This is a genomic window from Pseudomonas sp. NPDC087804 (assembly GCF_044742965.1).
In the GTDB taxonomy this organism is placed as follows: Bacteria; Pseudomonadota; Gammaproteobacteria; order Pseudomonadales; family Pseudomonadaceae; genus Aquipseudomonas; species Aquipseudomonas rustica.
The window spans coordinates 1,574-50,232 of record NZ_JBIUVN010000036.1 but is presented as its reverse complement, the minus strand read 5'-3'; the positions used below and the strand labels follow the sequence as shown (position 1 = coordinate 50,232).

Annotated in this window: 45 protein-coding genes, 1 other RNA gene and 1 pseudogene; 31 read left to right on the top strand and 16 right to left on the bottom strand. The window is 59.2% G+C overall.

Annotated elements, in window-relative coordinates:
• The 7 genes and pseudogenes from rplM to ACIOMO_RS25895 form a co-directional block, all read left to right on the top strand.
• Window positions 1-83: pseudogene (rplM, locus tag ACIOMO_RS25925) on the top strand (50S ribosomal protein L13); the annotation flags it as partial.
• Between the two features lie 14 nt (window positions 84-97).
• Window positions 98-490 (top strand): 30S ribosomal protein S9, encoded by a 393-nt coding sequence (rpsI, locus tag ACIOMO_RS25920; protein ID WP_008080273.1) that lies wholly within the window; start codon window positions 98-100, stop codon window positions 488-490.
• Window positions 491-759: 269 nt separating this feature from the next.
• Window positions 760-1,353 carry a ubiquinol-cytochrome c reductase iron-sulfur subunit gene (gene petA / locus ACIOMO_RS25915; RefSeq protein ID WP_401244314.1) on the top strand — a complete coding sequence of 198 codons (594 nt, stop codon included), beginning with the start codon at window positions 760-762 and terminating at the stop codon, window positions 1,351-1,353.
• Window positions 1,353-2,564: a cytochrome bc complex cytochrome b subunit gene (locus ACIOMO_RS25910; RefSeq protein ID WP_016985147.1), complete on the top strand. Its 1,212-nt coding sequence runs from the start codon at window positions 1,353-1,355 to the stop codon at window positions 2,562-2,564. Before petA ends, ACIOMO_RS25910 begins: the two co-directional genes overlap by 1 nt.
• A complete protein-coding gene (locus ACIOMO_RS25905; protein ID WP_159815079.1) occupies window positions 2,564-3,343 on the top strand; it encodes a cytochrome c1 in 780 nt (259 codons plus the stop codon). The genes ACIOMO_RS25910 and ACIOMO_RS25905 overlap by 1 nt, the downstream gene beginning before the upstream one ends.
• A 147-nt stretch (window positions 3,344-3,490) precedes the next feature.
• Window positions 3,491-4,108, top strand: coding sequence for a glutathione S-transferase N-terminal domain-containing protein (locus ACIOMO_RS25900; RefSeq protein WP_047303097.1), 618 nt, complete (start codon window positions 3,491-3,493; stop codon window positions 4,106-4,108).
• 16 nt (window positions 4,109-4,124) lie between these two features.
• Window positions 4,125-4,538, top strand: a complete 414-nt coding sequence (locus ACIOMO_RS25895) for a ClpXP protease specificity-enhancing factor (RefSeq protein WP_053123658.1) — start codon at window positions 4,125-4,127, stop codon at window positions 4,536-4,538.
• A 294-nt stretch (window positions 4,539-4,832) separates the two neighbouring features.
• On the opposite strand, the gene ACIOMO_RS25890 is transcribed toward ACIOMO_RS25895, so the two are convergent.
• The 4 genes from ACIOMO_RS25890 to ACIOMO_RS25875 all read right to left on the bottom strand — a co-directional run bounded on the left by ACIOMO_RS25890 (window position 4,833) and on the right by ACIOMO_RS25875 (window position 8,279).
• A complete protein-coding gene (locus ACIOMO_RS25890; RefSeq protein ID WP_007917023.1) occupies window positions 4,833-5,411 on the bottom strand; it encodes a BON domain-containing protein in 579 nt (192 codons plus the stop codon).
• On the bottom strand, window positions 5,408-6,001 hold the full coding sequence (locus ACIOMO_RS25885; RefSeq protein ID WP_008082788.1) for a phosphoheptose isomerase: 594 nt from the start codon (window positions 5,999-6,001) through the stop codon (window positions 5,408-5,410). The genes ACIOMO_RS25890 and ACIOMO_RS25885 overlap by 4 nt, the downstream gene beginning before the upstream one ends.
• Before the next feature lie 104 nt (window positions 6,002-6,105).
• Entirely contained in the window at window positions 6,106-6,468 is a 363-nt protein-coding gene (locus tag ACIOMO_RS25880; protein ID WP_053123656.1) for a YraN family protein, read from the bottom strand.
• Window positions 6,468-8,279, bottom strand: coding sequence for a penicillin-binding protein activator (locus tag ACIOMO_RS25875; RefSeq protein ID WP_401244311.1), 1,812 nt, complete (start codon window positions 8,277-8,279; stop codon window positions 6,468-6,470). The genes ACIOMO_RS25880 and ACIOMO_RS25875 overlap by 1 nt, the downstream gene beginning before the upstream one ends.
• A gap of 177 nt (window positions 8,280-8,456) precedes the next feature.
• On the opposite strand from ACIOMO_RS25875, the gene rsmI reads away from it, so the two are divergent.
• The 18 genes from rsmI to lpxC all read left to right on the top strand — a co-directional run bounded on the left by rsmI (window position 8,457) and on the right by lpxC (window position 28,011).
• Window positions 8,457-9,362 (top strand): 16S rRNA (cytidine(1402)-2'-O)-methyltransferase, encoded by a 906-nt coding sequence (gene rsmI / locus ACIOMO_RS25870; RefSeq protein WP_159815078.1) that lies wholly within the window; start codon window positions 8,457-8,459, stop codon window positions 9,360-9,362.
• Between the two features lie 73 nt (window positions 9,363-9,435).
• An RNA gene (gene rnpB, locus ACIOMO_RS25865) (RNase P RNA component class A) lies at window positions 9,436-9,789 on the top strand.
• 402 nt (window positions 9,790-10,191) lie between these two features.
• Entirely contained in the window at window positions 10,192-10,647 is a 456-nt protein-coding gene (mraZ, locus tag ACIOMO_RS25860) for a division/cell wall cluster transcriptional repressor MraZ (RefSeq protein WP_008147486.1), read from the top strand.
• A complete protein-coding gene (rsmH, locus tag ACIOMO_RS25855; RefSeq protein ID WP_401244308.1) occupies window positions 10,644-11,591 on the top strand; it encodes a 16S rRNA (cytosine(1402)-N(4))-methyltransferase RsmH in 948 nt (315 codons plus the stop codon). The genes mraZ and rsmH overlap by 4 nt, the downstream gene beginning before the upstream one ends.
• Window positions 11,588-11,881 (top strand): cell division protein FtsL, encoded by a 294-nt coding sequence (gene ftsL, locus ACIOMO_RS25850; protein WP_053123650.1) that lies wholly within the window; start codon window positions 11,588-11,590, stop codon window positions 11,879-11,881. The genes rsmH and ftsL overlap by 4 nt, the downstream gene beginning before the upstream one ends.
• On the top strand, window positions 11,881-13,620 hold the full coding sequence (locus ACIOMO_RS25845; protein ID WP_400652408.1) for a peptidoglycan D,D-transpeptidase FtsI family protein: 1,740 nt from the start codon (window positions 11,881-11,883) through the stop codon (window positions 13,618-13,620). The genes ftsL and ACIOMO_RS25845 overlap by 1 nt, the downstream gene beginning before the upstream one ends.
• Window positions 13,620-15,083, top strand: coding sequence for a UDP-N-acetylmuramoyl-L-alanyl-D-glutamate--2,6-diaminopimelate ligase (locus ACIOMO_RS25840; protein ID WP_401244306.1), 1,464 nt, complete (start codon window positions 13,620-13,622; stop codon window positions 15,081-15,083). The genes ACIOMO_RS25845 and ACIOMO_RS25840 overlap by 1 nt, the downstream gene beginning before the upstream one ends.
• Window positions 15,076-16,443 (top strand): UDP-N-acetylmuramoyl-tripeptide--D-alanyl-D-alanine ligase, encoded by a 1,368-nt coding sequence (murF, locus tag ACIOMO_RS25835; protein ID WP_400652403.1) that lies wholly within the window; start codon window positions 15,076-15,078, stop codon window positions 16,441-16,443. Before ACIOMO_RS25840 ends, murF begins: the two co-directional genes overlap by 8 nt.
• Complete coding sequence (mraY, locus tag ACIOMO_RS25830) at window positions 16,443-17,525, top strand: phospho-N-acetylmuramoyl-pentapeptide-transferase (protein WP_008082775.1); 1,083 nt, start codon at window positions 16,443-16,445, stop codon at window positions 17,523-17,525. Before murF ends, mraY begins: the two co-directional genes overlap by 1 nt.
• A gap of 5 nt (window positions 17,526-17,530) precedes the next feature.
• Window positions 17,531-18,877, top strand: coding sequence for a UDP-N-acetylmuramoyl-L-alanine--D-glutamate ligase (gene murD / locus ACIOMO_RS25825; RefSeq protein WP_159815074.1), 1,347 nt, complete (start codon window positions 17,531-17,533; stop codon window positions 18,875-18,877).
• Window positions 18,874-20,091 (top strand): putative lipid II flippase FtsW, encoded by a 1,218-nt coding sequence (gene ftsW, locus ACIOMO_RS25820; protein WP_053123640.1) that lies wholly within the window; start codon window positions 18,874-18,876, stop codon window positions 20,089-20,091. The genes murD and ftsW overlap by 4 nt, the downstream gene beginning before the upstream one ends.
• Window positions 20,081-21,151 carry an undecaprenyldiphospho-muramoylpentapeptide beta-N-acetylglucosaminyltransferase gene (gene murG, locus ACIOMO_RS25815; RefSeq protein ID WP_401244302.1) on the top strand — a complete coding sequence of 357 codons (1,071 nt, stop codon included), beginning with the start codon at window positions 20,081-20,083 and terminating at the stop codon, window positions 21,149-21,151. Before ftsW ends, murG begins: the two co-directional genes overlap by 11 nt.
• On the top strand, window positions 21,144-22,604 hold the full coding sequence (gene murC / locus ACIOMO_RS25810) for a UDP-N-acetylmuramate--L-alanine ligase (RefSeq protein ID WP_053123636.1): 1,461 nt from the start codon (window positions 21,144-21,146) through the stop codon (window positions 22,602-22,604). Before murG ends, murC begins: the two co-directional genes overlap by 8 nt.
• Window positions 22,601-23,575: a D-alanine--D-alanine ligase gene (locus ACIOMO_RS25805; protein WP_159815072.1), complete on the top strand. Its 975-nt coding sequence runs from the start codon at window positions 22,601-22,603 to the stop codon at window positions 23,573-23,575. Before murC ends, ACIOMO_RS25805 begins: the two co-directional genes overlap by 4 nt.
• Window positions 23,576-23,579: 4 nt before the next feature.
• Window positions 23,580-24,446 (top strand): cell division protein FtsQ/DivIB, encoded by an 867-nt coding sequence (locus tag ACIOMO_RS25800; RefSeq protein ID WP_053123632.1) that lies wholly within the window; start codon window positions 23,580-23,582, stop codon window positions 24,444-24,446.
• 15 nt (window positions 24,447-24,461) lie between these two features.
• Window positions 24,462-25,721: a cell division protein FtsA gene (gene ftsA, locus ACIOMO_RS25795; protein WP_053123630.1), complete on the top strand. Its 1,260-nt coding sequence runs from the start codon at window positions 24,462-24,464 to the stop codon at window positions 25,719-25,721.
• A 69-nt stretch (window positions 25,722-25,790) separates the two neighbouring features.
• The gene (gene ftsZ, locus ACIOMO_RS25790) at window positions 25,791-26,987 is read left to right on the top strand and encodes a cell division protein FtsZ (protein WP_053123624.1); all 1,197 of its coding nucleotides are present in this window, start codon (window positions 25,791-25,793) and stop codon (window positions 26,985-26,987) included.
• 112 nt (window positions 26,988-27,099) lie between these two features.
• Window positions 27,100-28,011, top strand: a complete 912-nt coding sequence (gene lpxC / locus ACIOMO_RS25785) for a UDP-3-O-acyl-N-acetylglucosamine deacetylase (RefSeq protein WP_008082763.1) — start codon at window positions 27,100-27,102, stop codon at window positions 28,009-28,011.
• A gap of 151 nt (window positions 28,012-28,162) precedes the next feature.
• On the opposite strand, the gene ACIOMO_RS25780 is transcribed toward lpxC, so the two are convergent.
• The 7 genes from ACIOMO_RS25780 to ACIOMO_RS25750 form a co-directional block, all read right to left on the bottom strand.
• Window positions 28,163-29,671: a diguanylate cyclase gene (locus ACIOMO_RS25780; RefSeq protein WP_401244298.1), complete on the bottom strand. Its 1,509-nt coding sequence runs from the start codon at window positions 29,669-29,671 to the stop codon at window positions 28,163-28,165.
• A gap of 136 nt (window positions 29,672-29,807) precedes the next feature.
• Window positions 29,808-31,124, bottom strand: coding sequence for an OprD family porin (locus ACIOMO_RS25775; RefSeq protein WP_053123789.1), 1,317 nt, complete (start codon window positions 31,122-31,124; stop codon window positions 29,808-29,810).
• Window positions 31,125-31,318: 194 nt separating this feature from the next.
• On the bottom strand, window positions 31,319-31,540 hold the full coding sequence (locus ACIOMO_RS25770; RefSeq protein WP_053123621.1) for a hypothetical protein: 222 nt from the start codon (window positions 31,538-31,540) through the stop codon (window positions 31,319-31,321).
• 300 nt (window positions 31,541-31,840) lie between these two features.
• Window positions 31,841-33,205, bottom strand: a complete 1,365-nt coding sequence (locus ACIOMO_RS25765; protein ID WP_053123619.1) for a heavy metal sensor histidine kinase — start codon at window positions 33,203-33,205, stop codon at window positions 31,841-31,843.
• Window positions 33,195-33,872, bottom strand: coding sequence for a heavy metal response regulator transcription factor (locus ACIOMO_RS25760; protein ID WP_053123617.1), 678 nt, complete (start codon window positions 33,870-33,872; stop codon window positions 33,195-33,197). Before ACIOMO_RS25760 ends, ACIOMO_RS25765 begins: the two co-directional genes overlap by 11 nt.
• 9 nt (window positions 33,873-33,881) lie before the next feature.
• Window positions 33,882-36,983, bottom strand: a complete 3,102-nt coding sequence (locus ACIOMO_RS25755; RefSeq protein WP_401244295.1) for a multidrug efflux RND transporter permease subunit — start codon at window positions 36,981-36,983, stop codon at window positions 33,882-33,884.
• Window positions 36,980-38,140 carry an efflux RND transporter periplasmic adaptor subunit gene (locus tag ACIOMO_RS25750; protein WP_212545547.1) on the bottom strand — a complete coding sequence of 387 codons (1,161 nt, stop codon included), beginning with the start codon at window positions 38,138-38,140 and terminating at the stop codon, window positions 36,980-36,982. Before ACIOMO_RS25750 ends, ACIOMO_RS25755 begins: the two co-directional genes overlap by 4 nt.
• 964 nt (window positions 38,141-39,104) lie before the next feature.
• On the opposite strand from ACIOMO_RS25750, the gene ACIOMO_RS25745 reads away from it, so the two are divergent.
• The 4 genes from ACIOMO_RS25745 to ACIOMO_RS25730 all read left to right on the top strand — a co-directional run bounded on the left by ACIOMO_RS25745 (window position 39,105) and on the right by ACIOMO_RS25730 (window position 41,065).
• On the top strand, window positions 39,105-39,467 hold the full coding sequence (locus tag ACIOMO_RS25745) for a DUF6124 family protein (protein WP_053123610.1): 363 nt from the start codon (window positions 39,105-39,107) through the stop codon (window positions 39,465-39,467).
• A 206-nt stretch (window positions 39,468-39,673) separates the two neighbouring features.
• Window positions 39,674-40,303: a nucleotidyltransferase domain-containing protein gene (locus ACIOMO_RS25740; RefSeq protein ID WP_053123608.1), complete on the top strand. Its 630-nt coding sequence runs from the start codon at window positions 39,674-39,676 to the stop codon at window positions 40,301-40,303.
• Entirely contained in the window at window positions 40,266-40,685 is a 420-nt protein-coding gene (locus tag ACIOMO_RS25735; protein ID WP_053123606.1) for a hypothetical protein, read from the top strand. The genes ACIOMO_RS25740 and ACIOMO_RS25735 overlap by 38 nt, the downstream gene beginning before the upstream one ends.
• 140 nt (window positions 40,686-40,825) lie before the next feature.
• Window positions 40,826-41,065: a hypothetical protein gene (locus ACIOMO_RS25730; RefSeq protein ID WP_053123604.1), complete on the top strand. Its 240-nt coding sequence runs from the start codon at window positions 40,826-40,828 to the stop codon at window positions 41,063-41,065.
• Between the two features lie 148 nt (window positions 41,066-41,213).
• On the opposite strand, the gene ACIOMO_RS25725 is transcribed toward ACIOMO_RS25730, so the two are convergent.
• The 5 genes from ACIOMO_RS25725 to norR form a co-directional block, all read right to left on the bottom strand.
• Complete coding sequence (locus ACIOMO_RS25725; protein WP_053123602.1) at window positions 41,214-41,963, bottom strand: YkgJ family cysteine cluster protein; 750 nt, start codon at window positions 41,961-41,963, stop codon at window positions 41,214-41,216.
• Between the two features lie 83 nt (window positions 41,964-42,046).
• On the bottom strand, window positions 42,047-42,373 hold the full coding sequence (locus ACIOMO_RS25720; RefSeq protein WP_401244291.1) for a hypothetical protein: 327 nt from the start codon (window positions 42,371-42,373) through the stop codon (window positions 42,047-42,049).
• A 148-nt stretch (window positions 42,374-42,521) separates the two neighbouring features.
• Complete coding sequence (locus ACIOMO_RS25715; RefSeq protein ID WP_401244289.1) at window positions 42,522-42,980, bottom strand: GNAT family N-acetyltransferase; 459 nt, start codon at window positions 42,978-42,980, stop codon at window positions 42,522-42,524.
• 27 nt (window positions 42,981-43,007) lie between these two features.
• Complete coding sequence (locus ACIOMO_RS25710) at window positions 43,008-43,910, bottom strand: chemotaxis protein CheV (protein WP_053123596.1); 903 nt, start codon at window positions 43,908-43,910, stop codon at window positions 43,008-43,010.
• 320 nt (window positions 43,911-44,230) lie between these two features.
• Window positions 44,231-45,790, bottom strand: a complete 1,560-nt coding sequence (gene norR / locus ACIOMO_RS25705; RefSeq protein ID WP_053123594.1) for a nitric oxide reductase transcriptional regulator NorR — start codon at window positions 45,788-45,790, stop codon at window positions 44,231-44,233.
• 164 nt (window positions 45,791-45,954) lie between these two features.
• Here norR and hmpA point away from each other — a divergent pair, with 164 nt between their 5' ends.
• The gene (hmpA, locus tag ACIOMO_RS25700; RefSeq protein WP_401244286.1) at window positions 45,955-47,136 is read left to right on the top strand and encodes an NO-inducible flavohemoprotein; all 1,182 of its coding nucleotides are present in this window, start codon (window positions 45,955-45,957) and stop codon (window positions 47,134-47,136) included.
• A gap of 198 nt (window positions 47,137-47,334) precedes the next feature.
• A complete protein-coding gene (locus ACIOMO_RS25695; protein WP_053123590.1) occupies window positions 47,335-47,844 on the top strand; it encodes a disulfide bond formation protein B in 510 nt (169 codons plus the stop codon).
• Window positions 47,845-48,659: the final 815 nt, after the last annotated feature.

Here is a 48,659-nt window from a genome sequence, read left to right as displayed (position 1 = left end):
GCCACATCTACCGTAAGCAGAAAGTCTATGCGGGCGCTGCACACCCACATACTGCTCAGCAGCCCCAAGAACTGAAGTTTTAACGGAATAGTACATTATGTCGGCGACTCAAAATTACGGCACTGGCCGTCGCAAGACCGCAACCGCACGCGTTTTCCTGCGTCCGGGTACTGGTAACATCTCCATCAACAACCGTTCGCTGGAAAACTTCTTCGGCCGCGAAACTGCCCGCATGGTAGTTCGTCAGCCGCTGGAGCTGACTGAGACTGTCGAGAAGTTCGACATCTACGTCACCGTGATCGGCGGTGGTGTAAGTGGTCAAGCTGGCGCAATCCGCCACGGTATCACTCGCGCTCTGATGGACTACGACGAAACCCTGCGTGGCGCTCTGCGCAAAGCTGGCTTCGTTACTCGCGACGCCCGTGAAGTTGAACGTAAGAAAGTTGGTCTGCGTAAAGCGCGTAAGCGTCCGCAGTACTCGAAGCGTTAATTCCGCTTCCACGTTCAAAAAGAACGCCCGCCTCCTCACGGAAGCGGGCGTTTTTTTATGCCTGTGATTTATCAAAGAATTGCGCTGCGACAACTTGCCACTTCCGTAGACCCCCTATACTGCAAGGCTTGAGGGTAAGAGCTCCGGGTAATTCCCTTGTCAGAATTGGGGCTTTTCATTACCATTCGGCAAAATTTTTATAAGTAACATTGATTTATTTAGTAGATGCCTGATTTGACAGGCCACAAAAGCTGATGGGAGAGGACTGAATGAGCAATGACGGCGTGAATGCAGGCCGGCGTCGCTTCTTGGTAGCAGCCACATCCGTGGTGGGTGCTGCAGGAGCGGTGGGGGCTGCGGTCCCGTTCGTGGGGTCATGGTTTCCCAGTGCCAAGGCGAAAGCCGCCGGTGCACCGGTGAAAGTGAATGTCAGCAAAGTCGAGCCAGGACAGCAGATGATTGCTGAATGGCGTGGCCAGCCGGTGTTCATTGTCCGCCGTACCAAGGAAATCCTGGATAATCTGAAAAAGATCGAGGGCCAGCTCTCCGATCCTGAATCCAAAAACTCCACGCAACCCACCTATGTCGACCCTGAAGTGCGATCGATCAAGCCGGAAATTCTGCTGCTGATCGGGATCTGCACACACCTGGGTTGCTCACCGACCTTCCGTCCCGAAGTGGCACCTGCGGATCTGGGTAAAGACTGGGTAGGCGGTTATTTCTGCCCTTGCCACGGTTCCCACTACGATCGGGCTGGCCGCGTCGACAAGTCGCAACCTGCGCCTTTGAACCTGCCAGTTCCCCCGCATTCCTATGAGACCGATGACCTGATTGTCATTGGCGTCGATACGGAGAAAGCGTGATGAGCAAGTTCATGGATTGGGTTGATGCGCGCTTTCCCGCGACAAAAATGTGGGAAGACCATCTCAGCAAGTATTACGCGCCAAAAAACTTTAACTTCTTCTATTTCTTCGGCTCTCTGGCACTGCTGGTTCTGGTAAATCAGATCGTCACCGGTGTCTGGCTGACGATGAGCTACACGCCGTCGGCAGAAGAAGCGTTCGCTTCCGTTGAATACATCATGCGCGACGTCGAGTACGGCTCGATTTTGCGTCTGTTGCACTCGACCGGCGCTTCGGCGTTTTTCATCGTGGTCTATCTGCACATGTTCCGTGGCTTGCTTTACGGTTCGTACCAGAAACCGCGTGAACTGGTCTGGGTGTTCGGCATGCTGATCTACCTGGCGCTGATGGCCGAAGCCTTCATGGGTTATCTGCTGCCATGGGGTCAGATGTCCTACTGGGGTGCCCAGGTGATCATCTCGCTGTTCGGTGCGATACCGGTGATCGGTAACGACCTGACCCAGTGGATTCGTGGTGACTACCTGATCTCCGGCATTACCCTGAACCGCTTCTTCGCCTTGCACGTTGTTGCGCTGCCGATCGTGATTCTCGGTCTGGTGGTGTTGCACATTCTGGCGCTGCACGAAGTCGGCTCGAACAACCCTGACGGCGTTGACATCAAGAAGCACAAAGACGAAAACGGCATCCCGCTGGACGGCATCGCCTTCCACCCGTACTACACCGTGAAAGACATTGTCGGTGTCGTGGTGTTCCTGTTTATCTTCTGCTTCATTGTGTTCTTCTTCCCGGAAATGGGCGGCTACTTCCTCGAAAAACCAAACTTCGAGCAAGCTAACCCGTTCAAGACACCAGAGCACATTGCGCCGGTTTGGTACTTCACACCGTTCTACGCAATCTTGCGGGCAATCCCGGACAAACTCATGGGCGTTATCGCCATGGGCGCGGCGATTGCGGTTCTGTTCGTGCTGCCGTGGCTGGATCGAAGCCCGGTCAAATCGATGCGCTATAAAGGCTGGATGAGCAAAATCTGGCTGGTGGTGTTCTGCATTTCGTTCGTGATCCTCGGCATTCTCGGTGTGCTTGCGCCGACGCCGGAGCGAACCTTGCTGTCGCAGGTCTGCACCTTCCTGTACTTCGCTTACTTCATTCTGATGCCGTTCTACACCAGGCTCGAGAAGACCAAACCGGTTCCGGAAAGGGTGACTGGCTGATGAAAAAGTTATTTTTTGCTCTGATTTTTGCTGCGTTGCCTGTCTTGTCGTTCGCTGCTGAACACGGTGCGGAGCTGGAAAAAGTCGACATTGATGTCTCCGATAAAGCTGCTTTGCAGGACGGTGCGCGCACTTTCGCCAACTACTGCATGGGTTGCCACAGCGCCAAGTTCCAGCGTTACGAGCGCGTTGCCGATGACCTCGGCGTGCCGCACGAACTGATGCTGGAGAAGCTGGTGTTCACCGGTGCCAAGATCGGTGATCACATGACCATCGGCATGCAGCCGGCGGACGCCAAGACCTGGTTCGGCGCAGCACCACCGGATCTGACGTTGGTGGCTCGCGTGCGTGGCACCGACTGGCTCTACGGTTACCTGAAGTCGTTCTACGAAGATCCGGCACGCCCATGGGGTGTGAACAACAAGGTCTTCCCGAACGTCGGCATGCCTAACGTACTGGTCGGCCTGCAAGGTCGCCAAGTGGTGGGCTGCAAACAGGTGCAGATCGTCGAAGACGGCAAGAAGCAATATGATCCGTTGACCGGTACGCCGCTGACTCATGAAGCGTGCGATCAATTGACCATCGTGCCGAAATCCGGTGCTCTGAACGAAGAGCAGTTCGATGAGAAGGTCAAGAATCTGGTAACCTTCCTGGCTTACTCGGCTAACCCGGTTAAGCTGCAACATCAGCGCATCGGTACCTACGTCTTGCTGTACCTGGCGTTCTTCTTTGTGTTCGCCTACCTGCTCAAGCGTGAATACTGGAAAGACGTGCACTGATACGCTTCAAAGCATTGCTGTTAATCGCGCGCGCCCAAGGGCGCCTCCGATAACGCAACGTCTGGTTCGCCGGATATTGCGGGAGGCGCCCTCTGGGCGCGCGCGTTTTTCCGGTTCCAATCATTTCAACAAGCGAGGAGGATCGCCATGGGCGTGACCAATCGGTTGGCCTGTTACTCCGACCCCGCCGACCACTATTCCCACCGAGTGCGCATCGTGCTTGCAGAGAAGGGTGTCAGCGCCGAAATCATTTATGTGGAAGCTGGTCGTCAGCCGCCTAAACTGATTGAGGTGAACCCTTACGGAAGTCTGCCTACGCTGGTCGATCGTGACCTGGCGCTGTGGGAGTCGACTGTGGTGATGGAATATCTGGATGAGCGTTACCCGCACCCGCCGTTGTTGCCGGTTTATCCAGTGGCGCGTGCCAACAGTCGACTGCTGATTCATCGTATTCAGCGTGACTGGTGTGGTCTGGTGGATCTGATTCTTGATCCAAAGTCCAAAGAGGCCGCGCGTGTCGTGGCACGCAAGGAATTGCGTGAAAGCCTGACGGGCGTGTCGCCGCTGTTTGCCGACAAGCCGTTTTTCCTCAGTGAGGAACAAAGTCTGGTGGATTGCTGCCTATTGCCAATACTCTGGCGTTTGCCGATTTTGGGTATTGAACTGCCGCGGCCAGCCAAGCCGCTGCTTGATTACATGGAGCGCTCGTTTGCGCGTGAGGCTTTCCAGGCGAGTCTGTCTGGTGTCGAACGCGATATGCGCTAAGGCTTAAGGAGCCGCTATGAACTCCAGTCGACCTTATTTGGTTCGCGCGCTCTATGAGTGGATTGTGGATAACGATTGCACCCCGCACATGCTGGTCAACTCCGAGTACCCGGCGGTGCAAGTGCCGCAGGGTTTCGCCAGTGACGGGCAGATTGTCCTGAACATCTCGCCAAGTGCCGTACGGCATTTGCACATGGACAACGACGTGGTGACCTTTGAAGGTCGCTTCGGTGGCGTCCCGCACAGCTTGTACGTGCCGATTGGCGCCATCCTGGGGATCTACGCCCGGGAGAACGGTCAAGGCATGGTGTTTGATCTCGAGTCGCCGATGGATGACGAGGAAGAGATCGAGTCGGATGACGACTTGCCACCACCGGACAGCGAACCGCCGCGCCCAACAGGCCGGCCAAGTTTGAAAGTGGTGAAATAAAAAAAGGCGATCCGGATGGATCGCCTTTTTCATGCGCATCTCAAAACTTCACATGCATCTCAAATCTGCATACACATCTCAAAACTGCATACACATCTCGAATCTGCATACACATCTCAAAACTGCATACACATCTCGAATCTGCATACACATCTCAAAACTGCATGCGCATCTCAAAACTTCATATACATCTCAAAACTGTAGGAGCTGCCGAAGGCTGCGATCTTTTGATCTTGCTTTAAAAGATCAGGATCAAAAGATCGCAGCCTTCGGCAGCTCCTACACAGAGGTGTATCAGTCGATGTATTCGAACAGCTTCACAATCTTCTGTACGCCGGAAACGCCCTGCACCAGGTTAGTTGCCTGAGTGGCTTCCTGTTTGGTCAGCAGGCCCAGCAGGTAGACGATACCGTTCTCGGTCACGACCTTGATGCGCGAGCCGGGAATGCTGGCATCGGTGAGCATCTGCGTCTTGATCTTGGAGGTCAGCCAGGTGTCGTTCTGGCGAGCCAGGAAACCGGACGGCGGAATAACCTGCAGTTCGTTATGCACGGTTTTTACCCGTTGAACGGCGGCTGCGGCCTGTTCGGCCTTGGCTTTCAGGTCGGCACGAGGGGTTTGGCCGGCGAGCAGAACAACACCGTTGAAACTGGTCACGACGATGTGCGAATCGTTGTCCAGCGCCGGGTCGGCCTTCGCCACGTTCACACCCACTTTGGTTTCAATCAACGAGTCGTCGATCTTGCTGCCGAAGGTGCGCGTGCCACGGTCGTCATCGATCGGTGCTTCACGGCTGGCGTTCACCACCGATGTGCAGCCGCTGATGCCAAGGCACAGGGTCAAGGCCAGAAGGCCAAGGCGATTAGGGGTCATTCTTCACTCCCGAACAGTTGGCTGTCGATCAGATCGCAGAGGCAATGGATCGCCAGCAAGTGGACTTCTTGAATACGTGCAGTGACATTGGCCGGAACGCGAATCTCGACGTCCTCGGGCAGCAACAGAGAGGCCATGCCGCCGCCATCGCGTCCGGTCAAAGCTACGACAATCATTTCGCGATCATGTGCGGCCTGGATCGCTTGAATAATGTTCGCCGAGTTACCGCTGGTCGAAATCGCCAGCAGGACATCGCCTGGCTGACCGAGCGCACGGATCTGTTTGGAGAACACTTCGTTGTAGCTGTAGTCGTTGGCGATCGAGGTGATCGTCGACGTGTCAGTGGTCAGGGCAATGGCCGGCAGGCTTGGGCGCTCGCGCTCGAAGCGGTTGAGCAGCTCCGAAGAGAAGTGCTGGGCGTCACCGGCCGAGCCGCCGTTGCCGCACGAAAGCATTTTGCCTTCGTTGAGCAGGGCGTTGACCATGATCTGGCTGGCTTGCTCGATGTGCGGTGCAAGTACGTCCATCGCCTGTTGCTTGGTGTCGATACTGGCCTGGAAAAGCTGGCGAATTCGGGATTGCATGTCCATCTGTGTGACCTTAAGTAGCGCGGCTATTCGGCACATGAAAGTGCAGCCCGCAAAGCAAAGAGCAAAATTTGTCGGTGGGATTGTCCGGATTGCAGCGCCGACGATCAACTGTCGAAAGCATTCTGCAACCAGTTCAGCTGACTCGGATGGCTGTCGATGGCCACCACGTCGAAGCGGCAGGGGGAATTGGCCCAACGCGACTCGCGCTGAAGAAAATACTGTGCGGCAAAAATCAGTTTCTGCTGCTTGCGCCCATCGATGCTAGCGAGCGCGCCACCCCATTGAGTGTTTTTTCTGTAGCGAACTTCAACGAATACTACTGTATCGCCATCAAGCATGACCAGATCAAGCTCGCCGCGTTTACAAAACCAGTTCTGCGCCAACAGGCGCAGACCTTGTTGTTGCAGATGCTCGAGCGCCTGGCGCTCGGCATCTTTACCGCTTTGCGAGCGTGACCTGTCGGGCATTAGCGCGGGGTGTCCGGCAGGCGCTGCACCTGACCGCTGACGAACTGTGCCCAAGGTAACTGACGCACCACACGCTGGGTCTGGGTCATGCCGAGGCTGCCCGACTCACCATCGATGCGGCTGTCCGGCAATGCCTTGAGCTGATCCAGACGCGGGGCCAGGCGATAGGCGTCAACACCCATCGCGTACAGGCGGCCGAGGCTGCCGGCGGCTTGCGGCCACTGTGCAACCACTTGCTGACGCAGTGGGTCGCTGTTGTCCAGCAACCATGGGGTTTCGCAGAAGCGAATGCCGTTCATGTCGTTGTACTGGTTGACGTCGCCGCTGGCGCTGTAAACGTGCGAGGTGGCGTAAACCGGAACGTCACCAGCGTACTGGAAGTTCAGGGTCGGCTTGATCTGCTGCGCCTGTTGCGGAGTGGCGGCGAGGAAGATGAACTCGATGTCCTGACGACGCGAAGGCTGTGCGGCGACGTTGGTGCCGGCAGCGTTTTGCAAGCTCTTGGCGCGCGCTTCGCTCTGACGCAGCTGGAACATGTCGGCGATCTGCTGGGCCAGTTGCACCGGCTGATCAACGCGCTCGGTGGCAACGATGGTGCCGCCGTTAGCCTGCCAGTCCTGGCTGAACGCGCGCATGACGCGGTCGCCCCATTCGCCTTTCGGCACCATGATCGCGGCGCGGTGCAGGCCATCAGCACGGGCGCGGCGCGACACTTCGCGGGCTTCGTCTTCAGCAGCCAGACCAAACTGGAACAGTTGCGCCGGGCCTTGATCGCCTTCGCTGTAGTTCAGCGCGAGGGTGGTGATCGGCAATTGCGGGCGAGTGCTCAGCTGTTTGACCAGTGGTTTTTCCAGCGGCCCGACGACCAGTTGCACGCCGTCAGCCTGAGCCTTGCGGTAGAACTCGTCCATCGAGGTCAGCTTTGAGCTGTCGTAGAACTCGATCGCGGGTGGCTTCTGTCCGGCCTGTTGCGCCTGATAGTGCGCCGCCATGAAACCTTCACGCAGTGCTTTGCCGACGGCAGCCAGTTGGCCATCTTGTGGTAGCAGCAGGGCGATTTTGCTCAGGGGCTGGCTGGCCAGTTCCTTGAGTTTGGTCAGCGGCTGCGGCAGGTTGATCGCAGCAGGGTGCTTTGGATTCTGCGCGCGCCAGGTGTCGATCGCGGCTTGCTGCTGTTCCAGCGTACCGGCGGATTTCACCGCCAGTGCCAGGCCCATCCAGCCGCCGAGGTCGTCGGTGGTGTTGGCTTGCAGTTGATCGGTTGGCAGCGAGGCAATCAGTGTCCAGATCGCTTCGTGGTTTTTGCTGGCGGCTTCGCCCTTCAGCAGCGGCGCGATAAAGACGCGCTCGCGAGCGGCAGCCAGGGTCTGACCATCGGCTTCAAGGGCGCGGGCGTGAACGGTGCCGGTGCGCACTTGCTGCTCTTCAGGCATTTCGCCCAGATGCTGCAGGCTTGGATGGCTCAGAGCGGTCAGCGCGGCTTTCGGCTGATTGCGCGTCATCGCCAGTTCCGCGTTCAGCGTGCTGGCGAAAATCTGCTGGCCGGGCTTCAGTTGCTCCATCGGCACTTGTTGCAGGATTTGCGCGGAGCGTCCGGCATCGCCCTGGTGGTAAGCCAGATCTGCCGCGCTCAGGCGCAACAGGGCAGCTTTTTCCGGGGTACTCGCCTGGCTGGCCTGCGCGAGCAGTTGCTCGATGCTGGCGTCCGGAGTCCGTGGAAGTTCGCCAAGGCTGGAGGAAGGGGAGCTGGCGCAGGCCGCCAATAAGGCAGCGAGGCAGAGGGCAGTGAACAGCCGCAGGCAAGCGATCATGTAAGTGTTCCTGATACTCGATCAAATTAGCGTGGAATTGTACCCAAGCACTGGCCGGGGCGCGATGTTAGTGGCGTGAAACGGTCAATTTAGCTGGAGTAAATGTTGCGGCGCTGCGTTACAGCGTGCAAAACCGTGGTCGGGCAGAGCGCAACGCAAGCCTCGTGACGCGCTACAATGGCCGCTTTTACCGATCATGAGGTGTGCGCTTTGACTGCTCCAGGTTCCCCGAATTCCGCTGCTGGCTCGCTTTATGTGGTGGCGACGCCCATCGGCAACCTGGACGACATCAGCGCCCGGGCACTGAAAATCCTGCGTGAAGTGGCGTTAATCGCTGCCGAAGACACTCGTCACTCGGCGCGCCTGATGCAGCACTTCGGTATTTCCACGCCGCTGGCCGCCTGTCACGAACATAACGAACGTGATGAAGGTAGTCGCTTTATTACCCGTCTGCTGGCGGGCGACAACGTTGCGCTGATTTCCGATGCGGGCACGCCGCTGATTTCCGATCCGGGTTATCACCTGGTGCGTCAGGCCCGTGCGGCCGGAATCGCGGTGGTACCGGTGCCGGGGGCGTGCGCGTTAATCGCGGCGCTGTCGGCGGCGGGGCTGCCATCCGATCGCTTTATCTTTGAAGGTTTCTTGCCGGCCAAGTCGGTCGGGCGCAAGGCGCGTCTGCAAGCGGTCAAAGAAGAGCCGCGCACGCTGATCTTCTACGAAGCTCCGCACCGAATTCTTGAATGTTTGCAGGATATGGAAGAAGTGTTCGGTGGTGAGCGTCAGGCCCTGTTGGCTCGCGAAATCACCAAGACTTTCGAGACGCTTAAAGGCTTGCCGCTCTCTGAACTGCGCGAGTTTGTTGAATCCGACAGCAATCAGCAGCGTGGCGAATGCGTGGTGCTGGTGGCGGGCTGGACGGCGCCGGAGTCTGAAGACGCGGTCAGCAGCGAGGCAATGCGCGTGCTGAATCTGCTGCTCGAAGAAATGCCACTCAAGCGTGCCGCCGCTCTCGCCGCGCAAATCACCGGCGAGCGCAAAAACGTGCTGTATCAGGTCGCGCTGGAGAAACAGAAGGGCGAGTAACCCGTCGCGCAGACAGGTTTTGCGGCTATTAGCGCTTGTTCTTCGGGCGCTCTGCCGTTAACCTTCGCGGCGGAGAGTCGATCGGACAGTCGCTGCCCTCTATGAAAATTAGGGGGGGGAGGAAAGTCCGGGCTCCATAGGGCGAAGTGCCAGGTAATGCCTGGGAGGCGTGAGCCTACGGAAAGTGCCACAGAAAATAACCGCCTAAGCGCTTCGGCGCCGGTAAGGGTGAAAAGGTGCGGTAAGAGCGCACCGCACGTCTGGCAACAGTTCGTGGCTAGGTAAACCCCACTTGGAGCAAGACCAAATAGGGTCCCAAGGCGTGGCCCGCGCTGGGACCGGGTAGGTTGCTAAAGATGTCCAGTGATGGCCATCGTAGACGAATGACTGTTCAAGACAGAACCCGGCTTACAGATCGACTCTCCACCTTTTTCTTTCCCTGCTTGAATCAATAGCAACAGGGCTGTGTAATATCAGCAGACCTGCTCTGAATGTCCGGCAGCGGCAAACGCAGTAATAGCCATTTCCCACCGTGCTTCAATCAACAGCAGAAGCGCTTTTGTAATACCGAAAAAATCTTACTCTTAACAAATTACTTTAACTTCCGAGCGCAGCTTCCAGTGCTGCATCAAGTTATTGGTCAAAACTATCCGCCAATTTGTCGTTACCCCTCCTTTTATGTTCCTAAATCTCCGTTCTGTAAGGGTTTTCCTTTACTCCGCGCCTTGACGGTGTGGTGGGCGCATTCCTATAGTGTGCGCAAGTGGCGGAAAGTGGCATGAAGTGGGTTTTTTGAGCTCAAAACGATAAAAATTGGAGAAACGCTGACGTGTTTCGCGGAGCTAACGCTATCAGTCTCGATGCAAAGGGCCGTCTCGCTATGCCGAGCCGGTACCGCGACGAGCTCGTTTCGCGTAGTTCAGGCCAATTGATCGTGACCATTGATGCCGTTGATCCATGCCTGTGTGTCTATCCGCTCGATGAGTGGGAAATTATTGAAACCAAGTTGCGCGCACTTCCTTCGCTTCGCGAAGAGAACCGTCGCCTGCAACGTTTATTGATTGGTAATGCCGTCGATCTCGAACTCGATGGCAGTGGTCGTTTTCTGGTTCCACCGCGTCTGCGCGAATACGCCAAGCTCGATAAGCGCGCGATGCTGGTAGGCCAACTGAACAAGTTCCAATTGTGGGACGAGGATGCATGGGACGCGGTATCTGCCGCTGACCTTGCTGCTATTCAACAACCGGGCGCCATGCCTGATGAACTGCGTGATTTGATCCTGTGACTATTGATAGCGGCTTTAACCACATCACCGTACTGCTCGACGAAGCCGTGGAGGCTCTCGCCGTACGTCCTGATGGATGCTATCTGGACGGTACGTTCGGTCGCGGCGGACACAGCCGGCTGATCCTCAGCCAGCTCGGAACAGATGGTCGTCTCATCGGATTCGACAAAGATCCACAAGCGATTGCCACCGGGCAAACGCTAGCGGCCGAAGACGGCCGCTTTGTCGTTGTGCAGCGCAGCTTTGCCGAGCTCGGTTCGGTGGTTGCCGAGCAGGGTCTGAGCGGCAAGGTCAGCGGCATTCTGCTCGACCTCGGCGTCTCTTCGCCGCAGCTCGATGACGCTGAACGCGGCTTCAGTTTCCTCAACGACGGTCCGCTGGACATGCGCATGGATCCGTCCCGAGGCATCAGCGCTGCCGAATTCGTCAACACCGCACCGGCCGAAGAAATCGCCCGGGTGTTCAAGGAATACGGCGAAGAACGTTTCTCCGGTCGGATGGCTCGCGCCGTTGCCGAACGTCGTGATGTCACACCGTTCGAGCGCACCGCCGATCTGGCCGAAGTGCTCAAGGTCGCCAACCCAGCGTGGGAAAAGGGCAAGAACCCGGCCACCCGTGCGTTCCAGGGTTTGCGCATTCACGTCAACAACGAACTGGGCGATCTGGAAGCCGGCCTCGAAGCCGCGCTGGACGCACTGGAAATCGGTGGGCGTCTGGTGGTAATCAGCTTCCACTCGCTGGAAGACCGCATCGTCAAACTCTTCATGCGCAAACTGGTGAAAGGCGAAGCCGACAACCTGCCGCGCAACCTGCCGGTTCGTCACGTAGCGTTTGAACCGAAAATCAAAGTCCATGGCAAAGCGCAGACGGCCTCCGACGCCGAACTCAAAGCCAACCCACGTTCCCGTAGCGCCGTCATGCGCGTCGCGGAGAAGTTGCGGTGAGCAAGCTTTTCGCCAAGCCATTGCCTGGCGGCAGCTTTCTGATGCTGCTGCTGTTTATCGGCGTGCTCGTGTCGGCCATCGGCGTGTCTTACAGCGCGCACTGGAACCGCCAGTTGCTCAACAATCTTTATAACGAACTCAGCGTGCGCGACAAGGCGCAGGCCGAGTGGGGCCGTTTGATTCTTGAACAAAGCACCTGGACCGCGCACAGCCGGATCGAAGTGCTGGCCAGCGAACAATTGAAAATGCACATTCCGGGCGCGGCTGACGTGAAGATGGTGGCGCCATGATGAAACTCGAAGGCGCACTCTTCCCGTGGCGCTTCCGCCTGATGGTGGCGCTGCTCGGCATAATGGTTGCGGCGATCTGCTGGCGCATCATCGACCTGCAAGTGGTTGACCGTGACTTCCTCAAAGGTCAGGGCGACGCACGCAGTCTGCGTCACATCCCGATTCCGGCTCACCGTGGTCTGATCACCGACCGTAACGGCGAGCCTTTGGCCGTCAGTACGCCGGTGACCACCCTGTGGGCCAACGCCAAGGAAATGCAGTCGGCCAAAGAGAAATGGCCGGCACTGGCGGCAGCTCTGGGTCAGGATCCGAAAGCCCTGACCGAGCGTCTCGAAGCTCAGGCCAACAAAGAATTCATTTACCTGGTGCGCGGGCTGACCCCCGAGCAGGGTCAGGCTGTGCTTGATCTGAAAGTGCCGGGCGTTTACGGCATCGAAGAATTCCGCCGCTTCTATCCGGCCGGTGAAGTCACTGCGCACATGGTCGGGTTTACCGACATCGATGACCACGGTCGTGAAGGCGTCGAACTCGCCTACGACGAATGGCTCGCCGGTGTGCCGGGCAAACGGCAGGTCATCAAGGATCGGCGCGGTCGGCTGATCAAGGATGTCCAGGTCACCAAAAACGCCAAGGCCGGCAAGCCCTTGGCGTTGTCCATTGACCTGCGTCTGCAATACCTGGCCAACCGCGAGCTGCGTAACGCAATCATCGAAAACGGCGCCAAGGCCGGCAGTCTGGTGATCATGGACGTGAAGACCGGCGAGATCCTCGCCATGGTCAACCAGCCGACCTACAACCCGAACAACCGTCGCAACCTGCAACCGGCGATGATGCGTAACCGCGCAATGATCGACGTGTTCGAGCCGGGTTCGACCATGAAAGCCATCTCGATGAGCGCCGCGATCGAATCCGGCCGCTGGAAACCGACCGACACCGTCGAGGTGTATCCGGGTACTTTGCAGATTGGCAAGTACACCATCAAAGACGTTTCGAGAACCGAAGGTCCGGTGCTGGACATGACCGGCATCCTGATCAATTCCAGTAACGTCGGCATGAGTAAGGTCGCGTTCGATATCGGCGGCGAAACCATTTATCGCCTCGCACAGAAAGTCGGCCTCGGCCAGGACACCGGCCTCGGCTTCCCGGGCGAGCGCGTCGGCAACCTGCCGAACTACCGCGAGTGGCGCAAGGCTGAAACAGCAACCCTGTCTTACGGCTACGGTATTTCCGTGACCGCGATTCAGTTGGTGCACGCGTTCTCGGCGCTGGCCAACAATGGTCGTCTCGCGCCGCTGACCCTGATCAAAACCGACAAGCCGCCGCAGACCACGCAAGTGCTGCCGGAAGCCGTCGCGAAAACCATGCAAGGCATGCTCACCCAAGTGATCGAAGCACCGCGCGGTGTATTCCGTGCGCAGGTGCCGGCGTATCACGTGGCCGGCAAGTCGGGTACTGCACGTAAAACATCGGTGGGCACCAAGGGCTACGCCGAAAACTCCTATCGCTCGCTGTTCGCCGGTTTCGGCCCGATGAGCGATCCGCGTTACGCCATCGTTGTGGTGATCGACGAACCAAGCAAGGCCGGCTACTTCGGTGGTCTGGTATCGGCGCCAGTGTTCAGCCGTGTGATGTCCGGCACCCTGCGTCTGATGAACGTGACCCCGGACAATCTGCCGGCGACACAACAGGCCAACGCCACCCCGGTCATACCGCTGAAAGCCAATGGAGGGCGCGGCTGATGTCATTAAGTCTGAACAAGATATTCCCCCACGCCGGCCACGATCTGTTGATCCGTGAATTGGCGCTGGACAGCCGTAACGTACGCGCTGGCGATCTGTTCCTCGCCGTGCCGGGCGGCAAATTCGATGGCCGTGCGCACATCGCTGATGCATTGCAACGCGGTGCTGCCGCTGTAGCTTATGAAGTCGAAGGCGCCACTGTGCTGCCGATCACTGACGTGCCATTGATTCCGGTCAAAGGCCTGGCTGCACAACTGTCGGACATCGCCGGACGCTTTTATGGTGAGCCAAGTCATCACCTGAACCTGGTGGGCGTGACCGGCACCAACGGTAAGACCAGCGTGACCCAATTGGTTGCGCAGGCGCTGGATTTGCTCGGCCAGCATTGCGGCATCGTCGGCACGCTGGGTTCCGGCTTCTATGGCGCACTGGAAAGCGGTCTGCACACCACGCCGAACCCGATTGCCGTACAAGCGACATTGGGCGACCTGAAAAAGGCTGGCGCCAAAGCCGTGGCCATGGAAGTCTCGTCCCACGGTCTGGATCAGGGGCGCGTCACTGCACTGGCGTTCGACGTCGCGGTGATTACCAACCTGTCCCGTGATCATCTGGATTATCACGGCACCATGCAGGCGTACGCCGAGGCCAAGGCCAAGCTGTTCGCCTGGAATGATCTGAAGTGCCGCGTGGTCAACCTCGACGATGATTTTGGCCGGCAACTGGCCGCTGAAAAACGTGAGTCGCGTTTGATCACCTACAGCCTGCTCGACAGCAGCGCCTATCTGTATTGCCGCGAAGCGCAGTTCGACGACCACGGTGTGCGCGCCACATTGGTCACGCCGCAGGGCGAACATCATCTGCGCAGCACGCTGCTCGGTCGCTTCAACCTGAGCAACGTCCTTGCTGCGGTCGGCGCATTGCTCGGTCTGGATTACGCGCTCGACGAAATTCTCAAAGTGCTGCCGAAACTCGAAGGCCCGGCCGGACGCATGCAGCGTCTTGGCGGTGGCACGCAACCGTTGGTGGTGGTCGATTACGCCCACACCCCGGACGCACTGGAAAAAGTTCTGACCGCGCTGCGCCCGCACGTCAAAGGTCAACTGCTGTGCCTGTTCGGCTGCGGCGGTGATCGTGATCGCGGCAAGCGTCCGTTGATGGCCGAAGTGGTTGAGCGTCTGGCTGATCAGGTTGTGGTCACCGACGACAACCCGCGCACTGAAGACCCAGCGGTGATTTTCGACGACATCCGCGCCGGTTTCACGGCTGTGGATAAAGTCACCTTCGTCGCCGGCCGTGGTCAGGCGATTGCGCAACTGATTGCCGGCGCGTCGGCCGATGACGTGATCGTCCTGGCCGGTAAAGGTCACGAGGACTATCAGGAAATCAACGGCGAACGCCACGCTTTCTCCGACCTGGTCGAGGCTGATCACGCCCTGACCGCTTGGGAGGTGGCCCATGCTTAAGGCCCTGAAACTCAGCGAACTGACTAACGCCCTCGATGCCCGTTTGATCGCCGGTGATGCCAGCTTCGACGGCGTCAGCATCGACAGCCGTGCGATCCAGCCAGGCCAACTGTTTATTGCGCTGACCGGCCCGCGTTTCGACGGTCATGACTATTTGAATGACGTCGCCGCCAAAGGCGCGGTGGCTGCGCTGGTCGAGCGTGAAGTCGCCGACAGCACCTTGCCGCAATTGCTGGTCAAGGACACCCGTCAGGCCCTCGGCCAGTTGGGCGCCTTGAATCGCGCCGCGTTTACTCAGCCTGTAGCGGCGGTGACCGGTTCCAGCGGCAAAACCACGGTCAAGGAAATGCTCGCAAGCATTCTGCGCACGCGCGGCCCGGTGCTGGCGACTCGCGGCAACCTGAACAACGACCTCGGCGTACCGCTGACCTTGATCGAACTGGCCGCGGAACACACCTCGGCCGTGATCGAACTGGGCGCCTCGCGTCTGGGTGAAATCGCCTACACCGTCGGGCTGACCAAGCCGCACGTAGCGATTCTGAACAATGCCGGCACCGCTCACGTCGGTGAGTTCGGCGGCCCGGAAAAAATCGTCGAAGCCAAAGGCGAAATCATCGAAGGGCTGGCGGCCGATGGCATCGCCGTGCTCAACCTCGATGACAAGGCTTTCGGTATCTGGAAGACCCGCGCTGCCGGTCGCAAGGTGTTGACCTTTGCCCTGAGCAACACGCAGGCGGACTTTTACGCAAGCGACCTGACCACCGATGCCCGTGGTTGCCCGGCCTTCAATCTGCACACACCTGAAGGTGTCGAGCGCGTTCAACTGAACCTGCTCGGCACCCATAACGTCGCCAATTCCATGGCCGCCGCCGCTGCCGCGCACGCCTTGGGCGTGTCGCTGTTCGGCATCGCCACCGGCCTTGGCGCGGTGCAACCGGTCAAGGGTCGCACCGTCGCGCAACTGGCGAAGAACGGCATGCGCGTGATCGATGACACTTACAACGCAAACCCCACCTCGATGTGCGCGGCCGTTGATATACTCGCCGGCTTTTCCGGCCGCACCGTCCTGGTGCTCGGGGATATCGGCGAGTTGGGCGATTGGGCGGAGCAGGGGCACCGCGACGTGGGCGAGTACGCCCGGGGCAAGGTTTCCGCGCTTTACGCCGTCGGGCCAAACATGGTTCACGCCGTCAACGCATTCGGTGAACAGGCGCATCACTTCGGCACGCAAGCCGAGCTGATCCAGGCCCTCGACGCCGAGCAGGACACAAACACCACTATTTTGATCAAGGGTTCGCGCAGTGCAGCGATGGAAAACATCGTTGCGGCTCTGTGCGGATCCAGTCTGGAGAAACATTAATGCTGCTGCTGCTAGCGGAGTATCTGCAACAGTTCTACAAAGGCTTCGCGGTCTTTCAGTACCTGACCCTGCGCGGGATCCTCGGTGTGCTGACCGCGCTGGTTTTGTCGCTGTGCTATGGCCCGTGGATGATCCGCACCCTGCAGAACCGTCAGATCGGTCAATCCGTGCGTAACGACGGCCCGCAATCGCACCTGTCCAAGTCGGGCACCCCGACCATGGGTGGCGCACTGATTCTGTCTTCGATCGGCGTCAGCACGTTGCTTTGGGCTGACTTGAGCAACCGCTACGTCTGGACTGTGTTGCTGGTGACCCTGCTGTTCGGCGCCATCGGCTGGGTCGACGATTACCGCAAAGTCATCGAGAAGAACTCCCGTGGCTTGCCGAGCCGCTGGAAGTATTTCTGGCAGTCGGTGTTCGGCCTTGGCGCAGCGATCTTCCTTTATATGACCGCGTCCACCCCGGTGGAAACCACGCTGATCCTGCCGATGCTCAAGGACTACAGCATTCCGCTGGGCCTCGGTTTCATCGTGCTGACTTATTTTGTGATCGTCGGTTCGAGCAACGCGGTCAACCTGACTGACGGCCTCGACGGTCTGGCGATCATGCCAACCGTGATGGTCGGCGGCGGCCTGGGCATCTTCTGCTACCTGTCGGGTAACGTGAAATTCGCTGAATACCTGCTGATCCCTTATGTGCCGGGCGCGGGCGAACTGATCGTGTTCTGCGGCGCGCTGATTGGCGCCGGATTGGGCTTCCTCTGGTTCAACACCTATCCAGCGCAAGTGTTCATGGGCGACGTCGGTGCCCTGGCACTCGGCGCGGCACTGGGCACCATCGCGGTGATCGTCCGTCAGGAAATCGTCCTGTTCATCATGGGCGGCGTGTTCGTGATGGAAACCCTGTCAGTCGTCATTCAGGTTGCGTCCTTTAAGCTGACCGGTCGCCGTGTGTTCCGCATGGCACCGATACACCACCACTTTGAACTCAAGGGCTGGCCCGAGCCGCGCGTGATTGTCCGTTTCTGGATCATCACCGTGATTCTCGTGCTGGTTGGCCTTGCCACCCTGAAGCTGAGGTAGAACGAGTGTCTCTGATCGCTTCTGACCACTTCCGCATCGTTGTCGGCCTCGGCAAGAGCGGCATGTCCCTGGTTCGCTTCCTGGCGAACCGGGGCACGTCGTTTGCCGTGGCGGACACGCGGGAAAATCCACCGGAACTGGCCACGCTCAAGCGTGACTATCCGCACGTGGAAGTGCGTTGTGGCGAGCTGGACGTCGAATTCCTCTGCCGTGCCGACGAGCTCTACGTGAGCCCCGGCCTGGCACTGGCGACCCCGGCCCTGCAAGCCGCTGCGGCCCGTGGCGTGAAACTGTCCGGCGACATCGAGCTGTTCGCGCGTAACGCGCAGGCGCCGATCGTGGCCATCAGCGGTTCCAACGCGAAAAGCACCGTCACCACCCTGGTCGGCGAGATGGCGGCTGCGGCGGGCAAACGCGTCGCCGTCGGCGGTAACCTCGGCACCCCGGCGCTGGACTTGCTCAGCGACGACATCGAGCTGTACGTGATGGAGCTGTCGAGCTTCCAGCTGGAAACCACTGACCAGCTCAACGCTGAAGTGGCGACCGTGCTGAACATCAGCGAAGACCACATGGATCGCTACAGCGGCCTGCCGGCTTACCACCTGGCCAAGCACCGGATCTTCCGGGGCGCGAAGCAGTTCGTGGTCAACCGTCAGGATGCACTGAGCCGTCCGCTGATGGGCGAAGGCCAGCCATGCTGGACGTTCGGCCTGACCAAACCCGATTTCAAAGCCTTCGGTATCCGCGAAGAAGACGGCGAGAAGTATCTGGCCTTCGAATTCCAAAACCTGATGCCAGTGCGCGAATTGAAGATTCGTGGCGCGCATAACCAGTCCAACGCCCTCGCGGCGCTGGCACTCGGTCATGCGGTCGGCCTGCCGTTCGATGCGATGCTCGCGGCGCTGCGCAACTTCGCCGGTCTCGAACACCGTTGCCAGTGGGTGCGTGATCTCGACGGCGTGGCTTACTACAACGATTCCAAAGCCACCAACGTCGGCGCCGCACTGGCTGCGATCGAAGGCTTGGGCGCGGACATCGACGGCAAGGTCATCCTGATCGCCGGTGGCGATGGCAAGGGTGCCGAATTCAACGACCTGCATGATCCGGTGGCGGCCAACTGCCGCGCCGTGATCCTCATGGGCCGCGACTCCGACAAGATCGGCGCCGCCATCGGTGATGCCGTGCCACTGATTCGCGCGACCTCGCTGGTCGATGCCGTCGCGCAATGCCGCGCCGCTGCCCAGCCGGGTGACGTGGTGCTGCTGTCGCCAGCCTGCGCCAGTTTCGACATGTTCAAGAATTATGAAGACCGTGGTCACCAGTTCGTCCGCGCTGTGGAGGAATTGGCATGAGCCTGCGCAATATCATCAAACCGTATCCGTCGCCGATCATCACCGGGCGCGGTATCGACCTCGATTTCCCGATGCTCGCCGGTTGCCTGGCGCTGCTCGGTCTCGGTTTGATCATGATCGCCTCGGCGTCCACCGAAGTGGCGGCGGCGCAGTCGGGCAGTCCGCTGTATTACATGATTCGCCACCTTATATATGTGGTGCTGGGTTTGGGCGCGTGTGTCATCACCATGATGATTCCAATTGCTACCTGGCAGCGCCTCGGCTGGCTGATGTTGCTCGGCGCGTTCGGTTTGCTGGTGATGGTGATCGTCCCCGGCATCGGCCGAGAAGTGAACGGCTCGATGCGCTGGATCGGTTTCAGCTTCTTCAACGTGCAGCCGTCCGAAATCGCCAAAGTATTCGTGGTGATCTACCTCGCCGGTTATCTGGTGCGGCGTCAGAAAGAAGTGCGCGAGAGCTGGATGGGCTTCTTCAAGCCGTTCATCGTGCTGCTGCCGATGGCTGGCCTGTTGCTGATGGAGCCGGACTTCGGTGCCACCGTCGTGATGATGGGCGCTGCGGCGGCAATGCTATTCCTTGGCGGGGTCGGGCTGTTCCGTTTCTCGCTGATGGTGGTGTTGGCGGTCGGGGCGGTGGTGCTGCTGATTCAGATGCAGCCGTATCGTATGGCGCGTCTGACCAACTTCGCTGACCCGTGGGCTGACCAGTTCGGCGCTGGTTATCAACTGTCGCAAGCGTTGATCGCCTTCGGTCGCGGTGAATGGCTCGGCGTGGGTCTGGGCAACAGCGTGCAGAAGCAGTTCTACCTGCCGGAAGCGCACACCGACTTCGTGTTCTCGGTTCTCGCTGAAGAGCTGGGCGCGGTCGGTTCGCTGTGCACCGTGGCCCTGTTCGTGTTCGTGTGTATTCGCGGCATGTACATCGGCTTGTGGGCGGAGAAAGCCAAACAGTATTTCGCAGCTTATGTGGCCTACGGCTTGTCGTTCCTGTGGATTGGTCAGTTCCTGATCAACATCGGGGTGAACGTCGGCCTGCTGCCAACCAAGGGTCTGACCTTGCCGTTCCTCAGTTACGGCGGCAGTTCGTTGGTGATCTGCTGTGCCTGCCTCGGCTTGTTATTGAGGATCGAGTGGGAGAGTCGAACCCACCTGGGCAGTGAAGAAATGGAATTCCATGAGAGCGACTTCGCTGAGGAGCCGAATCATGGGCGCTAACGTATTGATCATGGCCGGCGGTACCGGTGGCCACGTGTTCCCGGCGCTGGCCTGTGCCCGCGAGTTTCAGGTGCGCGGCTACACCGTGCACTGGCTCGGCACGCCACGCGGAATTGAAAACGAACTGGTGCCGGGCGCAGGGCTGGAACTGCACCGCATCAACGCCAGCGGTCTGCGCGGCAAGGGCAAGCTGTCGCTGCTCAAGGCGCCGTTCATGCTACTGAAATCAGTGTGGCAGGCGCGGGCGATCATTCGCCAGTTGAAACCAGTGTGCGTGGTCGGCTTCGGTGGTTATGTGACTGGCCCTGGTGGTCTTGCCGCGAAACTGGCCGGTGTGCCGGTGATCGTTCACGAGCAGAACGCTGTGGCCGGCACCGCCAATCGGTTGCTGGTGCCGTTCGCCGCCCGGGTGTGTGAAGCGTTCCCCGACACCTTTACTCTGTCGGACACCCGCCGTACCACCGGAAACCCGGTGCGCAGCGAGCTGTTCCTCGAAACATCGCGCCCGGCTCTGGCTGGTCGCAAAGCGCGTTTGCTGATCCTTGGCGGAAGCCTTGGCGCAGAACCGTTGAATAAATTGCTGCCTGAAGCCCTGGCCCAAGTCGCTGCCGATTTGCGCCCGGAAGTGTTTCATCAGGCCGGCAAAAACCACGATGAAGTGACTGCAGAGCGCTATCGCGCCGCCGGCGTCGAAGCGCAGGTGCAGCCGTTCATCAAAGACATGGCCCAAGCCTATGGCTGGGCCGACCTGGTGGTGTGCCGCGCAGGCGCGTTGACCATCAGTGAGCTGGCTGCCGCCGGTCTGCCCTCGATGCTGGTGCCTTTGCCCCACGCGATCGACGATCACCAGACCCGCAACGCCGATTATTTGGCCCGTGAAGGTGCAGCCTTCCTGATGCCGCAAAGAACGACTGGTGCCGCGGATCTTGCCGCGCGCCTGACAGAGGTCTTGATGCAACCGCAACGACTCGAAGATATGGCCCAAGCGGCCCGCCGTCTGGCGAAACCCGATGCCACCCGTAGCGTGGTCGATACCTGTCTGGAGGTGGCCCATGGTTGAGAATCAGAAAGCCATGCCGCAACCGGAAATGCGCCGCATCCGTCGCATCCACTTCGTCGGTATCGGCGGCGTGGGCATGTGCGGTATTGCCGAAGTGTTGTTGAACCTGGGCTATGAAGTGTCCGGTTCCGACCTGAAAGCTTCGCCGGTGACCGAGCGTCTGGAATCGTTCGGCGCGCAGATCTTCATCGGCCACCGTGCCGAGAACGCCGCGACCGCCGATGTACTGGTAGTGTCGAGCGCTGTGAACACCTCTAACCCGGAAGTCGCGACCGCCCTTGAGCGTCGTATTCCAGTAGTGCCGCGGGCCGAAATGCTCGCCGAGCTGATGCGCTATCGCCACGGCATCGCCGTCGCCGGTACGCACGGCAAAACCACCACTACCAGCCTGATCGCTTCGGTGTTCGCCGCCGGTGGTCTGGATCCGACCTTCGTCATCGGTGGCCGTCTGAATGCTGCGGGCACCAATGCCCAGCTCGGCACCAGCCGTTACTTGATCGCCGAAGCCGATGAAAGCGACGCGAGCTTCCTGCACCTGCAACCGCTGGTGGCCGTGGTCACCAACATCGACGCCGACCACATGGCGACCTACGACGGTGACTTCAACAAACTGAAGAAAACCTTCGTCGAGTTCCTGCACAACCTGCCGTTCTACGGTTTGGCCGTGATGTGCCTGGACGACCCGGTCGTGCGCGAAATCCTGCCGCTGGTGAAACGTCCGACCGTGACCTACGGCTTCAGCGAAGACGCTGACGTCCGCGCGATCAATGTGCGTCAGCAAGGCATGCAGACCTTCTTCACCGTGCTGCGCCCTGACCGCGAGCCGCTGGACGTTTCCGTGAACATGCCGGGCAATCACAACGTGCTCAACTCGCTGGCGACCATCTGCATTGCGTCCGATGAGGGCGTCAGCGATGAAGCCATCGTTCAGGGCCTGTCGGGTTTCCAGGGTGTCGGTCGACGCTTCCAGGTCTACGGCGAACTGCCGGTGGACGGCGGCCACGTGATGCTGGTCGACGACTACGGTCACCACCCGACCGAAGTCGCGGCCGTGATCAAAGCCGTACGCGGTGGCTGGCCGGAACGCCGTCTGGTGATGGTGTATCAACCGCACCGTTATAGCCGCACCCGCGACCTGTACGACGATTTCGTCAATGTACTGGCCGACGCCAACGTGCTGCTGCTGATGGAAGTTTATCCGGCCGGCGAAGAGCCGATCCCGGGCGCCGACAGCCGCAAGCTGTGCAACAGCATCCGCCAGCGCGGTCAGCTCGACCCGATCTACATCGAGCGTGGCGTTGATCTGGCACCGCTGGTGAAGCCGCTGTTGCGTGCCGGCGACATCCTGCTGTGCCAGGGCGCGGGTGATATCGGCGGTCTCGCGCCGAAGCTGTTGAAAAGTGAATTGTTCGCTGGCGCCGTGGCGGCGTCGGTCGAGGGGAAGTTGAAATGACTGCTGCCTATGCCAACCTGTTCTCCACCATCGCGCCGAAAGACTTCGGCCGCGTCGCCGTGCTCTTCGGCGGCTTGAGTGCCGAGCGTGAGGTTTCGCTGAAATCCGGTAACGCCGTTCTCGATGCGCTGCAGAGCGCTGGTGTGGACGCGTTCGGTATCGACGTTGGCGCCGACATTCTGCAACGTCTGCTGAGTGAAAAAATCGACCGCGCCTTCATCATTCTTCACGGCCGTGGCGGTGAAGACGGCTCCATGCAGGGCCTGCTCGAAGTGGCCGGCATTCCCTACACCGGCAGCGGCATTCTGGCCTCGGCACTGGCGATGGACAAACTGCGCACCAAGCAGGTCTGGCACAGCCTCGGGATTCCGACGCCGCGTCACGCCGTGCTGTGCAGCGAAGCCGATTGTATTTCTGCGGCGACGGAACTGGGCTTCCCTTTGATCGTCAAACCGGCCCATGAAGGTTCAAGTATCGGGATGGCCAAAGTGAGTTCTGCGTCCGAGTTGATCGACGCATGGAAAGCGGCCAGTACCTACGATTCGCAAGTGTTGGTTGAGCAATGGATTCAAGGTCCGGAGTTCACCATCGCCACCCTGCGTGACCAGGTGTTGCCTCCAATCGCCCTGGGTACACCGCACACGTTTTACGACTACGACGCCAAGTACATCGCCAACGATACCCAGTACCGCATTCCGTGCGGGCTGGATGCCGCCAAGGAAAAGGAACTCATGGATCTCACGGCCAAGGCCAGTGAGGCGCTGGGGATTGCCGGTTGGGGCAGGGCGGACGTGATGCAGGACGCCGACGGGCAGTTCTGGTTCCTGGAAGTGAACACCGCACCGGGCATGACCGATCACAGTCTGGTGCCGATGGCGGCCCGTGCTGCCGGTCTGGATTTCCAGCAACTGGTACTGGCCATTCTGGCCGCCAGTGTTGAAGGCGCAGTCACTCAAGAGGCGCGAGGTTAAGACCATGCAAGGCGCTCAGCTCAGACATCAGCCACCCGCACCCGGCCGCAAGCCGGTACCGCGGGGTGCCAGCCGAATGGTGGCGAAAGAGCCGATGTCCGCGCGCCTGCCGAAAGCCAATTTCGGTTTTCTGAAAAGCCTGTTCTGGCCGGTGCTGCTGGTTGTGCTGGGCTTTGGTACCTACGAAGGGGCAACGCGTTTGCTGCCTTACGCCGACCGGCCGATCACCAAGATCGCCGTGCAGGGCGACCTGAGCTACATCAGCCAGCAAGCAGTGCAGCAGCGCATCGCCCCGTATGTGGCGTCGAGCTTCTTCACCATCGACCTGGCCGGGATGCGCACCGAGCTTGAGCAGATGCCCTGGATCGCCCATGCCGAAGTACGTCGGGTGTGGCCGGATCAAGTGGTGATCCGCCTCGAAGAGCAATTGCCGGTGGCGCGTTGGGGTGACGAGTCGTTGCTGAACAACCAGGGCCAGGCGTTTACGCCAAAGGAACTGGCGAACTACGAACACCTGCCACAGCTGTTCGGCCCTCAACGGGCCCAGCAGCAAGTGATGCAGCAGTATCAGGTGCTGAGCCAGATGCTGCGGCCGTTGGGCTTCTCGATTGCACGCCTGGAATTGCGTGAACGCGGGAGCTGGTTCCTGACCACCGGTGCCGGCAGTTCCGGCCCCGGCATCGAGCTGCTGCTGGGACGCGGCAATTTGGTGGAAAAGATGCGCCGCTTTATCGCCATCTATGACAAGACGCTTAAAGACCAGATTACGAACATTGCGCGCATCGATCTGCGCTACGCCAACGGCCTCGCTGTTGGCTGGCGGGAACCTGTAGCGCCGACGACAGCCCAACCCGCTGTCGCGAAGAATTAAGAAGAGGCAGGACCCATGGCAAACGTGCAAAGCGGCAAAATGATCGTCGGTCTCGATATCGGCACCTCCAAAGTGGTGGCGCTGGTCGGCGAGGTCTCCGACGACGGCACGCTGGAAATCGTCGGGATCGGTACCCATCCGTCCCGTGGCCTGAAGAAGGGCGTGGTGGTGAACATCGAGTCCACCGTGCAATCGATCCAGCGTGCGATCGAAGAAGCCCAGCTGATGGCGGGCTGCCGCATTCACTCGGCGTTCGTCGGCGTGGCGGGCAATCACATCCGCAGCCTGAACTCCCACGGCATCGTCGCGATCCGTGATCGCGAAGTCAGCTCGGCCGACCTTGAGCGCGTACTCGACGCTGCTCAGGCTGTGGCGATCCCGGCTGACCAGCGCGTGCTGCACACCCTGCCGCAGGATTACGTGATCGATAACCAGGAAGGCGTTCGTGAACCACTGGGCATGTCCGGCGTGCGTCTGGAAGCCAAGGTTCACGTGGTCACCTGCGCCGTCAACGCTGCACAGAACATTGAAAAATGCGTGCGTCGCTGCGGTCTGGAAATCGACGACATCATTCTCGAGCAACTGGCCTCGGCCTACTCGGTACTGACCGACGACGAGAAAGAGCTGGGCGTGTGCCTGGTGGACATCGGCGGCGGTACTACCGACATCGCGATCTTCACCGAAGGCGCGATCCGTCACACCGCGGTGATCCCGATTGCCGGTGATCAGGTGACCAACGACATCGCCATGGCGTTGCGCACCCCGACTCAGTACGCCGAAGAAATCAAAATCCGCTACGCCTGCGCCCTGGCGAAACTGGCCGGTGCCGGTGAAACCATCAAGGTGCCAAGCGTCGGCGACCGTCCACCGCGCGAACTGTCGCGTCAGGCCCTGGCCGAAGTGGTCGAGCCGCGTTACGACGAACTGTTCACGCTGATTCAGGCCGAGCTGCGTCGCAGCGGCTACGAAGACCTGATCCCGGCCGGCATCGTGCTGACTGGCGGTACTTCGAAGATGGAAGGCGCGACTGAACTCGCCGAAGAAATCTTCCACATGCCGGTTCGTCTGGGCGTGCCGCACGGCGTCAAAGGTCTGGATGACGTGGTGCGCAACCCGATTTATTCCACTGGCGTTGGCTTGTTGATGTACGGCCTGCAAAAGCAGTCCGACGGGATCTCGTTCTCGGGCATCGGCAGCCGCGACAGCTACAGCAACGAAGAGCCACAGGCGCCGTTGCTGGACCGATTGAAGAAGTGGGTTCAAGGCAACTTCTAAAGCTTTACCGCAACACCGCAACAAACATGCAGTAGGCGAAAAAAACTAGAGAATGTAAGGAGAGGGAAAATGTTCGAACTCGTAGACAACATCCCCGCAAGCCCGGTAATCAAAGTTATCGGTGTCGGCGGTGGCGGCGGCAACGCTGTCAACCACATGGTCAAGAGCAACATCGAAGGCGTTGAATTCATCTGCGCCAACACCGATGCTCAAGCGCTGAAAAACATCGGCGCACGTACCATCCTGCAACTGGGCACTGGCGTGACCAAAGGCCTCGGCGCCGGCGCGAACCCGGAAGTCGGCCGTCAGGCTGCTCTGGAAGACCGTGAGCGTATTGCCGAAGTGCTGCAGGGCACCAACATGGTGTTCATCACCACTGGCATGGGCGGCGGTACCGGTACCGGTGCTGCACCGATCATCGCCGAAGTGGCCAAGGAAATGGGCATTCTGACCGTTGCGGTCGTGACTCGTCCGTTCCCGTTCGAAGGTCGCAAGCGTATGCAGATCGCCGATGAAGGCATCCGCATGCTGTCCGAAAGCGTCGACTCGTTGATCACCATTCCTAACGAGAAGCTGCTGACCATCCTCGGTAAAGACGCAAGCCTCTTGTCGGCTTTCGCCAAGGCTGACGATGTACTGGCCGGTGCCGTTCGCGGTATCTCCGACATCATCAAGCGTCCGGGCATGATCAACGTCGACTTCGCCGACGTGCGTACCGTGATGAGCGAAATGGGCATGGCAATGATGGGCACTGGCTGCGCCAGCGGTCCGAACCGTGCACGTGAAGCCACCGAAGCGGCAATCCGTAACCCGCTGCTGGAAGACGTGAACCTGCAAGGCGCACGCGGCATTCTGGTGAACATCACCGCCGGCCCTGACCTGTCCCTGGGTGAGTACTCCGACGTGGGTAGCATCATCGAAGCCTTCGCTTCCGAACATGCGATGGTCAAGGTCGGTACCGTTATCGATCCGGACATGCGCGACGAGCTGCACGTGACTGTGGTTGCTACCGGTCTGGGCGCAAAAATCGAGAAGCCTGTGAAGGTCATCGACAATACCGTTCATACCTCCATGTCGACCGCTCAGGTACAACAACCGGCTCCGACCCGTCAGGAAGCGCCAGCGGTAAATTACCGTGATCTGGATCGTCCGACCGTCATGCGCAACCAGGCTCAGGCCGGTGCTGCGGCTGCCGCGAAGATGAATCCGCAAGATGACCTGGACTACCTGGACATCCCGGCATTCCTGCGTCGTCAGGCCGATTGATGGAATGTATCAGGGCTATGAAGGTGATTGGTGTTCAGCAAAGGCTCGGTCTGCTATTATCGCCAGCCTTTGTTGATACCAGTTCGCAATTTGCGCTGAAGCGGCCCAAGCCATGATTAAACAACGCACACTGAAAAATATTATCCGTGCCACAGGTGTAGGCCTGCACTCCGGTGAGAAGGTCTATCTGACCCTCAAGCCTGCGCCTGTCGACACTGGCATTGTGTTTTGTCGCGCTGACCTCGACCCTGTGGTGCAGATTCCTGCCCGCGCGGAAAACGTCGGTGAAACCACTATGTCGACGACGCTGATCAATGGCGACGTCAAAGTGGACACGGTAGAGCACTTGCTCTCGGCCATGGCTGGCCTGGGCATCGATAACGCCTACGTCGAGCTCTCCGCGTCCGAAGTCCCGATCATGGATGGCAGCGCTGGACCCTTCGTATTCCTGATTCAATCGGCAGGCCTGGAAGAACAGGACGCCGCCAAGAAATTCATCCGCATCCTGCGTGAAGTGACAGTGGAAGACGGCGACAAGCGCGCCACTTTCGTCCCTTTCGAAGGGTTCAAGGTGAGCTTCGAGATCGATTTCGATCACCCGGTTTTCCGGGACCGCACCCAAAGTGCAAGCGTGGATTTTTCCAGCACTTCGTTCGTAAAAGAAGTCAGCCGCGCCCGTACCTTTGGTTTCATGAGTGATATCGAGTACCTGCGCAAGCACAACCTCGCACTCGGCGGCAGCGTTGAAAACGCAATCGTGGTCGATGCCGATGGCGTACTGAACGAAGACGGCCTTCGCTATGAAGACGAATTCGTGAAGCACAAGATCCTCGATGCCATTGGCGACCTGTACCTTTTGGGTAACAGCCTGATTGGTGAGTTCAAAGGCTTCAAGTCCGGTCATGCACTGAACAACCAGCTGTTGCGCAAGTTGATTGAGCAAACAGATGCTTGGGAAGTGGTGACGTTCGATGACGCCAGCACCGCACCAATCTCTTACATGCGCCCGGTTGCGGCGGTGTAAGTAAAAAACCTCTCTAGTTTTTTGAAGGCCATCCTCGGATGGCCTTTTTTTATGCTCCTTTTTTCAGACGCAAAAGATCGCAGCCTTCGGCAGCTCCTACAGGAACCGCATTCCAATGTAGGAGCTGCCGAAGGCTGCGATCTTTTGATCTTCAGGCAGCCACCACCACCCGATTACGCCCACCTTCCTTCGCCTGATACAACGCCTTGTCCGCCACAAACAGCAACTGCTCCAGCGTCATCTCACTCGCCGCCGTCCACGTCGCAATGCCGATACTCACCGTCATCGGCCGATCAGCCCCAGCAACCCACGGCAACTGCTCCACCGCCTGCCGAATATGCTCGGCAATCTGCTGCGCGCCCTGGCTGTCAGTCTCAGCCAGAATCACCGAAAACTCCTCGCCGCCATACCGCGCCACCAGATCCGCCGGTCGCCGCACATTGTCCGTAATCACCTTGGCCAACGCCTTCAACGCCTGATCCCCGGCCTGATGCCCGTGCTGGTCATTGAACGCCTTGAAATGGTCGGCGTCGATCATCATCACCGACATCGGCTTGCCCGAACGCTGCGCGCGGAACCACTCGTGACGCAGTGATTGATCAAGCATCCGACGATTGGCGACACCGGTCAGCGCATCGGTGGCGGCCAGTTGCGCCAGTTCACGTTCAGCGCGCTGACGTCGACGCAGTTCGCGGGCGAGCAGCCAGGTCAGCCAGAGCAATCCCACGCAGAGCGCACCAGTGGCGCCACTGATCAACATCGCCGTACGCCGCCACGTCGCAAACACCTCATCGCTGGACAGCGCGACCATCACCGTCAGCGGTAAATTGCCCACCCGCGAATAGGTGTAGAGGCGTTGCTGTTGATCCATGCTCGACGTGCTGCTGAAACTGCCTTTGCCATCCTTGTCGCGCAGAATCCGGATGACATTGGGCCGGTTGCCGAAGCTTTTGCCGATCGAGTCGCTTTGCAGATAGGGCTTCTGCGCCAGCAGCACACCGTCATCGTCGATGATGTTCAGCGTACTGCCCTTGCCGATGTCGAGGCTTTTGAACAGTTGATCGAAATAGTCGAGCTTCATCGACGCCACCGCCACCCCGACAAATTCGCCGGTGTCCGAGGAAATGCGTCGGCTGAAACTGATGCGCCACTGATTGGCTTCGTCGCAGTCGCAACGGGTCTTGAACGGTCGGCTGATGAACATGCCGACATCGCGGTTGAAGGCGTGGGCGAGGAAGTAATCGCGGTCGGCGAAGTTGCCCGGTTTCGGCTCGACTCTTGAGGAGTCAGCAAGAACATCGCCGTGCTTGTCGAGCAGCAGAATATCGCCCTTGAAACGCGCAGTGGTGGAGCGATCGAACAGCGCCAGATGGCGGATTTCCGGCGACACGTTTTGCAGATCATCGCGCTGGGCGGCAGCGATCAAACCTTGCAGGGACAGGTCGTAGAGTTCGACGGTACGCAGCACGTCGGCGTCGATCAACTGAGCAATGGTGGTCGCACTGCGGGTGGCGGATTGCCGAGCGTTGGCGTGCTCGCGGATCAGCAGAAAAGTGACGATGGCTAAAATCGCGATCACGCTGAGCAAACTGCCGCAGATCAGCAGCAGCTCGGGGCGTCCGGTCTTGCCCGAAACGGGAGGGGTACGGCTCGCGATCATGATCGGGTTATCGGTTGGGGGATCTTCTAAGCGTAGGAGCTGCCGAAGGCTGCGATCTTTTGATCTTGTTTTTTAAAAATCAGGATCAAAAGATCGCAGCCTTCGGCAGCTCCTACAGGTTCAGTGTTAACTGATCTTAGAAGACGTTGATCGGGTAGTCGATGATCACGCGGTATTCGTCGGTGTCGGTATCAATTGCGCCGTAACCATTGCCACCGCGGTTGGTCGCCCATTGCAGGCGTACCGCCAGATCTTTGGCCTGGCCACTCTGCACCACGTACTTCAAATCGATATCGCGCTCCCAATGCTTGGCATTGCGACCCTCGGCGCTGTACCAGTTCGAGTAACCCTGGCTGTCCGGATCAACCTTGGTCAAATCCACCGTCCCGCGCGAGTACGACACTGCCGACGTCAGCCCCGGATAACCCACTCCGGCAAAGTCATAGGCGTACTTGAGCTTCCACGAGCGTTCGTTCGGGCCATTGAAGTCCGAGTACTGCTGCGAGTTATCCAGATAAACGCTGTCGCCCTGACTGATGTAGTCGAACGGCGTATTGCCGTTGACCCGTTGATACGCCGCCGTAACGCTGTGGCTGCCAATACCGACGGTGAAATGCAGGCTGTAGGTGTTGTTGTCGATGTCGCCGAGCAGCGCATCGCCGGTGTCTTGCGTGTGATAGAAGTGCAGGCCGGGGTTGAGGCTGACCAGATCGTTCAACTGCCAGGTGTAATCCAGGTCGTAGTAGTACTGGTTCCAGATGTCCTTGAGTTCGGACGCGTACAGGCTGCTGGTCAAACCCTCGACACCGCTCCACGCCACGCCAGCCCAGTTCAGATGCTGGCTTTCGTCGCCCTCGGCCAACGTCCCGTAAGAGGTGCCGATGCGTGTGTGACCACTCTGGTTGTACGGCTTGGTGAAACTGGCCTGACCGCCCTCGATCAACCAGCCGTCGAAGCTATGGTTGCTCAGACTGACACCACGAAACGTCTGCGGCAGCATGCGCGTGTCACCGCCCGCGATCACCGGGTTGGTGAGAAACAGATCACCAGCCTTTAACTCGGTATCGAACGCACGCATTTTCAACGTACCGCCCGCCGTCGAGAACGAGCCCGGCGCTTTGCCGTTGCCATCGCTGATCGGCAGGATGCTTGAGCCGTCCGTGCCGCCACCGCCGTCGAGTTTCAGGCCGAGCATGGCGTGGGCATCAATGCCGAAACCGACCGTGCCTTCGGTGTAACCCGACTGGAAAATCCCGAGAAAGCCTTGGCCCCACTCAATGTTGTCGTCCGCCTGCTGCAAGCGGTTGCGATTCATGTAGTAGTTGCGGGCGTTGAGGTTGAGGCTTGAGCCTTCGATGAAACCTTCTTTCGCAGGCTCGTCGGCGTGAACGGCGGGGGCAATCGTTGCGGCAATTGCAATGAACAGCGGAGTGAAGCGGACTGGGTAACGCACGTGCAATGGAGCTCCTTGGGTCAACTGGCGCCTCTGTATTTTGAGGCGCTCGATGTTTCTTGTTGTTACAGACGAACCAAACGGCTTTCAGACCACAACGAAAAAAGGCCGCTGAAAGGCAGCGGCCTGGAATGACGACGGTTGAACGGGAAGAGCCAAACAACCGCGTCGAGGGAAACGGAGCGATGCGCGACTCAGCTGTCTTTTTCCAGCGATTGAGCCTGGGAAGTTGCAGCCTGAGGGGCCTGCGTGGCGTCTTTGGCCTTGGCCATCATTTCTGCCTGATGCTGGTCATACGCTTGAGCGCGGGCAGAATTCTGCGCCACGAACGCGTGGGATTCTTCAGCCATCGCCATTGGCGACAGGATCAATGAGGACAAAACGAAAGCGCTGGCAATACCCATACTGTTGGACATCTTGAAAACCTTCTCGCTTGGCGAGTGTGCTGTTTGGTGCGGGCAAAGATAAGGTTGCCGAGCGATGGGAAACAGCGCGATTTTCATAAATGACTGTTACAGCAAAAGCAAAGATCACCCCCTTCTGCAGGGTGATCACCGGTTGATCGTTCCCACGCTCTGCGTGGGAATGCCGCCCGGGACGCTCCGCGTCCCTGTGACGCAGAGCGTCACTGGATACATTCCCACGCAGAGCGTGGGAACGATCGTCGAGGGGAACACCTGTAGGAGCTGCCGAAGGCTGCGATCTTTTGATCCGCTTTAAACCGGCAAATAAATCCCGAAAGTATTCATCCCCCGATCACTGCGCACAAACACATCCCCGCCATGCATCAGCGCAATCGCCTTGACGATCGCCAGCCCCAACCCATGGTTATTGCCGCTGTTACTGCGCGACGCATCCACCCGATAAAACCGCTCGAACAATCGCGGCAAATGCTCACTGGCAATCGGCGATCCCGGATTGGCCACACCAATACTCACCTGATGTTCTTCAACCTCAATCCGCACCTCAATCACCTGACCCGCCTCGGTATGCTGCACGGCATTACTCAGCAAATTGATCAACGCCCGCCGCAGATGCGCGACTTCAATCTGCACCAGCGCATCGCCGCTGACCTGCACCTGAACCTGCGCATCTTCAAGAATGAAATCCAGATACTCCAGCGTCGTCGCCACCTCATCCGCTAGCGAAGTCGACGTCAGTTTGGTCGCCTTATTACCCTGATCCGCACTGGCCAGAAACAACATGTCGTTAATGATCGAACGCAACCGTTCCAGTTCTTCCAGGTTGGATTGCAGCACCTCGAAATAGTGTTCTGCAGAACGCCCACGGGTCAGCGCCACTTGGGTCTGGCCGATGAGATTGGTCAGCGGCGAACGCAACTCATGAGCGACGTCAGCGTTGAACGATTCCAGCCGCGAATAGGCCAGTTCGACCCGTTCCAGCGTCGAGTTGAACGAGTCGACAAACTGTTCCAGCTCCGGCGGCAACGGCGACAGACGCAAGCGCCCAGCCCTCAGCGGCGGTGCCAGTCGCTGTGCTTCGTGAGAGAGTTTGATCAACGGCTTCAAACCAATACGCGCCACCCAATACCCCAGCGCCGAAGCCATCAACACACCGACAATCGCCAGCCCGATCAACGCGATCAACAGGTTGTGCTGAGTCTCATGAAACGTATCGGTGTCGATGCCGATCATAAAGCGCAGCGGCGGGCGCTGATCCTTGGCCGGAAATTCACTCACCAGCACTTTCAGTGGATAAGGCTGCCCCGGCAATTGCAGATCGCGCGTGCCCAAAGGGCCATTGGTGATCTCGCGGATCTGCGGCGTGAGATTGCCGTATTCGTATTGCGGATCGCCGCTGCTGATCCAGAAACTGATGCGCTTGTCTTCTTCACCGAGCAGCTTGAGTTTGTTGTTGATCTTCACCCAGTGCTCGGGCGTGCCGAAGCGGCCGACCGTGGATTCGAGCACGCTGTAACGCGCGTCCAGCTCGGCTTCCGGCAGCAAGCCCAAACCTTTATCGACCTGCTGATACAACGCGCCGCCGATCAACAGAAACACCAGCAACGCCACCAGCGTGAACATGCCGCTGAGGCGCAGGGCAATCGAATTACTGGACACCACGGCTCTCCAGCACATAACCCATGCCGCGAATGGTGTGCAGCAGTTTCTCGTCGAACGGACCGTCGAGCTTGGCGCGCAGGCGTTTGATTGCAACTTCGACGACGTTAGCGTCGCTGTCGAAATTGATGTCCCAGACCATTTCGGCGATGGCGGTTTTCGAGAGGATTTCACCTTGGCGGCGGGCGAGGACGCTCAGCAGCGAAAATTCCTTGGCGGTCAGATCCAGTCGCGTACCGGCGCGGGTCGCCTTGCGGCTGATCAAATCTATCCACAGGTCGGCAATGCTCACCTGCACCGGTTCATGGCCGCCACTGCGCCGGGTCAGCGCTTGCAAGCGTGCGACCAGTTCAAGGAAGGAAAACGGTTTGCCGAGGTAATCGTCGGCACCGTCGCGCAGGCCTCGGATGCGATCTTCAACCCGCTCGCGGGCGGTGAGCATGATCACCGGGGTTTGCTTGCGCGCCCGCAATGCGCGCAGCACGCCGAAGCCGTCGAGGCCTGGCAACATGACGTCGAGGACGATCACCGCGTAGTCGCTTTCCAGCGCCAGATGCAGACCCTCGATGCCGTCGCGGGCCAGATCCACGGTGTAACCCTGTTCCGTCAGACCGCGGTGCAAATAGTCCGCGGTTTTTTCCTCGTCTTCGATAATCAGAACGCGCATGACCCTGCCTCAGTCTGTGGTCGCCAACGCCGGCTGGGGCGCGGGTTTGGGTCTATGGAAAAGTCGCTCGAGCCACAAGTATATGACCGGAGTGGTAAACAACGTCAGCATCTGGCTGACCAGCAAACCGCCGACTACGGCGATGCCTAACGGCTGGCGCAATTCGGCGCCGGTGCCGTAACCGAGCATCAGCGGCAGCGCGCCGAGCAGGGCGGCGAGGGTGGTCATGATGATCGGCCGGAACCGCGTGATGCACGCCTCGAAAATTGCATCCTGCGGCGACAGGCCTCGATGGCGCTGCGCCTCCAGCGCGAAGTCGATCATCAGGATGCCGTTCTTCTTGACGATACCGATCAGCAACACCAGACCGATCAAGGCCATGATCGAAAAGTCCTGGCCGCAGATCCACAGCATGATCACCGCGCCCAAACCTGCCGCCGGCAGCGTCGAAATGATCGTCAGCGGATGCACGAAGCTTTCATAAAGCACGCCGAGAATGATGTACACCGCCACCAGCGCCGCGAGAATCAGCCACGGCTGACTGGCCAGCGAACTCTGGAACGCCTGCGCCGCCCCTTGGAAATTGCCACTGATTGCGGTCGGCATACCGATCTCGGCCTTGGCCTGATTGAGCAGAATCACCGCATCGCCCAACGCCACGCCGGGCGCCAGGTTGAACGACAGGTTGGCGGCGGGGAACATGCCGTCGTGGGCAATCGACAGTGGGCCGATGGTCGGCGCATCGAATTTGGCCAGCGCCGACAGCGGCACCATCTCGCCACTCAGCGGTGAGCGCAGGTAGAAATAGTTGAGGCTTTCGGCCTTGCCGCGCTGCTTGGTGTCCAGCTCCAGAATCACGTTGTACTGGTTGACCTGAGTCTGGAATTCGTTGATCTGACGTTGACCGAAGGCGTCGTACAGCGCCTCGTCGACGTCGCTAGCGGTCAGGCCGAAACGCGCGGCGGCGCTGCGGTCGATGCTGATGTGGGTGATGCTGCCGCCCAGTTGCAGATCGTTGGAAATGTCGCGGAACGCCGGGTTGCTGCGCAGTTTTTCAGTCAGGCGCTGCGTCCATGTCGCGAGGGTCGCGCCGTCGTTACTCTTGAGCACGTATTGGTACTGCGCGCGGCTCGGGCCGGAACTGAGGTTGATATCCTGGCCTGCGCGCAGGTACAGCACGATGCCGGGGACTTTCATCAGTTGCGGGCGGATGCGGTCGATGAACTGGCTGGCGCTGACGTCGCGGTCGCCGCGTTTTTTCAGGGCGATCCAGAAGCGGCCGTTGGCGATGGTCTGGTTGCTGCCGGAGACACCGACTGAATGGGAAAACGCCTGAACCGCCGGATCAGCTGCGACGATTTCGGCCATCGCCAAGTGTTTTTTCACCATGTCGCCGTAGGAAATATCCGCCGCAGCTTCGGTGGTGCCGAGGACGAAACCGGTGTCCTGCACCGGGAAGAAACCTTTCGGGATAAAGATGTAACCGCCGATGGCCATTGCCAGCGATAAACCGAACACGCCGATCATCAATCTCTGGTGGGCAAGGGCGCGGCGCAGGCCTCGTTCGTACCAGCCGAGCAGGCGTTCGCTGAAACCCGGTTTGTCGTGGGCGTGGTGCACCGGTTTGCGCATGAACAGCGCGGCCAGCGTCGGCGCCAAAGTCAGCGAAACCACCACGGAAATCATGATGGTCGAGGTCGCGGTCAGGGCGAATTCCTTGAACAGCCGCCCGACCACACCGCCCATGAACAGCAGCGGAATAAACGCCGCCACCAGCGAGAAACTGATCGAGACCACGGTGAAACCGATCTCGCCGGCGCCCTTGATCGCGGCTTCGCGCATATCGTCGCCGGCCTCCAGATGGCGGTGGATGTTCTCCACCACCACGATCGCATCGTCGACCACAAACCCCACGGCCACCACGATCGCCACCAGCGTCAGGTTGTTCAGGCTGAAGCCGAGGATGTACATCAGGGCGAAACTGGCGATCAGCGACACGCCGAGCACCGCTGAAACAATCAGGGTTGCCGACAATTGGCGCAGGAACAGCGCCATCACCGCGACCACCAGCATGATCGCGATCAACAGGGTGATTTCGACCTCATGCAGCGAGGCGCGAATGGTCTGGGTGCGGTCGATCAGGGTTTTCACTTGCACCGAGGCCGGCAGCATTGCTTCGAGACCGGGCAGGGCGGCTTGAATGCGGTCAACGGTTTCAACGATGTTGGCGCCGGGCTGGCGCGAGATCACCAGGTTCACCCCGGGTTGGTCACCGGCCCACGCTTGCACGTAGGCATCTTCCGAACCGTTGACGACTTTGGCGACATCGCGCAGATGAACCGGGGCGCCATCCTTGTAGGAAACGATGAGCTGGCTGTAGTCCTCGGGGTGGAACAACTGGTCGTTGGTCGACAGCGTCGAGATGCTTGATACGCCGTACAGCGCACCTTTGGCGAGGTTGAGGCTGGTCTGTTGAATTGCCAGACGAATGTCGGCGAGAGTCAGGCCAATCGCCGCGAGTTTGTCCGCCGAAGCTTGTACGCGAATCGCCGGACGTTGCTGACCGGTGATGTTGATTTGGCCTACGCCGTCGATCTGACTGATCTGACGCGAGAGCAGGGTTTCCACCAGGTCGCTGAGTTCAGTGCCGGGCATCTGCGTCGAGCTGACGCTGAGGATCAGTACCGGGCTGTCGGCCGGGTTGACCTTCTTCCAGGTTGGCAGCGTCGGCATGTCTTTGGGCAGTTTGCCGGCGGCGGTGTTGATCGCCGCTTGGACTTCTTGCGCAGCGGTGTCGATGCTTTTATCGAGGGTGAATTGCAGGGTCAGCAGGCTTGAGCCCAGCGCACTGCTTGAGGTCATCTGGGTCATGCCGGGGATGGCACTGAATTGCACCTCCAGCGGCGTGGCCACGGACGAGGCCATGGTGTCGGGGCTGGCGCCGGGCAACTGCGCGGAGACCTGAATCGTAGGAAATTCCGCTTCCGGCAGTGGGGCGATGGGCAGGCGCGGGAAGGCAATCAAACCGACCAGCACCAGAGCGATGGTCAGCAGGATTGTGGCGACCGGGTGATCGATGCACCACGTGGAGACGCCTTTGTGCGCCTTCATGGTTTCGGCTCCGCTTGCACCACCTGCGCCGGTTCGGTCATGACTTGCACGGTCGAGCCGGGCTTGAGCCGCGACTGGCCATCGGTCACCAGCACATCACCGGCCTTCACGCCTTTGATGATGTCCTGGCCGCTGCCCTGATAAACCATCTGCACTTGCACGGCTTCAACCTTGTCGCCATTCACGCGGTAAACGAAGTGTTGGTCGAGACCACGTTGTACGACAGTGGGCGGGACGACCAGCGCATCTTTGTCGAGGGCTGTCTGAATTTTTACCGTGACCAGCAGACCGGGCCAGAGCTTCTGGCTGGCGTTGTCGAATTCGGCTTTGGCGCGGATGGTGCCGGTGTTGGCGTTGATCTGGTTGTCGATCAGGGTCAGGTGACCTTCGCCGAGCAGGTTGCCAGTTTCACCATCGGTGTCGGCGCCGATGTAGGCCTTGACCTGGGCGCGCTGTGGATCGTTGATCAGGCCTTGCAGGGTCGGCAGCATTTGCTGGGGCAGGGAGAATTCGACGGCGATCGGGTCGATCTGGGTGACGGTGAACAGGCCGGCGGTGTCGGTCATGCGCAGGAAGTTGCCTTCATCGACTGTACGAATACCGACGCGGCCGGTGACCGGGGAGCGGATTTGCGTGTAGGAAAGTTGTACTTGTGCGGAATCGATGGAGGCCTGGTTGCCTTGGGCGGTGGCTTTGAGTTGGTTGACCAGGGCTTGTTGCTGGTCGTAGGTCTGTTTCGAGATGCCGTCGTCGACGGTGAGCAGTTTGTAGCGTTTGAGGTTGACCAGGGCGACTTGCAGTTGTGCCTGGCTTTCGCCCAGTTGAGCGCGGGCCTGGTCGAGGCTGGCGCGGATGGAGCGGTCGTCGATGGTGGCCAGCAGGTCGCCTGTTTTGACGAGTTGGCCTTCTTTGACGAGGATTTTGGTGAGGATGCCGTCTATTTGTGGGCGCACGACCACGCTGTGTAATGAGAGTACGGAGCCGATGCCGCTGGTGTAGCGGGGGACGTCTTTTTCGCTGACCGCTATGACTCGCACGGGGATTGCTGTGGGGGTGGCGAGTTTGGTCGGGGCGGGTTTCAGGGCGTACCACAGACCTGCGCCTGCGAGGACGATCAATAGGGTGGCGAGCAGGGCTTTGTTCTTTTGGATTCGCATGCGGGTCGGGCGCCAAGGGTATGGAGTTTGGGCAGGTTGGGTAGTTATAAACTTGTTTGGGGGTCAGGAGGGTGACGGCTGGCTGACAGCGCTGTCAGTTTCGTGGGGTACATATCCGTTGCTGCGGTAACGGCTACTTAGGGTTTCGCCCTGACGGCGACTCACTTTTTTACAAGCGCCTAAAAAAGTAAGCAAAAAACGCTTGCTCCTACGTGCGGCCCGCTCGCTGGGGCTCGGGGTTCCTTCGCTACGGGATCGATCCGGGCGCAGCGCCTACGGTTTGCTTCGCTGCATCTCCTCTCGCTGTGTTTGGCTGCGCCAAACGGTCGCTGCGCTCCCACCCCCGGATCAATCCCTCCACTCAGCCTTCCGACGTCGCCCGTGGATCAAGATCAAGAGCTGCACCCGAGCTTGCGCTCATCGTGTTGAGTGGTGAGAAGCAGAAGCGGTGTGCGTTCTGCTTTTGCTCTTCGTAGGAGCAGAGCTTGCTCGCGATGGCGGCCCGCCAGCCGACCATTTTCTCCAGTTGGCGGCAATCTCATGTAGGAGCTGCCGCAGGCTGCGATCTTGTGATCTTGCCTCTGACGTCGAACGTCAAAAGATCGCAGCCTGCGGCAGCTCCTACATCGGCAGTGGGTGTTTAAAAGCGTTTCGAAATGGGCGAACCTTCCCACAAGGTTTTCAGGTTGTCCGTCGGACGCGCGCTCTCTAGTCTTGGCTTGTCGCCGAAAACTCGGCGATCGGGTGTGAGAACCCGGGCTAAGTATTATTCCACCTGCAGTATCGTCATAATTGCCGCCAGTTCGTTGCTGCCTGCATTTCTATGGCGGCTGTGTGCGGGCGAACTTCGGTTCGGCCGGAAGTGGTGGTTCTTACCCGGTTTCTCACCCTGCACATAGCTGCCACCCAATACGTCGCGTGAGAAACGGCAATTGGTTGGCTCCGATCAGTGAGAACCGATTCCATGACTAAGCCCGTACCCGATCCCCCGCTCGAAACAACAACCCCCCTCGAAGACGCCATCCGCGCCGACGACCAGATCAAAAACCGCGAAGCCATCAAACGCGCCCTCGATTTCTACCTCAGCCCCGACCCGATAAAACCGCGCCTGCCCAGCACGATGTTCCTCGTCCACCCGAACATCGACACTGAAAGCCTGCTCGCTCACGCCTGCGAATCCCTGGCATCGGCCAACGTGATGGCCGGCGATTTCGCCGATCAGCTCAGCCGCCCGCAACGCAGCACGGCGTTGGCTATCCAGCAGATCGTCATGCTTGCCGAATTGGCGGTAAACCGGGCACTGGATCGGGTTGATCCCCAGCCCTGAAATCCCGTAGGAGCTGTCGAGTGCAACGAGGCTGCGATCTTTTGATTTTGTTTTTTTACAAAGCCAAGTCCGGAGCAAAAGATCGCAGCCTTCGGCAGCTCCTACAGTGCCGGCGTAGGCCTCGGGTTTTTCAGTTTCCATCGATAAGTTGATAAGTCCCAAAAAGAGACCTATCGTTCCCTTTTTGGGACTCTTCGGCGGCCGCAATGGAAAGCATCTCTCTAAGCGAAGCGCTGTTCACTAATACTCAGCAAAAAGTGTTGGGCCTGCTTTTTGGCAAACCCGATCGGACGTTCTACGCCAATGAGATCGCGCGTTGGGCGCATGTGGGTAAAGGCAGTCTCATGCGTGAGCTTGATCGCTTGCACCGGGCGGGGGTGTTGCGCATGACACGGGTGGGCAATCAGACCCATTACCAGGCCAATCCCGATTGCCCTGTCTATACCGAGCTTTTGGGCATATCTCGCAAAACTTTTGGCATTGCCGAACCTTTGCGCCAAGCGCTTCAGCCGTTTGCCGGGCTAATTGTCTGGGCGTTTGTCTATGGCTCTATCGCTAAGGACAAAGCAAACACACTCAGTGACATTGATCTCATGCTGATCGGCGAAGGCCTGCACTACAGTGACGTGATGGAACGGCTCATGCCCATGGAAGAGCAACTGGGCCGCCCCATCAATCCGACGCTTTACACCCCGCAAGACTGGGCAGCGAAGCTGGCAGCACAAAACAGCTTTGTTGTGCGGGTGGTGCAGCAGGAAAAAATCGATCTGTTAGGGGCAAACCCTTTGGAGTCCAAGGATGGGCAGCAACGAGAGTCTGGAGAATCTTCTACGTAGCGGCGGACTGAAAGCGGAGCCGCCGGATCACAAGGAGTGTGTCGGCTTGATGCGCTCGGCTGTGGATCGGCTCAAGGATGCGCAAACGTCTACGTTGTCTTTTGCCAGCCGTTTCGACTTGGCTTACAACGCAGCTCACGCCTTGGCCCTGAACGCACTTCGGTTAAGTGGCTATCGATCAGACAAACGTTATCTGGTTTTTCAATGTCTAGTGCACACCGCGCAGGTCAGCAAGGTGCAGGTGCGGTTGTTCGCTTTGTGCCACGAACGGCGCAACCTTGCGGAGTACGAAGGGTACATGGATGAGGATGAAGCGCTGTTGGCGCAACTGCTGGATAGCGCAGCGCAATTGCTCCATACCCTCCAGGAGCAATCGCGTTGAAGTCCGTCATCTTTCTCGTCGAGCCCGTTACCATCCGGCGAACGGCGCAAATCTTCAGGTGCCGACGCGGGGCGTGCAGGTATACTGCGCGCCTTCGCGGCTCACTGTTCGGGCCCGACTTTTTGCTTTCCGGAGCTTTCATGACTTCCCCGACCCAACCGCCGGTTGACGACGCTATCAGCGATGTCCCGGCCGATCTGACTGACGTCAGCGAAACCAAGCCTGCGATCCCGGCGTTCAAGTTCCCGTTCAAGCCCGGCGAATTGGCGGCTGGCAAGGACTCGAATCAGCCGTGGTACAAGAACGGCGCCAAGAACGGCCACACCAAAACCCCGGGCATGGCCCCGCCGGGCACGCGTCGGTCGATGGGTAAGCGCTGAGTGAGATCTGCTTTTTCTGACGGGCCTCTTCGCGAGCAAGCTCGGCTCCTACAGGTTTTGTGTCGTACACAATTGTATGAACACCCTACAACCCCGTAGGAGAAGGCTTGCCCGCGAAGAGGCCATTAGCCTCAGCACAACTCTCGAATCAAGCCGCCCGCAACGAAATAAACGCATACGTCTGCGCCGGCTCTGTCACCACCTGAGCCCCGGCCGCCAGCACTTGCCCGGCAATGTCCTCCCCGGACACATGAAACAACCATTCACTCTGCGCCGTGTTCAGCGGTTGCTCGATCACTTGATCAATCACCGACGCGAACGCGTCCATATTGGGCAGATACGCGGTAAAGCCGTCGCCCTTCAACGCCGTGGTACGAATCCCCAACGTCGCGCAAATCGCATCCTTGAGCCGAATGTCATCACGATCCGCCTGGCGTGAGCGCTGGATCAATTCGACCAGTTCCTGATCCACCAACTCTCCGCCCACAATCAACGCCGGCCCTTGTTCCCAAGACTCTGGCGGGCAATCTTTGGCGGCGGGATTGAGCGGGATATGCGGGTTGATTTCCGCCGGATAAATGCGGCACACCAGTGGGCGACGCTCGTAGATGCGGCAGAGCTTGTCTTCGTCAAGATTCCGGCAAGGCCCGACGTTGTACGCGGCGAAGGTGATTGCCACGTGCGCAGCGGTCGCGCCGCTGCGTACCGCCGCTGAACGACGTTCGGCGTGCTCGCGTTGCTGTGCTGGCAAGCCGAGTCCGTTGCCGAGAAAGGCCTCGACCAACACGATCACTTGACCACCGTCCGCCGCCCACATGCGGGCTTCGGCCAGGGTCAGGGGGACGTGGTGGTCGGTGCAGCATTTGCCGCAGCCTACGCAGGAAAACGTTGTATTCATTGAACGGCCAGTCGCGATTCAGGGCATTAAACGGTGACGGAAAACCACCGCGCTGACCTGAATCGAAGCAAGTTGTGCGCCACTCACTGGGTTTTGGCGGGCAGGCGGATCGAGTCCCACTCGGTGACGAACGCGGTTTTCGACTGCTTGTTGTAGAGGCACAGCTCGGTGCCTTGCAGGCCTTTCATGTGTTTTTGCGGGTAGGTGCCTTGCAGAAGAACGGCGGTGTAGCCGACGCGGTCATCGAATTGCGCGGGGCTGCCCACGGGTTTTGGGGTTTTGAGACCGCTGGCTTTGGTGCAGCTGGCGAGGACGGTTTTATCGTAGGCAGCCCAGGCGTCGGGGCTTGAGGCTTGGGCCTGGGAGGCTAGGGCGGTGAGGCAGAGGAGGCTGAGGGTGAGGGCTTTCATGATTGGGCGTCCTTGGTGTGGGTGGCCAAGGTTGGAGTCTGCCCAGACAGGGAAGTTGCCGGTGCTGGCCTCTTCGCGAGCAAGCCCGCTCCCACAATTTGAAATGCATTCCAAATGTGGGAGCGGGCTTGCTCGCGAAAGCGGTAGTTCAGTCCGGCACAATCTCCCGGCGGACTACAACCATCCCGGCACTTTCATACAAGCGCTGCGCCCGCAGGTTGTCTTCCAGCACCTTCAAATCAACAAACCCTTCACGCCGTTGCTGAAACACCTTGAACGCATTCATCAGCAACGCCCGGCCCAATCCTCGACCCTGCGCCCGAGGATGCACCACCAGATTCTTGATATAGGCACTCGTCCAGCACTGCGCCACACCGACAACCCCTTCGGCATCGCAGGCGATAAAGCACAAGGTCGGGTCGTATTCCGGATCGCGCTCAAAGCGTTGCTGCCATTCATCGAGCATCGGCACCCGGCCACCACCCTCGCGGTAACCGAGTTGCATCAGGTGATGCACCGCTGGCGCCAGTTCTGCGCGGTAAACGGAAATCTCGATGCCTGACGGCCATTGCACAGCCGGCACGACTTCAGCCAAGTCGCGCCGCATCAGAAAACAATACGTCTCGCTCAACACTCAATGCCCGTGCGCAGCGACATGCTTGGCCGCTTCGATCAAACGCTGGGTCAGTTCCGGCGAGGAGAATTTGGTCAACACCGCATTCGCTCCGGCCAGCCGCGCTTTTTCGCTGTTCATCGCGCTGTCGAGCGAGGTGTGCAGCAGCACGTAGAGGTGGGCGAAGTCCGGGGTTTCGCGCAGGGTGCGGGTGAAGGCGTAGCCGTCCATTTCGGACATTTCGATGTCGGAGACGATCAGGTTGATCTGCTGCGCCGTGCCTTGCAGGTCGAGCAGGCAGTCGATGGCTTCCTTGGCGCTGCGCGCGGTGTGGCATTGCAGGCCGAGGTTACGCAGGGTGTGCACCGATTGTTGCAGCGCGACCTGGCTGTCGTCGACCACCAGAATCCGTGCGTTACCGAGGACTTCGGCGTCTTCCATGGTCAGGTCGGTCGGCGCCATTTCGATCTGCGCCGGGGCGATGCTGTGGATGACTTTTTCGATGTCGAGCACTTGCACCAGCGTGCCGTCCACCGAGGTCACGCCAGTGATGTAAGCGCGCGGGCCGCCGGAGCCGAACGGTGGGGGTTTGATGTCGGTGGTCAGGCAGTGGACGATTTTGCTCACGGCTTGCACGTGCAGGCCCTGCTTGGAACGGCTGACGTCGGTGACGATCAGGCAGCCGCCGTCCGGGTCTTCGAGTGGTCGTTCGCCGATCGCGCGGCTGAGGTCGATCACCGAGAGCGAATTACCGCGCAGGGTGGCGATGCCTTTGACGTGCGGATGTGATTCCGGGAGTTTGGTCAGCGGCGGGCAGGGAATGATTTCACTGACTTTCAGCAGGTTGATCGCCATCAGCTTGCCGCTGCGCAAGGTAAACAGCAGAAGCGAAAGTGAATCTGCGCGGGCTTTGGTGGAAGACATATAAACCTTCTGTGGAAAAAGGTGGTGGGCGAGGGTGGGGATCGCCAGGAACTATTGATGCCGGGTTATCGGCGTTAAGGGGTGGGGCTTTAGGTCAGTTGTCGGGTTGGGGTTGGATTCAGAGCCGGATCCAGCGCCCCTCACCCCAGCCCTCTCCCAGAGGGAGAGGGGGCCGACCGAGGTGTCTGGCGTTTTACATCGACCTGAACGACCGAGTCGATTATGGATTCGGTAAAGCAGGTTCACGTCGGCGGACATCGCCAATATCCCCCAATCAGTCCCCTCTCCCAGTGGGAGAGGGCTAGGGTGAGGGTGTGCTTCTAGCCCTTCATACCCAACCGCTTCGCCATCCGCCCAAGATTCGCCCGATCCAGCCCCAGCTCCCGCGCCGCACTCGCCCAGTTATCCTGATTCCGCTCCAGTGCCGCACTGATCAACCGCCGCTGATACTCCTCAGTCGCACTGCGCAAATCACCGTTAATCAACGGCGCCGTCGCGACAACATCAGCAGCCGCGCCGGCAGAGTTATCCACAACCTCACGCGGCAAATCCAGATCCGCTGCACTCAAACTCAAAATCTTCGGCCGCACCTTGCAGTTACCCAACGCCTTCAACGCACTGCGCCCAATCAAATGCTCCAGTTCGCGCACGTTGCCGGGCCAGGTATAAGCGAGCAGCGCTTCCTGCGCATCGCTGTTCAGACGCAGGCTATTAAGGCCCACGCGCGAACGGTTCTGCTCCAGAAAGAAACCGCTGAGCAACAACACATCCCGCCCACGATCACGCAGCGCCGGCACACGCAGCGGGTACACACTCATACGGTGATAGAAGTCGGCACGATAGCGACCGCTGCGTACTTCCTCGGCCAAATCGCGGTTGGTCGCGGCGATCAAACGCACGTCGACTTGATGCTCTTTATCCGAGCCCAAACGCTGCAACTGCCCGCTCTGCAACACCCGCAACAACTTGGCCTGCACCGTCAGCGACAATTCGCCGACCTCATCGAGAAACAGCGTGCCGCCATTGGCCAGTTCAAACTTGCCACGACGGTCGCTGGTGGCGCCGGTGAACGCGCCGCGGACGTGGCCGAACAGTTCGCTTTCCACCAAGGTGTCCGGCAGTGCGGCGCAGTTGAGGCTGATGATCGGTTTGTCGGCGCGCGGGGAGGCGGCGTGGATCGCTTGCGCCACCAACTCTTTGCCGACTCCGGTTTCGCCAGTGATCAATACAGTCAGGTCACTGCCGCCGACCAGGTTGATCTCTTCCACCAAGCGTTTGAGCGCTTTGCTCTGGCCGATCATTTCGCGGTTCTGCTGACCGCTGGCCTGACGGTACACCTCGGCGCGCTGATGCTCGTCTTCGGCACGATTCGCCAGACGCTCGATGCGCTCGGCCGCGTTGACCGTGGCCGAGGCCAGACTGGCAAACGCTTGCAGAGCATCCAGTTCAATCGGCTCGAAACGCTCCGGATCGAGCGCGTCGAGGGTGATCAGCCCCCAGAGTTTTTCATCGACAAACAGCGGGCAGCCGAGGCAGTCGTGGACTTCCAGATGTTCGTCGAGCCCATCGACCAAACCGTCATAAGGATCGGGCAAGTCGCTGTCGGCGGCGAAACGCGTTGGCCCGGCACCGGCCAGTAAAATTTCGAAACGCGGATGCTCGCTGACCTTAAAACGGCGGCCAAGGGTGTCGGTACTCAAACCATCGACTGCCAGCGGCACCAGCGATTCACCGTCGAGGCGCAACAACGCGGCGGCATCGCACGGCAGCAGGGCGCGCATGGCTTCGAGCAAGCGTCGATAACGCTCGCCCTCGGGCAGTTCGCGAGACAGGTCGGAGACTAATGGCAGTAGAGCGGTAAGCAGAGATTTGGCAGTCATGGTTGTGTAGTCAAAGAGACAAGATGTAGTCGAGATGACTATAAAACCCTTTGAGTCGTTATGACTACATATTTCTCAAGCCATTGATTTATAGGGATTAAAAAGTTGGCACGGAAACTGATATGACTCAGATAACTTTTTCAAGAAGCTCAGGAGTCACTCTTATGCTTAGCGTCCAGGATCGTGCCATCGTCAAATCCACTGTGCCTCTGCTGGAAAGCGGCGGGGAAGCGCTGATCACGCACTTCTATCGCATGATGCTCTCTGAATATCCGGAAGTGCGCCCTCTGTTTAATCAGGCGCACCAAGCCAGCGGCGATCAACCGCGTGCTCTGGCCAACGGTGTGTTGATGTACGCCCGCCACATTGATCAACTCGATCAGTTGGGCGATCTGGTGGCGAAGATCATCAACAAGCATGTGGCCCTGCAGATTCTGCCGGAGCACTACCCGATTGTCGGTACCTGTCTGCTGCGGGCGATCTCTGAAGTGCTCGGTGACGAAATCGCCACCCCGGAAGTGATGAGCGCGTGGGGCGCGGCGTACGGTCAACTGGCCGACATTCTGATCGGTGCAGAAACAGCCATCTACGACGAGAAAGAACACGCGGTCGGCGGCTGGCGTGGGGCGCGCGATTTTATCGTCGCGGCCAAAGTTGAAGAGAGCGCGGAAATCATCTCGTTCTACTTCGAACCTGCCGACAAAGGCCCGATTCTGGCGGCCGAGCCGGGTCAGTACATCGGCATGAAACTGATCCTCGATGGCGAAGAAATCCGCCGCAACTACTCGCTGTCAGCGCTGGCTAATAAAGGTCAGTACCGCATCAGCGTTAAACGTGAACCGGGTGGTCGTGCGTCGAATCACTTGCACGATCAACTGCACGTCGGCGCGAGCATTCAGCTGTTCCCGCCATCGGGCGAGTTCACCCTGACGGCCAGCGATAAACCGCTGGTGCTGATCAGCGGCGGCGTGGGTATTACGCCAACATTGGCGATGCTCGAAGCGGCGCTGGAAACCGAGCGTCCGGTGCACTTTATCCACTGCGCGCGCAATGGCGGCGTGCATGCGTTCCGCGATTGGGTCGATGGCTTGGCGGCGCGTCATCCGCAGCTCAAGCGTTTCTACTGCTACGCCGAAGACGATGGCGTGAGCCCGGCGGCGGACAAGGTCGGCATGTTGAGCCTGGAGCAATTGGGCGAGTGGTTGCCGGAACAGCGTGATGTCGATGCTTACTTCCTTGGGCCGAAGGGGTTCATGGGCGCGATCAAGCGTCATCTGAAAGCGCTGGGTGTGCCGGAGCAGCAGAGCCGTTATGAGTTCTTCGGGCCGGCTTCGGCTTTGGAGTAACCCCCAGCAAAAGATCGCAGCCTTCGGCAGCTCCTACAGGGAAAGGGTGTAATAACTGTAGGAGCTGCCGGAGGTTGCGATCTTTTGATCCTGGATTTAATGAATCCTTAACCGCTTTATCGTTTATTCCCCCGGTGTAGACTTGCGACAACTTTCAGCCGCACGCCGGCTGAACCATGGACATACAAGGGAAACGCGATGAGCGAGGAAACAATGCGGTTGGGACGTGAGCGGCGCTTTCTGGTGCTGTTGGGCATCATCTGCCTGGCGCTGATCGGTGGGGCGTTGTACATGCAGATCGTGCTCGGTGAAGCGCCATGCCCGCTATGCATCTTGCAGCGTTATGCGTTGCTGCTGATTGCGATCTTCGCGTTCATCGGCGCGGCCATGCGCACGCGTCGCAGCATCACCGTGTTCGAAGTGCTGGTGGTGATTTGCGCACTGGCCGGCGCGGCTGTTGCCGGGCACCACGTGTACACGCAGTTCTATCCGGCAGTGAGCTGTGGCATCGATGTGCTGCAGCCGATTGTCGATGATCTGCCGCTGGCGAAGATCTTCCCGCTGGGCTTTCAGGTCGACGGTTTCTGCTCGACGCCGTACCCGCCGATCCTCGGCCTATCGCTGGCGCAATGGGCGCTGGTGGCGTTCGTGCTGGTGGTGATTCTGGTGCCGCTGCTGACCTCGCGTAACCGCAAGGCACTGCGCTGAGTCAACTATTCGGCAAGCAAGCCGATACAGAAAACGCCTCGATTTGCGGATCAGTAAATCGGGGCGTTTTGCATTTCAGAGACTTTGTGAAAACACCGTGACGAACGGCAACGGAGGGTGCGACAGGTGTGCGACATGTTGTCACACGCGGTGTGTCGCAGGGCTTCGCGAGGGGCTGGATTGGCCTCCTGTTACACAAAAACATTGGTCTGTTTCGGCAATTTTCTGCTTTTAAGCACAAACGCTCGAACAGGCAGTTTTAACACGCTCTGGCAAATGGCCAGAGCCCTTGTGTTATCGGGCTTTACGCTGATATCGACGTGGGAAAAAGCCATCAGAGCTGTCTGAACTGAGGCGGGTAGACCTACAATTTTTGGTGTTTTTGTTGAGAATCGATTTCGATAACATGTGGAACTTTTGCAAAAATGGCGATGGATTGTTGCTCGAACGGATAAAAATTATTTCGGGATAAGACATGGTGTATAGGGCGCTACCTATCTACAATCGCCCGCACTGAATTCCCGGCACTGTTCAGCCTTTATTAAGGAGGCGAGCAGGAAGTCGGGTGTCGAGTGAGTCGTTAGGCTTCCAAGACACCCAGGTGTCGGTGCCTTCCAACTTTCCGCACCAAATGGAATTGGTCTGTAACTAGGCCTTTGACCACGAATTCGAATAAGAACTCACCGCTGTCCCAGGATTTGTCGAGCGTCTGACGCGAGACGGGCGGCCCTTATTCAATCCAAAGAAAATGCCAACCCTTGGCAGGGTGAAGTGTTGGCGATCAAAACCCAACTGCATTGCGCAAGCTGCTTTAG

Excerpts from the sequence above, each read along its gene's own strand:
- petA (WP_401244314.1), top strand. The coding sequence starts at position 760 with ATGAGCAATGACGGCGTGAATGCAGGCCGGCGTCGCTTCTTGGTAGCA.
- ACIOMO_RS25780 (WP_401244298.1), bottom strand. The coding sequence starts at position 29,671 with ATGATCGCGAGCCGTACCCCTCCCGTTTCGGGCAAGACCGGACGCCCC.
- ACIOMO_RS25910 (WP_016985147.1), top strand. The coding sequence starts at position 1,353 with ATGAGCAAGTTCATGGATTGGGTTGATGCGCGCTTTCCCGCGACAAAA.
- ACIOMO_RS25755 (WP_401244295.1), bottom strand. The coding sequence starts at position 36,983 with ATGAAGGCGCACAAAGGCGTCTCCACGTGGTGCATCGATCACCCGGTC.
- ACIOMO_RS25695 (WP_053123590.1), top strand. The coding sequence starts at position 47,335 with ATGAGCGAGGAAACAATGCGGTTGGGACGTGAGCGGCGCTTTCTGGTG.
- ftsA (WP_053123630.1), top strand. The coding sequence starts at position 24,462 with ATGGCAAACGTGCAAAGCGGCAAAATGATCGTCGGTCTCGATATCGGC.
- ACIOMO_RS25805 (WP_159815072.1), top strand. The coding sequence starts at position 22,601 with ATGACTGCTGCCTATGCCAACCTGTTCTCCACCATCGCGCCGAAAGAC.
- rpsI (WP_008080273.1), top strand. The coding sequence starts at position 98 with ATGTCGGCGACTCAAAATTACGGCACTGGCCGTCGCAAGACCGCAACC.
- ACIOMO_RS25875 (WP_401244311.1), bottom strand. The coding sequence starts at position 8,279 with ATGATCGCTTGCCTGCGGCTGTTCACTGCCCTCTGCCTCGCTGCCTTA.
- norR (WP_053123594.1), bottom strand. The coding sequence starts at position 45,790 with ATGACTGCCAAATCTCTGCTTACCGCTCTACTGCCATTAGTCTCCGAC.
- ACIOMO_RS25800 (WP_053123632.1), top strand. The coding sequence starts at position 23,580 with ATGCAAGGCGCTCAGCTCAGACATCAGCCACCCGCACCCGGCCGCAAG.
- ACIOMO_RS25900 (WP_047303097.1), top strand. The coding sequence starts at position 3,491 with ATGGGCGTGACCAATCGGTTGGCCTGTTACTCCGACCCCGCCGACCAC.
- ACIOMO_RS25885 (WP_008082788.1), bottom strand. The coding sequence starts at position 6,001 with ATGGACATGCAATCCCGAATTCGCCAGCTTTTCCAGGCCAGTATCGAC.
- ACIOMO_RS25735 (WP_053123606.1), top strand. The coding sequence starts at position 40,266 with ATGGGCAGCAACGAGAGTCTGGAGAATCTTCTACGTAGCGGCGGACTG.
- ACIOMO_RS25845 (WP_400652408.1), top strand. The coding sequence starts at position 11,881 with ATGAAACTCGAAGGCGCACTCTTCCCGTGGCGCTTCCGCCTGATGGTG.
- ACIOMO_RS25740 (WP_053123608.1), top strand. The coding sequence starts at position 39,674 with ATGGAAAGCATCTCTCTAAGCGAAGCGCTGTTCACTAATACTCAGCAA.
- ACIOMO_RS25905 (WP_159815079.1), top strand. The coding sequence starts at position 2,564 with ATGAAAAAGTTATTTTTTGCTCTGATTTTTGCTGCGTTGCCTGTCTTG.
- ACIOMO_RS25760 (WP_053123617.1), bottom strand. The coding sequence starts at position 33,872 with ATGCGCGTTCTGATTATCGAAGACGAGGAAAAAACCGCGGACTATTTG.
- ACIOMO_RS25715 (WP_401244289.1), bottom strand. The coding sequence starts at position 42,980 with ATGCGGCGCGACTTGGCTGAAGTCGTGCCGGCTGTGCAATGGCCGTCA.
- ACIOMO_RS25730 (WP_053123604.1), top strand. The coding sequence starts at position 40,826 with ATGACTTCCCCGACCCAACCGCCGGTTGACGACGCTATCAGCGATGTC.
- ACIOMO_RS25710 (WP_053123596.1), bottom strand. The coding sequence starts at position 43,910 with ATGTCTTCCACCAAAGCCCGCGCAGATTCACTTTCGCTTCTGCTGTTT.
- ACIOMO_RS25750 (WP_212545547.1), bottom strand. The coding sequence starts at position 38,140 with ATGCGAATCCAAAAGAACAAAGCCCTGCTCGCCACCCTATTGATCGTC.
- lpxC (WP_008082763.1), top strand. The coding sequence starts at position 27,100 with ATGATTAAACAACGCACACTGAAAAATATTATCCGTGCCACAGGTGTA.
- murG (WP_401244302.1), top strand. The coding sequence starts at position 20,081 with ATGGGCGCTAACGTATTGATCATGGCCGGCGGTACCGGTGGCCACGTG.
- ACIOMO_RS25725 (WP_053123602.1), bottom strand. The coding sequence starts at position 41,963 with ATGAATACAACGTTTTCCTGCGTAGGCTGCGGCAAATGCTGCACCGAC.
- hmpA (WP_401244286.1), top strand. The coding sequence starts at position 45,955 with ATGCTTAGCGTCCAGGATCGTGCCATCGTCAAATCCACTGTGCCTCTG.
- ACIOMO_RS25895 (WP_053123658.1), top strand. The coding sequence starts at position 4,125 with ATGAACTCCAGTCGACCTTATTTGGTTCGCGCGCTCTATGAGTGGATT.
- rsmI (WP_159815078.1), top strand. The coding sequence starts at position 8,457 with ATGGCCGCTTTTACCGATCATGAGGTGTGCGCTTTGACTGCTCCAGGT.
- ACIOMO_RS25840 (WP_401244306.1), top strand. The coding sequence starts at position 13,620 with ATGTCATTAAGTCTGAACAAGATATTCCCCCACGCCGGCCACGATCTG.
- ACIOMO_RS25745 (WP_053123610.1), top strand. The coding sequence starts at position 39,105 with ATGACTAAGCCCGTACCCGATCCCCCGCTCGAAACAACAACCCCCCTC.
- murF (WP_400652403.1), top strand. The coding sequence starts at position 15,076 with ATGCTTAAGGCCCTGAAACTCAGCGAACTGACTAACGCCCTCGATGCC.
- ACIOMO_RS25880 (WP_053123656.1), bottom strand. The coding sequence starts at position 6,468 with ATGCCCGACAGGTCACGCTCGCAAAGCGGTAAAGATGCCGAGCGCCAG.
- ftsW (WP_053123640.1), top strand. The coding sequence starts at position 18,874 with ATGAGCCTGCGCAATATCATCAAACCGTATCCGTCGCCGATCATCACC.
- ACIOMO_RS25770 (WP_053123621.1), bottom strand. The coding sequence starts at position 31,540 with ATGTCCAACAGTATGGGTATTGCCAGCGCTTTCGTTTTGTCCTCATTG.
- mraY (WP_008082775.1), top strand. The coding sequence starts at position 16,443 with ATGCTGCTGCTGCTAGCGGAGTATCTGCAACAGTTCTACAAAGGCTTC.
- ftsZ (WP_053123624.1), top strand. The coding sequence starts at position 25,791 with ATGTTCGAACTCGTAGACAACATCCCCGCAAGCCCGGTAATCAAAGTT.
- ACIOMO_RS25890 (WP_007917023.1), bottom strand. The coding sequence starts at position 5,411 with ATGACCCCTAATCGCCTTGGCCTTCTGGCCTTGACCCTGTGCCTTGGC.
- murC (WP_053123636.1), top strand. The coding sequence starts at position 21,144 with ATGGTTGAGAATCAGAAAGCCATGCCGCAACCGGAAATGCGCCGCATC.
- ACIOMO_RS25720 (WP_401244291.1), bottom strand. The coding sequence starts at position 42,373 with ATGAAAGCCCTCACCCTCAGCCTCCTCTGCCTCACCGCCCTAGCCTCC.